This window comes from Streptomyces tirandamycinicus, from assembly GCF_003097515.1.
Taxonomy (GTDB): domain Bacteria; phylum Actinomycetota; class Actinomycetes; order Streptomycetales; family Streptomycetaceae; genus Streptomyces; species Streptomyces tirandamycinicus.
Genome location: NZ_CP029188.1, coordinates 3283120 through 3340037, shown reverse-complemented (window position 1 = coordinate 3340037; position 56918 = coordinate 3283120). Strand labels below are relative to the sequence as shown.

Annotated in this window: 47 protein-coding genes, 4 tRNA genes and 3 pseudogenes (1 of these 54 running past the window's edge); 25 read left to right on the top strand and 29 right to left on the bottom strand. The window is 72.9% G+C overall.

Going from position 1 to position 56918, the window contains the following annotated elements; genetic code table 11:
- The first annotated feature begins 53 nt into the window (after positions 1-53).
- Positions 54-1106, top strand: a complete 1053-nt coding sequence (locus tag DDW44_RS14795; RefSeq protein WP_017946285.1) for a M23 family metallopeptidase — start codon at positions 54-56, stop codon at positions 1104-1106.
- A gap of 191 nt (positions 1107-1297) precedes the next feature.
- Here the strand turns inward: DDW44_RS14795 and DDW44_RS14790 are convergent, their stop codons facing one another.
- From DDW44_RS14790 to DDW44_RS14765, 6 genes are all read right to left on the bottom strand, one after another.
- Positions 1298-2164, bottom strand: a complete 867-nt coding sequence (locus DDW44_RS14790; RefSeq protein WP_108906735.1) for an HAD family hydrolase — start codon at positions 2162-2164, stop codon at positions 1298-1300.
- 103 nt (positions 2165-2267) lie between these two features.
- Positions 2268-3212, bottom strand: a complete 945-nt coding sequence (locus DDW44_RS14785) for an LLM class flavin-dependent oxidoreductase (RefSeq protein WP_108906734.1) — start codon at positions 3210-3212, stop codon at positions 2268-2270.
- 127 nt (positions 3213-3339) lie between these two features.
- Positions 3340-3882 carry an RNA 2'-phosphotransferase gene (locus DDW44_RS14780; protein ID WP_108906733.1) on the bottom strand — a complete coding sequence of 181 codons (543 nt, stop codon included), beginning with the start codon at positions 3880-3882 and terminating at the stop codon, positions 3340-3342.
- Between the two features lie 138 nt (positions 3883-4020).
- Positions 4021-4962: a MerR family transcriptional regulator gene (locus tag DDW44_RS14775; protein WP_108906732.1), complete on the bottom strand. Its 942-nt coding sequence runs from the start codon at positions 4960-4962 to the stop codon at positions 4021-4023.
- A gap of 159 nt (positions 4963-5121) precedes the next feature.
- Positions 5122-6948, bottom strand: coding sequence for an SDR family oxidoreductase (locus DDW44_RS14770; protein WP_108906731.1), 1827 nt, complete (start codon positions 6946-6948; stop codon positions 5122-5124).
- A gap of 38 nt (positions 6949-6986) precedes the next feature.
- The gene (locus tag DDW44_RS14765) at positions 6987-7835 is read right to left on the bottom strand and encodes a M24 family metallopeptidase (protein WP_108906730.1); all 849 of its coding nucleotides are present in this window, start codon (positions 7833-7835) and stop codon (positions 6987-6989) included.
- A 259-nt stretch (positions 7836-8094) separates the two neighbouring features.
- Between DDW44_RS14765 and DDW44_RS14760 the strand changes: the two genes are divergently transcribed.
- The 6 genes from DDW44_RS14760 (at position 8095) to DDW44_RS14735 (ending at position 12750) form a co-directional block, all read left to right on the top strand.
- A complete protein-coding gene (locus DDW44_RS14760; protein ID WP_017946278.1) occupies positions 8095-9060 on the top strand; it encodes an ABC transporter ATP-binding protein in 966 nt (321 codons plus the stop codon).
- Positions 9057-9968 carry an ABC transporter permease subunit gene (locus DDW44_RS14755; RefSeq protein WP_108906729.1) on the top strand — a complete coding sequence of 304 codons (912 nt, stop codon included), beginning with the start codon at positions 9057-9059 and terminating at the stop codon, positions 9966-9968. The genes DDW44_RS14760 and DDW44_RS14755 overlap by 4 nt, the downstream gene beginning before the upstream one ends.
- 2 nt (positions 9969-9970) lie before the next feature.
- Complete coding sequence (locus tag DDW44_RS14750) at positions 9971-10891, top strand: ABC transporter ATP-binding protein (protein WP_017946276.1); 921 nt, start codon at positions 9971-9973, stop codon at positions 10889-10891.
- A 14-nt stretch (positions 10892-10905) separates the two neighbouring features.
- Positions 10906-11625, top strand: coding sequence for an ABC transporter permease (locus DDW44_RS14745; RefSeq protein WP_017946275.1), 720 nt, complete (start codon positions 10906-10908; stop codon positions 11623-11625).
- Between the two features lie 483 nt (positions 11626-12108).
- Positions 12109-12360: an SGM_3592 family protein gene (locus tag DDW44_RS14740; RefSeq protein WP_026165030.1), complete on the top strand. Its 252-nt coding sequence runs from the start codon at positions 12109-12111 to the stop codon at positions 12358-12360.
- Positions 12361-12664: 304 nt separating this feature from the next.
- Positions 12665-12750: transfer RNA gene (locus DDW44_RS14735), tRNA-Ser, on the top strand.
- Positions 12751-13098: 348 nt separating this feature from the next.
- Here DDW44_RS14735 and DDW44_RS14730 read toward each other — a convergent pair.
- The 5 genes and pseudogenes from DDW44_RS14730 to DDW44_RS14710 all read right to left on the bottom strand — a co-directional run.
- Entirely contained in the window at positions 13099-13902 is an 804-nt protein-coding gene (locus tag DDW44_RS14730) for an HAD family hydrolase (RefSeq protein ID WP_108906728.1), read from the bottom strand.
- The gene (serS, locus tag DDW44_RS14725; protein WP_108906727.1) at positions 13899-15176 is read right to left on the bottom strand and encodes a serine--tRNA ligase; all 1278 of its coding nucleotides are present in this window, start codon (positions 15174-15176) and stop codon (positions 13899-13901) included. Before serS ends, DDW44_RS14730 begins: the two co-directional genes overlap by 4 nt.
- A 661-nt stretch (positions 15177-15837) precedes the next feature.
- A complete protein-coding gene (gene pheA / locus DDW44_RS14720) occupies positions 15838-16779 on the bottom strand; it encodes a prephenate dehydratase (protein WP_018892573.1) in 942 nt (313 codons plus the stop codon).
- A 68-nt stretch (positions 16780-16847) separates the two neighbouring features.
- Positions 16848-18098, bottom strand: a complete 1251-nt coding sequence (gene efeB, locus DDW44_RS14715; protein WP_108906726.1) for an iron uptake transporter deferrochelatase/peroxidase subunit — start codon at positions 18096-18098, stop codon at positions 16848-16850.
- A gap of 33 nt (positions 18099-18131) precedes the next feature.
- Positions 18132-18701, bottom strand: a pseudogene (locus tag DDW44_RS14710) (hypothetical protein); the annotation flags it as partial.
- A gap of 89 nt (positions 18702-18790) precedes the next feature.
- Between DDW44_RS14710 and DDW44_RS33550 the strand changes: the two are divergent.
- A pseudogene (locus tag DDW44_RS33550) lies at positions 18791-19210 on the top strand (pentapeptide repeat-containing protein); the annotation flags it as partial.
- A 77-nt stretch (positions 19211-19287) separates the two neighbouring features.
- Here the strand turns inward: DDW44_RS33550 and DDW44_RS14705 are convergent.
- The 5 genes and pseudogenes from DDW44_RS14705 to DDW44_RS14685 all read right to left on the bottom strand — a co-directional run.
- Positions 19288-20713 (bottom strand): annotated as a pseudogene (locus DDW44_RS14705) (copper resistance CopC/CopD family protein); the annotation flags it as partial.
- Between the two features lie 46 nt (positions 20714-20759).
- Positions 20760-21290: a copper chaperone PCu(A)C gene (locus DDW44_RS14700; protein WP_108906725.1), complete on the bottom strand. Its 531-nt coding sequence runs from the start codon at positions 21288-21290 to the stop codon at positions 20760-20762.
- Positions 21287-21949 carry an SCO family protein gene (locus tag DDW44_RS14695; protein WP_108906724.1) on the bottom strand — a complete coding sequence of 221 codons (663 nt, stop codon included), beginning with the start codon at positions 21947-21949 and terminating at the stop codon, positions 21287-21289. Before DDW44_RS14695 ends, DDW44_RS14700 begins: the two co-directional genes overlap by 4 nt.
- Positions 21950-21985: 36 nt before the next feature.
- On the bottom strand, positions 21986-22819 hold the full coding sequence (locus DDW44_RS14690) for a YcnI family copper-binding membrane protein (protein ID WP_108906723.1): 834 nt from the start codon (positions 22817-22819) through the stop codon (positions 21986-21988).
- A gap of 116 nt (positions 22820-22935) precedes the next feature.
- Positions 22936-23787 carry a hypothetical protein gene (locus DDW44_RS14685; protein ID WP_108906722.1) on the bottom strand — a complete coding sequence of 284 codons (852 nt, stop codon included), beginning with the start codon at positions 23785-23787 and terminating at the stop codon, positions 22936-22938.
- Positions 23788-24001: 214 nt separating this feature from the next.
- On the opposite strand from DDW44_RS14685, the gene DDW44_RS14680 reads away from it, so the two are divergent.
- A complete protein-coding gene (locus DDW44_RS14680) occupies positions 24002-24445 on the top strand; it encodes an ATP-binding protein (RefSeq protein WP_026165028.1) in 444 nt (147 codons plus the stop codon).
- 249 nt (positions 24446-24694) lie between these two features.
- On the opposite strand, the gene DDW44_RS14675 is transcribed toward DDW44_RS14680, so the two are convergent.
- Positions 24695-26185: an aminopeptidase P family protein gene (locus DDW44_RS14675; protein ID WP_108906721.1), complete on the bottom strand. Its 1491-nt coding sequence runs from the start codon at positions 26183-26185 to the stop codon at positions 24695-24697.
- A 212-nt stretch (positions 26186-26397) separates the two neighbouring features.
- On the bottom strand, positions 26398-27708 hold the full coding sequence (locus DDW44_RS14670; RefSeq protein WP_108906720.1) for a PP2C family protein-serine/threonine phosphatase: 1311 nt from the start codon (positions 27706-27708) through the stop codon (positions 26398-26400).
- 664 nt (positions 27709-28372) lie between these two features.
- On the opposite strand from DDW44_RS14670, the gene DDW44_RS14665 reads away from it, so the two are divergent.
- A complete protein-coding gene (locus DDW44_RS14665) occupies positions 28373-29083 on the top strand; it encodes a bifunctional DNA primase/polymerase (protein WP_017946260.1) in 711 nt (236 codons plus the stop codon).
- A gap of 1107 nt (positions 29084-30190) precedes the next feature.
- Here DDW44_RS14665 and DDW44_RS14660 read toward each other — a convergent pair.
- The 3 genes from DDW44_RS14660 to DDW44_RS14650 form a co-directional block, all read right to left on the bottom strand.
- Positions 30191-31162 carry a DUF5926 family protein gene (locus DDW44_RS14660; protein ID WP_108906719.1) on the bottom strand — a complete coding sequence of 324 codons (972 nt, stop codon included), beginning with the start codon at positions 31160-31162 and terminating at the stop codon, positions 30191-30193.
- Positions 31163-31522: 360 nt separating this feature from the next.
- A complete protein-coding gene (locus DDW44_RS14655) occupies positions 31523-32125 on the bottom strand; it encodes an ATP-binding protein (protein WP_078503361.1) in 603 nt (200 codons plus the stop codon).
- 162 nt (positions 32126-32287) lie between these two features.
- Complete coding sequence (locus tag DDW44_RS14650) at positions 32288-33130, bottom strand: glycerophosphodiester phosphodiesterase (RefSeq protein ID WP_341867070.1); 843 nt, start codon at positions 33128-33130, stop codon at positions 32288-32290.
- Between the two features lie 166 nt (positions 33131-33296).
- On the opposite strand from DDW44_RS14650, the gene DDW44_RS14645 reads away from it, so the two are divergent.
- Entirely contained in the window at positions 33297-34721 is a 1425-nt protein-coding gene (locus tag DDW44_RS14645; protein WP_108906717.1) for a S1C family serine protease, read from the top strand.
- 260 nt (positions 34722-34981) lie between these two features.
- Here the strand turns inward: DDW44_RS14645 and DDW44_RS14640 are convergent, their stop codons facing one another.
- Positions 34982-36115, bottom strand: a complete 1134-nt coding sequence (locus DDW44_RS14640; protein WP_108906716.1) for a glutathione-independent formaldehyde dehydrogenase — start codon at positions 36113-36115, stop codon at positions 34982-34984.
- A 194-nt stretch (positions 36116-36309) separates the two neighbouring features.
- Here DDW44_RS14640 and DDW44_RS14635 point away from each other — a divergent pair, with 194 nt between their 5' ends.
- Positions 36310-36501: a hypothetical protein gene (locus DDW44_RS14635; protein WP_026165024.1), complete on the top strand. Its 192-nt coding sequence runs from the start codon at positions 36310-36312 to the stop codon at positions 36499-36501.
- A gap of 243 nt (positions 36502-36744) precedes the next feature.
- Here the strand turns inward: DDW44_RS14635 and DDW44_RS14630 are convergent, their stop codons facing one another.
- A complete protein-coding gene (locus tag DDW44_RS14630) occupies positions 36745-37455 on the bottom strand; it encodes a cation efflux transmembrane domain-containing protein (RefSeq protein ID WP_108908841.1) in 711 nt (236 codons plus the stop codon).
- Positions 37455-37790, bottom strand: coding sequence for an ArsR/SmtB family transcription factor (locus tag DDW44_RS14625; RefSeq protein ID WP_026165023.1), 336 nt, complete (start codon positions 37788-37790; stop codon positions 37455-37457). Before DDW44_RS14625 ends, DDW44_RS14630 begins: the two co-directional genes overlap by 1 nt.
- Positions 37791-38312: 522 nt before the next feature.
- Between DDW44_RS14625 and DDW44_RS14620 the strand changes: the two genes are divergently transcribed.
- The 4 genes from DDW44_RS14620 (at position 38313) to DDW44_RS14605 (ending at position 41033) form a co-directional block, all read left to right on the top strand.
- On the top strand, positions 38313-38540 hold the full coding sequence (locus DDW44_RS14620) for an SHOCT domain-containing protein (RefSeq protein WP_018892558.1): 228 nt from the start codon (positions 38313-38315) through the stop codon (positions 38538-38540).
- 340 nt (positions 38541-38880) lie between these two features.
- Positions 38881-38967, top strand: a tRNA-Ser gene (locus DDW44_RS14615).
- 154 nt (positions 38968-39121) lie between these two features.
- On the top strand, positions 39122-39472 hold the full coding sequence (locus DDW44_RS14610) for a hypothetical protein (RefSeq protein WP_108906715.1): 351 nt from the start codon (positions 39122-39124) through the stop codon (positions 39470-39472).
- Between the two features lie 748 nt (positions 39473-40220).
- Positions 40221-41033: a DUF427 domain-containing protein gene (locus tag DDW44_RS14605; protein WP_108908840.1), complete on the top strand. Its 813-nt coding sequence runs from the start codon at positions 40221-40223 to the stop codon at positions 41031-41033.
- A gap of 61 nt (positions 41034-41094) precedes the next feature.
- Here DDW44_RS14605 and DDW44_RS14600 read toward each other — a convergent pair whose 3' ends face one another.
- Together DDW44_RS14600 and DDW44_RS14590 are read right to left on the bottom strand one after the other, a co-directional pair.
- Positions 41095-42471, bottom strand: a complete 1377-nt coding sequence (locus tag DDW44_RS14600; protein WP_244224039.1) for an LPXTG cell wall anchor domain-containing protein — start codon at positions 42469-42471, stop codon at positions 41095-41097.
- Between the two features lie 471 nt (positions 42472-42942).
- Positions 42943-43812 carry a bifunctional DNA primase/polymerase gene (locus DDW44_RS14590; protein ID WP_108906714.1) on the bottom strand — a complete coding sequence of 290 codons (870 nt, stop codon included), beginning with the start codon at positions 43810-43812 and terminating at the stop codon, positions 42943-42945.
- Positions 43813-44148: 336 nt separating this feature from the next.
- Here DDW44_RS14590 and DDW44_RS14585 point away from each other — a divergent pair, with 336 nt between their 5' ends.
- The 7 genes from DDW44_RS14585 (at position 44149) to DDW44_RS14560 (ending at position 50226) form a co-directional block, all read left to right on the top strand.
- Positions 44149-44460, top strand: coding sequence for a hypothetical protein (locus DDW44_RS14585; protein ID WP_026165019.1), 312 nt, complete (start codon positions 44149-44151; stop codon positions 44458-44460).
- A gap of 435 nt (positions 44461-44895) precedes the next feature.
- Positions 44896-45951 carry a bifunctional MaoC family dehydratase N-terminal/OB-fold nucleic acid binding domain-containing protein gene (locus DDW44_RS14580; RefSeq protein ID WP_108906713.1) on the top strand — a complete coding sequence of 352 codons (1056 nt, stop codon included), beginning with the start codon at positions 44896-44898 and terminating at the stop codon, positions 45949-45951.
- On the top strand, positions 45923-46078 hold the full coding sequence (locus DDW44_RS32405; protein WP_208647962.1) for a hypothetical protein: 156 nt from the start codon (positions 45923-45925) through the stop codon (positions 46076-46078). Before DDW44_RS14580 ends, DDW44_RS32405 begins: the two co-directional genes overlap by 29 nt.
- Positions 46075-46500, top strand: a complete 426-nt coding sequence (locus DDW44_RS32400) for a MaoC family dehydratase (protein WP_108906712.1) — start codon at positions 46075-46077, stop codon at positions 46498-46500. Before DDW44_RS32405 ends, DDW44_RS32400 begins: the two co-directional genes overlap by 4 nt.
- Positions 46497-47663, top strand: coding sequence for a lipid-transfer protein (locus DDW44_RS14570; RefSeq protein WP_108906711.1), 1167 nt, complete (start codon positions 46497-46499; stop codon positions 47661-47663). The genes DDW44_RS32400 and DDW44_RS14570 overlap by 4 nt, the downstream gene beginning before the upstream one ends.
- A 274-nt stretch (positions 47664-47937) precedes the next feature.
- Positions 47938-48483 carry a SigE family RNA polymerase sigma factor gene (locus DDW44_RS14565; RefSeq protein WP_017946239.1) on the top strand — a complete coding sequence of 182 codons (546 nt, stop codon included), beginning with the start codon at positions 47938-47940 and terminating at the stop codon, positions 48481-48483.
- 90 nt (positions 48484-48573) lie between these two features.
- Positions 48574-50226, top strand: coding sequence for a long-chain fatty acid--CoA ligase (locus tag DDW44_RS14560; protein ID WP_017946238.1), 1653 nt, complete (start codon positions 48574-48576; stop codon positions 50224-50226).
- A gap of 391 nt (positions 50227-50617) precedes the next feature.
- Here the strand turns inward: DDW44_RS14560 and DDW44_RS14555 are convergent, their stop codons facing one another.
- Both DDW44_RS14555 and DDW44_RS14550 read right to left on the bottom strand, forming a co-directional pair.
- Positions 50618-54817, bottom strand: coding sequence for a response regulator (locus tag DDW44_RS14555; RefSeq protein ID WP_108906710.1), 4200 nt, complete (start codon positions 54815-54817; stop codon positions 50618-50620).
- A 606-nt stretch (positions 54818-55423) separates the two neighbouring features.
- Complete coding sequence (locus DDW44_RS14550; protein WP_108906709.1) at positions 55424-55948, bottom strand: SSI family serine proteinase inhibitor; 525 nt, start codon at positions 55946-55948, stop codon at positions 55424-55426.
- A gap of 233 nt (positions 55949-56181) precedes the next feature.
- On the opposite strand from DDW44_RS14550, the gene DDW44_RS14545 reads away from it, so the two are divergent.
- A tRNA-Ser gene (locus DDW44_RS14545) sits at positions 56182-56272 on the top strand.
- Positions 56273-56681: 409 nt separating this feature from the next.
- Positions 56682-56754 (top strand) — tRNA-Arg (locus DDW44_RS14540).
- A gap of 90 nt (positions 56755-56844) precedes the next feature.
- Here DDW44_RS14540 and DDW44_RS32785 read toward each other — a convergent pair.
- A protein-coding gene (locus tag DDW44_RS32785; protein WP_240800389.1) for a hypothetical protein crosses the window boundary here: on the bottom strand, positions 56845-56918 show its 3' portion. Its footprint extends 100 nt past the window's final position; only the last 74 of its 174 coding nucleotides appear in the window; its start codon lies off the right edge, out of view; its stop codon occupies positions 56845-56847.

The window sequence follows — 56918 nt, the reverse complement described above, 5'->3', positions numbered from 1 at the left end:
ACGAACCAGACTAAATGTGGCAAACCCCCCTTGGCTGATGTGACGATCCGGGCATGGGACACCGACAACGCGACTGCCACCGGCGGTTGTTCAGGCCACTGCTGTGCGCGCTGCTGGTCGCCTTCCCGCTGCTGCCCGCACCCGCCGCGTCCGCCAATGACGGCCCCGGCGTGAGCGTGCAGGTCGCCCAGCTCCTCGAGGAGGTGTCCAAGGCCACCGCCACGTACGAGCGGGGGCTGCAGGCGTCCGTCGCCGAGCGCGCCCGGGTCGACCAGTTGCAGTGGCAGCTCGCCGACAGACGGCGCGAGATGCGCAGGATGCACGACAAACTCGGCGCGGTGGCCAGGGCCCAGTACCGCAGCGGCGGGAACCTCGCGCCCACCCTCGAGCTGATGTTCGCCGCCGACCCCGACGAGCTGCTGCGCGGGCAACGGATGTACGCCAAGGCCACGGCGACGGTCAACCGGCTGCTGGAGGAGGCCCGGGAGGCCGAGCGCCTGACGTCCGTGGCGGAGGAGAAGGCCCGTGAGGCCTGGTACCGCCTCGACGCCCGTACGGCGGAGCTGGCGCGGATCAAACGGGGCATCGAGACCAAGCTCGACGCGGCACGATGGTCACTGCAGGCGCAGGCGGACCGCAGCGCGGCCTCCGGGCAGTGCTCCGGCGCGGTCCCGCTGCCGCAGACGGAGTTTCCCGAGGGCTCGGCCTGGGTGACGCCCGTGCAGCGCTACACGCTGTCGGCGGGCTTCGACAGTGCCGGGACCCGCTGGGCGAACCGTCACACCGGGCAGGACTTCGCCGTCGGGATCGGCAGCCCGGTGCGCTCGATCGGCGCCGGGCGGGTGGTGTCCGTCTCCTGCGGAGGCGGCTTCGGCATGCAGATCGTCGTCCAGCACAACGACGGCTGGTACTCCCAGTACGCGCACCTCGCCTCCGTCACGGTGGATCAGGGCGACCGGGTGCGCACCGGCCAGTGGCTCGGCCAGGCCGGCACCACGGGCAACTCGACCGGCCCCCATCTCCACTTCGAGGTGCGGCTCACCCCGGACTTCGGCTCGGCGGTGGATCCGGTGAGCTGGCTGCGGAACCGCGGGGTCTGGCTGTGACCGGACCGACGCCGGCCGGCCCACGGCATGTCCTCGGGGGCGTCGCGGCCCCATGACGGCGCCCTGCCGCCTGGGGCCTCGCCGAACGCGACCTGGCGCCCCCGGCCTCAGGACCGTGGACTCGAAGCCGTGGACTCAAAGCCGTGGACACAAAACCGCGGACACAAAACCGCGGACACAAAACCGTGGACTCAGGACCGCGGGCCGGCTGCGTGTGCGGCCAGAATCCGCTCGATGACGACCGCGACACCGTCGTCGTTGTTCGCCACGGTCCGGCCGGAGGCGGCGGCGACCACGTCGGGGTGGGCGTTGCCCATGGCGAACGAGGTGCCCGCCCAGGTGAGCATCTCCACATCGTTCGGCATGTCGCCGAAGGCCACGACCTCGTCCGACGAGATGCCGCGCTCCGCACAGCACAGCGCGAGCGTCGAGGCCTTGGACACCCCGGGACCGCTCACCTCCAGCAGCGCGGTCGGGCTGGAGCGGGTGATCGCGGCCAGTTCCCCGGCGACCGTGCGGGCCAGGGTGAGGAAGCCGTCCGGTGTCAGTTCCCCGTGCTGGGCGAGCAGCTTCAGCACCGGGGCCGCGGACCCCGGGCCGTCCTCGTGCAGCAGTTTCTCGGCGACGGCGACCGTGGCGCCGGGGTCGAGGTGGAAGGGCGGGTAGTTGGGTTCGTAGTGGATTCCCGTGGCGGTCTCCACCGCGAACGAGGTGCCCGGCGCCGCGTCGCGCAACCGCCGTACGACGTCCAGCGCGGTGTCCCGCTCCAGTGGGCGGACCTCCAGCAGTCTCCCGCCGGAATGCAGATCGACCACCGCCGCGCCGTTGGCGCAGATCGCCAGGCCGTGGCCGTGCACATGGTCGCTCACGACGTCCATCCAGCGCGCCGGGCGGCCCGTGACGAAGAAGACCTCGATCCCCGCATCCTCCGCGGCGGCGAGTGCGGCCACGGTGCGCCCCGAGACGGACTTGTCGTCGCGCAGCAGGGTGCCGTCGAGATCCGTGGCGATCAGCCGGACGGTCGGGGGCAGCGGCAGAGGATCGGTAGCTGGGGTCACCCGGGTATTCTCCCGTACCCCCCGCACGGCCGTGCAGGGGGTCGCACGTCTGAGTGGCCGGCCGTCTGCTCAGCGTGAGCGGGAAGCCCTCGGCCGGTGGGCATCAGCCCAGCCGGGACACCGCCTCGGTGGCGATCCGCTCGAAAACGGCCTGGTCGGCGGCGAAGACGGAGTCGTCGATGGGCCAGTGGACGACGATCTCGGTGAAGCCGAGCTCCGCGTACCGGCCCGCGAAGTCCACGAACGCCTCCAGGGAGTCCAGCGGGCGACCCCGCCGGGACGCGGGCAGAGCCGGGTTGAAGTCCGGGGTGAAACCGGTGAGCAGGATCCTGTCCAGCTCGGAGGGGTTCCGGCCGGCCTCGGCACAGGCCTTGTCGAGCCTGGTGAGCTGGCCGGCCACCGCCTCGGCCGACTGCTCGGAGGTGCCCGCCTCGAAGAGCTTCGGATCGCCCGTCGTCACCCATGCCTGCCCGTACCGGGCGGCGAGCGCCAGTCCGCGGGGTCCGGTGGCGGCGACGGCGAACGGGAGCCGGGGCCGCTGTGCGCAGCCGGGCAGGTTGCGCGCCTCCCGGGCCGAGTAGAAGCGGCCCTCGTGGGTCGCGTCCGCAGGCTCCCGCAGCAGCTTGTCGAGCAGGTGCACGAACTCGCCGAACCGGTCGGCGCGCTCCCGGGGCGTCCAGGCCTCCTCGTCACCCTTCAGCAGGGTCGTCGCGTCGAAGCCGTTGCCTCCGGCGCCGATGCCCAGCGTGACACGGCCCTCGGCGATGTCGTCGAGCGTGATCAGTTCCTTGGCGAGGGTGACCGGATGCCGGAAGTTGGGGGAGGTGACGAGCGTGCCCAGTCGCATACGCCGCGTCACCGTCGCCGCGGCCGTGAGTGTGGGGACGGCGCCGAACCAGGGCCCGTCGCGGAAAGACCGCCAGGAGAGGTGGTCGTACGTGTACGCGGCGTGAAAGCCGAGGTCCTCGGCCCGCCGCCAGATCTTCTGTCCTTCGGCCCACCGATGGATGGGGAGGATCACCGTGCTCAGACGCATGACCTCGACCATACGCGGGCTTTCCGTTACGACGGATATCACGGATATCACGGGTATCGCGGGTATGGCGGATATCACGGATACCGCGGGTACACCCGCGCGGTCCCCGCGGGGCGCGGCCGGGCTCCCGGCCGGCCGCTCAGCCGGGAATGCGCAGGAACGCCGGTGGGACGGCGTCCGTGAGCCAGACGCCGTTGGCGCTGATGTGGAAGACGTGGCCGGCGCGGTGCATGGCGGCGGCGTCGACGGAGAGGACCAGGGGCCGGCCCCGGCGGGCGCCGACCCGGGCCGCCGTCCCGCGGTCCGCGGACAGGTGCACATGGTGGCGGGCCATCGGGCGCAGTCCTTCGGCCCGGATCGCGTCCAGGTTCCGGGCGACCGTGCCGTGGTAGAGGTACGCGGGCGGCTCGGCGGCCGGCAGTTCCAGGTCCACCTGCACGGTGTGGCCCTGGTTCGCCCGGATCCGGGCACCGTCGATCATGAAGCGCTGCTTGTCGTTCGCCGCCACCACGTGGTCCAGTTCGTCCCGGGTGACGGGGAACCCGTTCGCGGCCGTGGCGCGGAGCAGCTCCCCGATCTCGACCCAGCCGTTCGCGTCCAGGGAGATCCCGATGCGCTCGGGCTGATGCCGCAGGTGTTTCGCGAGGTACTTCGACACCTTCACGGTGCGCTGTGCGTCCATGTCCTCAGCGTGCCTCCGGAGGACGGCGCATCGCCACGCGGTTTTCGTCCAGGTGACAGCTCTCGGGATGTTTGATCCACAGCCAACTCGGTTTATCCACAGGATAATTGACGAGTCTGTGGACAACTGCCGCGACATTCATACTTGTTGATCAACAATGCCGCTATCGCGTCGGCTTGCGGCCATCGCGTCCAACATCCTTTTGCGCACTTCCCGTTCGGCGGCCGCGGCGATGAACGCCGCGGCGCGCTCGGGCCCAACGAGGCTCTCCACGGCGCGAATCGTGGCGCGGGGAAGAGCCACCTGACACTCGTCGTCCTCATCGGTGGGCGGGACCTCCGCGCCGAGGTGGTATCGCAGGTGCCGCGTGGCGAACAGCCGCATGGCACGCGCCAGTTCCGCTTCGACCGTCTGCTGGGCCAGCGGGCGCAGCCGCCGCACCATCGACGCCGCCTCCGCCGCCTCCACGTCCGTCGGAGGCCGATGGCCGAGGTAGCGGGCGAAGACATGATGGGTGGTGAACTCCAGGAAACGCGAGGCGATATGCTCCACTTGCCCGCGAAGTTCCCTCAACTGCCGGGTGATGGCCGCCAACGGCACCCCGGCGGCGTACAACTCGGCCGCCACGGACAGTTCCTGGGGGCTCGGCACCAGGAACTCGTCGTCCCTGCCGGGTACTCGCTCCAGCACCCCGAGCTCGACGGCCTCGGCGATCGCCCCCTCGTCGGGCTTCCCCCCGAAGGCCGCCTCCAGTTCGGCCCGGCTGATCCGGCCGGACTTCTCGTCCGTCCAGGGCCCGTGGACCTCCGCGACGAGCCCCAGCACCCCGCCCAGACCGCGCCCCGCGTCCCAGGCCTCCAGGAGTTCCTTGATCGACGCAAGGGTGTACCCGCGGTCGAGGAGGTCCGCGATCTGGCGCAGCCGGGCGAGATGGGAGTCCCCGTACACGTTCGACCTGCCGCGCCGCTCCGGTCTGGGCAGCAGTCCGCGGTCCTGGTAGGCGCGGATCGTGCGGACCGTCGCCCCGCTGCGATGGGCGAGGTCCTCGATCCGGTACTCCACCGTATGCGTCCCGGACACGACCACTCCTCAATGCTCCACGACGGACCGCACCGGCCGGCTCCGTCTCCTCGCGGGAGTACCGGCCGGAAGCACCGGCCGGGTCCGTCCCGCTGGGAGTCCCGGCCGGGAGCCACCGCCCGGCCCGGGGCCGACGCGGTGCGATCGCATCATGACCGCTCACAGCCGAGGTTCCAACCGGGCTATCGCCCGCAGCGCCCCGGGCATGAACCGGGACAGCAACCGGGCACCCCGGGCCTCCGGGGTGACCGGCACCACCGCCCGGTCGTCCAGGACGGCGCGGAGGATCGCCTGGGCGACCTTCTCCGGAGGGTAGTTGCGCATCGCGTACAGCTTGGAGGCCCTCAGGCGGCGGCGCTTCTCCTCCTCCTCGGACACTCCGGCGAAGCGGGCCGTGGCGGTGATGTTCGTGTTCACGATGCCGGGGCAGACCGCCGAGACGCCGATACCCCGCCCGGCCAGCTCCGCGCGCAGGCACTCGCTCAGCATCAGGACCGCGGCCTTCGAGGTCGCGTACGCGGGCAGGGTCCTGGACGGCTGGTACGCGGCCGCCGAGGCCGTGTTGACGATATGGCCGCCCTGGCCGCGCTCGGCCATCTGTCTGCCGAAGAGCCGGCAGCCGTGGACGACGCCCCACAGGTTGACGTCGAGCACCCTGCGCCAGTCGTCGGTGGTGGTGTCCAGGAACGGGCCGGAGAGGCCGATCCCCGCGTTGTTCACGAGCACGTCCACGACGCCGTACTCGCCCGCGACCTTCTCGGCGAGCTTCTCCATCGCCGCCTCGTCGGCGACGTCGACCGTCTCCGCCCATGCCCCGGGAGCTCCGATCAGCCGGGCCATCTCGGCCGTCCTGGCGGCGCCTTCGCCGTCCCGGTCCACCGCGACCACCCGTGCGCCGGCCTCGGCGAAGGCGAAGGCCGTCGCCCGTCCGATGCCGGAGGCCGCTCCCGTCACCAGCACCAACTGCCCGCCGAACCGCTCGGCGTACGGCCCCGGAGCCCCGGACGGGGACGCGGGCCGGTGGCCGCCGGAGGGGCTCACCTGCTCGTGGGCGGTCAGGAACGAACCTATCCAGGCGGCCAGTTGGTCCGGTCGGGTACGGGGCAGCCAGTGCCTGGCGGGAAGTGTGCGGCGCACCAGGTGGGGGGCCCACGCGGCGAGATCGTCGTAGAGCCGCTCGGACAGGAAGGGGTCTCCGGTGGGAGTGATCAGCTGGACGGGTACGTGCGCGTAGGCGTCGGACCGGGGGTGGGCCAGACGGAAGCGGACGTTGTCCCGGTAGAGCCAGGCCCCGTGCGCGGCGTCCGACGGCAGCGACGCGGTCGGGTAGTCACCACCCGGCATCTTCTCCACCCGCTCCAACAGCCTGGGCCAGCGCCTGCCCAGCGGCCCGCGCCAGGCCAGTTCGGGCAGGGCCGGGGTGTGCAGCATGTACACGTACCAGGACCTGGCGCCCTGGCCGAGGAGCTGGGCCACCCGCCGCGGGGTGGGCCGGGCCGCCCGCTTCCTGATCCAGTGGCCCAGGTGGTCGAGCGACGGCCCGGACATGGAGGTGAACGAGGCGATCCGCCCCTCGGTCCGCCGTACCGTGACGAACTCCCAGGACTGCACCGAACCCCAGTCGTGGCCGACCAGGTGCACCGGCCGGTCCGGGCTTACCGCGTCCGCCACCGCCAGGAAGTCGTCCGTCAGCTTCTCCAGGGTGAAGCCCCCGCGCAGCGGCACCGGAGCCGTGGAGCGGCCGTGGCCCCGGACGTCGTACAGCACCACGTGGAACCGGGCCGCCAGCCGGGAGGCGACCTCGGACCACACCTCCTTGCTGTCCGGATAGCCGTGCACCAGCACGACGGTGGGCTGCCGCTCGTCACCGAGCTCCGCCACGCACAGCTCGACCCCGCCGGTGCGCACCCGGCGCTCGCGCGCTCCCTCCATCCCCGTGCCCATGCCGCCTGCCCCCGTGCCCCCGCCGCCGGTCCTCTTGCCCATGCCGCCTGCCCCCGTGCCCCCGCCGCCCGTTCCCGTGCTCATACCGCACCCTCCTCGGCCCAGCGCCGCACATGCGGCAACTCGTCGTCCAGCCAGAACGCGCTCTGCTCCGGGTCCTTCGAGTCCGTGACCACCAGGATCTCCTCGAACTTGGCGCCCGTCCCGCGGAAGCCGAGATGGGGCTCGACGGCCCACAGTCCCGGTTGTGGCGGATGGTCCGAGAGGCGGTACGGCGACCACAGGGGCGACCAGCCCTCGCGGTGGCCGTGCAGCGCGTCGCTCGCCAGGCCCCTCAGCGACCGGGTGCCGAATCCGAACAGCGTCGGGGACCAGCGCCGCTGCCGCACCCGGCCGACCTTGTGCGCGATGACGCCGAACGGGTACGCCCGGTGCCGGTTGGCGTACCCCTGGCGCACCAGGAGCCGGTCCACGTCCTGGTAGATCTCCCGCAGGGAGCGGCGCTCGCGCACCTCCCGCAGGACCAGCTCCCGGTGGGCCCGGAGGTCCGAGAGCAGCCGGTCGTGCAGGGGATGGGGCCCGAGGCAGCCCGAGTAGCCGACGTCGGCGGTGAAGCCGTGGTGGACCGGAGCCATGTCGAGGATGAAGGGCATGCCCGGCTCCAGCCTCCGGTCGGTCGGGAAGAACTGCAGCGGCGTCCGGAAGCCCGCGAACGCCGTGCGGTCGCCGAACCAGGCGAAGGGCAGATGGAACCAGTCCCGCACCCCCCGCCGGTACAGCCAGCGTCGCTGCATCCGCGCCGCCTCCCGCTCGGTCACCCCCGGTCTCAGCTGGGCCGCGACCGCCTCCGCGCATGCGTAGGCCAGGCGCTGCACCTCCCGGAACCCCCGCAGCTCCGCGGTTCGTGCGCTCATCAGTGCCGAGGTCATGACACCGTCCCGTCCGGATCCGACGCGACACGTCCCCGTGCGTGCACGGTACGTGCGCGTAACGTGACACTGATGAATGTGACAATGCCCGGCGGCTGCGTCAAGAGCCCCGCATCCGCCTGTGGACGGCCACCGCGCACCGCGCGCCTCCTCCTGCGGCGTCGCCCCCTACGGGTCCGTACGCCTCGAGTCTGACCCGGAACCAGCCGCCAGGGCTGACGCCCGGTGTGGTGCGCGCCACTACCGTCGAGGCGTGACTGTGATCGTGACCGAAAGCCTGAGCAAGCGGTTCCCCCGGGTGACCGCGCTTGACCGGCTCTCCCTGGACATCGGGCCCGGCGTGACCGGACTCGTGGGCGCCAACGGGGCCGGCAAGTCCACACTGATCAAGATCCTGCTGGGTCTGTCCCCCGCCACGGAGGGCCGCGCCGAGGTGCTCGGCCTCGACGTCGCCACCTCCGGCGCCGCCATCCGCGAGCACGTCGGGTACATGCCCGAGCACGACTGCCTGCCGCCGGACGTCTCGGCCACCGAGTTCGTCGTCCACATGGCGCGCATGTCCGGGCTGCCGCCGACCGCGGCACGCGAACGCACCGCGGACACGCTGCGCCACGTCGGCCTCTACGAGGAGCGGTACCGCCCCATCGGCGGCTACTCGACCGGTATGAAGCAGCGCGTGAAGCTCGCCCAGGCCCTGGTCCACGACCCGCGGCTGGTGCTGCTGGACGAGCCGACCAACGGTCTCGACCCGGTCGGCCGCGACGAGATGCTCGGCCTGATCCGCCGCGTCCACACCGACTTCGGGATCTCGGTCCTGGTCACCTCGCATCTCCTCGGCGAACTCGAGCGCACCTGCGACCACGTCGTGGTCGTCGACGGCGGCAGGCTGCTGCGCTCCAGCTCCACCAGCGACTTCACCAGGATCACCACGACCCTCGCGGTCGAGGTCACCGACACCGACACCCACCCGGACGGCACGGCGGCACTGCGCAAGGCACTGACGGCCGCCGGAGTCACCCTGCGCGCGGGGGTCGAGGACGGGCTGCCGGGCGCCGGCCACATCCTGCTGCTGGAGGCCACCGGCGAGGAGACGTACGACACCGTCCGGGACACCGTCGCCGCCCTGGGCCTCGGCCTCGTACGGATGGAACAGCGCCGCCACCACATCGCGGAGGTCTTCCGCCCCGAGGCGGCCTCACAGCCCATGGAGGTGCCGGCGCGATGAGCAACGGGACGACCCGCACGGGGACCGGGCCCACCGAGACCACCCGTATCCACAACATCGGCTACCGCAGCTACGACGGCGCGAGGCTCGGCCGCGCCTACGCCCGCCGCTCGCTGTTCGCACAGTCGCTGCGCGGGGCCTACGGACTCGGCCGCTCCGCCCGGTCGAAGGTGCTGCCGATGATCCTCTTCGCGGTGATGTGCGTGCCCGCGGCGGTCATCGTCGCCGTGGCCGTGACCACCAAGATGAAGGAACTGCCGCTCGACTACACGCGCTACGCGATCGTCACCCAGGCGGTCATCGGCCTCTTCCTCGCGGCCCAGGCACCCCAGTCCGTGTCACGGGACCTGCGCTTCAGGACCGTGCCGCTGTACTTCTCCCGGCCCGTCGAGCGCGTCGACTACGTCCTCGCCAAGTTCGGTGCGATGGCCTCGGCGCTGTTCGTGCTGACCGCCGCCCCGCTCCTGGTCCTCTACCTCGGTTCGCTGCTGGCGAAGATGGACCTCGCCGACCAGACGAAGGGCTTCGCACAGGGACTGGTCTCCGTGGCGCTCCTCTCCCTCCTCTTCGGCGGTCTCGGTCTCGTCATGGCCGCGCTCACCCCGCGCCGCGGATTCGGTGTCGCGGCGGTCATCGCCACCCTGACCATCACCTACGGCGCGGTGTCCACCGTCCAGGCCATCGCCTACGAGACCGGGTCACCGGGCGCCGTTCCGTGGCTCGGCCTCTTCTCGCCCGTCACCCTGATCGACGGCGTGCAGACCGCCTTCCTCGGCGCGTCCTCCTCCTTCCCCGGCGGGCAGGGGCCCGGCACCGGCACCGGGGTGGTCTATCTGCTGGCGGTCCTCGCGCTCATCGCCGGTTCGTACGGCGTCCTGATGCGCCGCTACCGAAAGGTCGGGCTCTGACCATGACCACTGTCCGCATCGACCACGCCTCGCGCTGGTTCGGCAACGTGGTGGCCGTCAACGACGTGACGATGGCCATCGGGCCGGGTGTCACCGGACTCCTCGGGCCCAACGGAGCGGGGAAGTCCACGCTCATCAACATGATGGGCGGCTTCCTCGCCCCCTCGACGGGCACCGTCACCCTCGACGGGGAGACGATCTGGCGCAACGAGTCGGTCTACCGGCGGATCGGCGTCGTACCCGAGCGGGAGGCGATGTACGACTTCCTCACGGGACGGGAGTTCGTCCTCGCCAACGCCGAACTGCACGGCCTCGGCGCCAAGGAGGCCCAGCGGGCCCTGGCGACGGTGGAGATGGAACCCGCGCAGGACCGCAAGATCGCCACCTACAGCAAGGGCATGCGCCAGCGGGTCAAGATGGCGTCCGCCCTGGTGCACGAACCGAACGTGCTGCTGCTCGACGAGCCGTTCAACGGGATGGACCCGCGCCAGCGCATGCAGCTCATGGACCTGCTCAGGCGCATGGGAGGCGAGGGACGCACGGTCCTGTTCTCCTCCCACATCCTGGAGGAGGTCGAGCAACTCGCCTCCCACATCGAGGTGATCGTCGCGGGACGGCACGCCGCGAGCGGCGACTTCCGCAGGATCCGCCGGCTGATGACGGACCGGCCGCACCGCTATCTGGTGCGCTCCAGCGACGACCGCGCGCTCGCCGCCGCGCTGATCGCGGACCCGTCGACCGCGGGTATCGAAGTGGACCTCGAGGAAGGAGGGGAAGGCGCGTTGCGCATCCAGGCGGTCGACTTCGGCCGCTTCACCGAGCTCCTGCCGAGAGTGGCACGTGACCACTCCATCCGGCTGCTCACGGTCTCGCCCTCCGACGAGTCCCTCGAATCGGTCTTCTCCTACCTCGTAGCGGCCTGAAAGGAGCCAACGACATGTACGACCCGACAGTCGCCCGGCTCACCTACCGGGCCCTTCTCGGCCGGCGCCGCGCGGCGATCCTCTTCGTCCTCCCCGGCCTGCTGCTGCTCATCGCCTGCGCGGTGAGGGCGTTCAACGGCGTCGACGACCAGGTCGCCGCCGACGTGCTGGGCGGATTCGCCATCGCCACGATGGTGCCGCTGATCGGCGTGATCGCCGGAACCGGGGCGATCGGCCCGGAGATCGACGACGGCTCGATCATCTATCTGCTGGCGAAGCCGGTGAAGCGGCCGGTGATCGTCGTCACCAAGCTGATCGTGGCGATCGCCGTGACGATGGTGTTCTCCGCGGTCCCGACGTTCGCCGCGGGATACATCCTCAACGGCAACGGGCAGCAGATCGCGGTGGCCTACACGGTCGCGGCGCTGGTCGCGTCGATCGCCTACGCCGCGCTGTTCCTGCTGCTCGGCACGGTCAGCCGGCACGCGGTCGTGATCGGCCTGGTCTACGCCCTGGTGTGGGAGACGCTCTTCGGCAGCCTCGTACCCGGGGCGCGGACGCTCAGTGTGCAGCAGTGGTCGCTGGCCCTGGCCGAGCGGATCGGGGGCGACGGGATGATCACCTCCGACGTGGGCCTGCCGCTCGCGGTGGCGCTGCTCGCCGGGGTGACGCTGCTGGCGACGGGGTACGCCGGGCGGAAGCTGAGGACGCTGACGCTGGCGGGCGAGGAGTAGCACAGGAGTAGCGGGAGCAGCCGGGGCGTTGAGGAGCAGCGGGGAGTAGCCAGGGCAGCGGGGAGTAGCCAGGGCGGTGAGGAACAGCGGGAGGGAGCGGGGCACGGCGGGGGCGGAATCCCAGTCCCACCGTGCCCTCGTCCTCACGCGGGCCTGACGGGCCGGCGGGGACACTGGGGGAGAGGAGGAGCCGCCATGCCGGAGGAGCCGAACCGCCAGCCGCATTCGCAGCCGCATTCGCAGCCGCACTCGCAGTCGCAGTTGGATCCGAGACCCGATCCGAGGCCCGATCCGAAGGCGGATCCTCAGCCGGACCGCCGGCCGCATCCGGGGCCGGACCGGGAGGAGCATCTCCCGGCCCCGGCCCCGGCCCCGGCCCCTGCCTCGGCGCCCGGTGCGCCCGGCTCGGGCGGCCCGTCCGGCCGGGATCCCGCGGACGGTGCCGGTCCGCGCGGGGCCGAGGGCGGCCGTTCCACGGCCGACGTGGGCCGCGGCGCTTCCGGCCCCACCGGGTCGGACGCTCACGGGCGCGCCTGGGACGAGACGGTGCTCGACGACGACTTCGTGCGCGCCGCCGAGACCGCCGAGCCGTCCGCCCGGGCGCGGATGCTCGCCGCCCGGTGGCGCGGCTCCGCGCCCGAGCCGCAGCCCTGGCGCTCCGACGAGCCGCCCGCCGGCTGGTTCTGGAGCCGGGCCCGCGCACGGCGCCGACGGCGCTGGTGGCGCCGGTCCTGAGCTCGTCCTGAGCTCGTCCTGGGCCCGTCCTGAGCTCGTCCTGAGCTCGTCCGGCGCGGAAATCCGGTGGCAGGGGGCCGCCCGGACCGGGCAGACTGCTCGTGAGCCGCCGCCGGATGTGCGGCGGGGCCGCAAGGCCGGACAGGACCGGGGAGGGGCGCGGCGATGACCGAGAGTACGAGTCCGTCGAGCTCCCTGCAGGGCAGCGCACGGCAGGCTCCGGAGCGGTAGTCGAACTCCGTGAGCCGCCGGCGGACTGCCCGGGCGGCCGCTTCGAGCGCGCATCCGCGCGGGCCGCCCTCCCGGAGGATTGGCCGAGTGGTAAGGCACCGGCTTGCTAAGCCGTGGTCGGGGTCCACCCCCGCGCGCGTTCGATCCGCGCATCCTCCGCAGTGCGCACGCAGGTGCGGTACGTCCACGAGCCCTCTGGTGCGCCACGGGCCCGGGGACGCGAGGTCAGGCACGGGTCCGGCAGGGCGCGGGGGCGCATCCGTGCGGATGGCGCCGCACCGGACCGGGCGAGAGGTGGACCGGACGTACTCCCGGTCGAGGTGGACCGGACGGACGACTGGGCGGATGGCCCGGACACACGACCGGGCTGATGGACCAGGCGAGACGGACCGGGCTGATGGACCGGGCGATACGGACCGGGCCGATGGGTGAGGCGGACCGCGAGGCGCACCGGACGCGAAGCCGGGGGCGTGCCGCAGCGGTACCCCTCACGCCCCGGCAGTTCCTCTAACGCCCCAGCAGTTCCTCCAGCACCAGCGCGATGCCGTCCTGCTCGTTCGACGCCGTGATCCGGTGGGCGACGGCCTTCAGTTCGTCGTGGGCGTTGGCCATCGCGACGCCGTGGGCGGCCCAGCCGAACACGGGGATGTCGTTCGGCATGTCGCCGAAGGCGATCGTCTGGGTGGCCCGCAGCCCCAGCCTGCGTGCCGCCAGCGAGAGGCCGGTGGCCTTGCTCAGGCCGAGGGGGAGGATCTCGACGATTCCCTCGCCGGCCATCACCACGTCCACCAGCCCGCCGACCGTCGAGCGCGCGAACCGGGTCAGTTCGTCGTCGTCGAGGTCCGGGTGCTGCATGTAGAGCTTGGTGAGCGGGAGCGCCCACAGTTCGGCCGGGTCGTCGACGGCGACGACCGGGAGCGGACCGTCCTGGGTCCGGTAGCCGGGTCCGACGACGACCTCCCCGTCCAGGCCGTCGCGGCTCGCGGCGAGCGCGAGCGGCCCGGCCTCCGCCTCCAGCTTGGACACGGCGAGTGCGGCGAGCCGACGGTCCAGCGTCACGGAGGTGAGCAGCCGGTGCTCGCCGGCGTGGTACACCTGGGCGCCCTGCCCGCATACCGCGAGGCCGTGGTAGCCCAGGTCGTCGAGGATGTGCCGGGTCCACGGGACGCCTCGCCCCGTGACGACGATGTGCGCGGCGCCCGCCGCCGTGGCGGCGGCGAGCGCATGGCGCGTGCGCTGCGACACCGACTCGTCGGAGCGCAGCAGGGTCCCGTCGAGATCGGTGGCGATCAGGCGGTACGGAAAGCTCACCGGGCGACCGGCTCCAGGACCTCACGGCCGCCGAGGTAGGGGCGCAGGACCTCCGGGACCCGCACCGAGCCGTCGGCCAGCTGGTGGTTCTCCAGGATGGCCACGATCGTGCGCGGCACGGCGCACAGCGTGCCGTTCAGCGTCGCGAGCGGCTTGACCTGCTTGCCGTCGCGCATGCGGACCGACAGCCGGCGGGCCTGGAAGCCGTCGCAGTTCGACGCCGACGTGAGCTCGCGGTACTTGCCCTGGGTCGGGATCCAGGCCTCGCAGTCGTACTTGCGCGAGGCCGAGGCGCCCAGGTCGCCGGTGGCCACGTCGATCACCTGGAACGGCAACTCCAGGGCGTTCAGCCACTGCTTCTCCCACTCCAGCAGGCGCCTGTGCTCGCTCTCGGCGTCGTCCGGGTGGACGTACGAGAACATCTCGACCTTGTCGAACTGGTGGACGCGGAAGATGCCGCGGGTGTCCTTGCCGTAGGTGCCTGCCTCGCGGCGGAAGCACGGGCTGAACCCGGCGTACCGCAGCGGCAGCTTGCCGCCGTCGATGATCTCGTCCATGTGGTACGCGGCGAGCGGGACCTCGGACGTGCCGACGAGGTAGAAGTCGTCCTTCTCCAGGTGGTAGACGTTCTCCGCGGCCTGGCCGAGGAAGCCCGTGCCCTCCATGGCGCGGGGGCGGACCAGGGCCGGGGTCAGCATCGGGGTGAAGCCCGCCTCGGTGGCCTGCGCCATCGCGGCGTTGACCAGGGCGAGCTCCAGCAGGGCGCCGACGCCCGTCAGGTAGTAGAAGCGGGAGCCGGACACCTTCGCGCCGCGCTCGACGTCGATGGCGCCGAGCGCCTCGCCCAGCTCCAGGTGGTCCTTGGGCTCGAAGCCCTCGGCGCCGAAGTCGCGGACGGTGCCGTGCGTCTCCAGGACGACGAAGTCCTCCTCGCCGCCCACCGGGACGTCGGGGTGGACGAGATTGCCCAGGCCGAGGAGCAGCCGGCGGGTCTCTTCCTCGGCCTCGCTCTGCTCGGCCTCGGCGGCCTTCACATCGGACTTGAGCTGCTCGGCCTTCTTCAGCAGCTCGGCGCGCTCGTCCGGGGACGCCTTGGGGATGAGCTTGCCGAGCGACTTCTGCTCGGAACGGAGTTCGTCGAAGCGGACGCCGGACGACCTGCGCCGCTCGTCGGCGGAGAGCAGGGCGTCGACGAGTCCGACGTCCTCTCCACGGGCGCGCTGGGAGGCGCGAACACGGTCGGGGTCCTCACGGAGCAGGCGAAGGTCAATCACCCCACCAGGCTACCGGTGTGCGCTCCCGGCTCCCCCGTCGATATCGCCCATGTCGCTTTGGGTGAATTGTCCGAGTTACCCAAAATTGTCAGAAGGTGCCCGAATTCTGGAAAGGTCCGGTGAATCCCGGGCGGCGTCCTCGCGCGTCCCGCCCGTCCGCCGCCGAAAGGCGTGAGTGGCGGTCGCCGCCGCCCTCGGGTGCCCTGGTCCGCTGAACTCCGGGGCTGTTGTCCACAGGGGAGGAGGGTGCGCACAAGTTATCCACAGGATGTGGGAGGGGTCTGTGGATTACGAAATTGATCATTCTGAAAGGGTGGCGGAACCCCGTCGACTGCCGCTCCGAACGCGGTTCACCCGCTCGTTCGGGTGGCAATTCCTTGCACTTCTTCGCTCCGAAGAGTTGATCGTTGGAATTGGGCTGACATGGGCAATCGATGTGTGCTGTGGATGTGGGAGCGGCAAGTGAGGCGATTTGTCGATGAAGTCGGACGGTGTTGTCGACTTGTCCCCAGATCGAGAAGCCGCCCTGTGGATAACCCTGTGGGTAACGGGCGGGCGAGAGCGGGGCCCGGCGGGCCCGGCTCGGCGTGAACCCCGGGTTACGCGAACCCGTACTGGCAGCGCGCCACTGCGCGGGCACGCCCGTCCTGGCAGCGCCCCACTACGCGCGCCCGTCCTGGCAGCGCGCCAGCCACTCGGCCGCGTCCACGAACTCGGCGTCGGAGGTCCCCGGGCGCAACGGGCGTCCGCCCTGCCCCGGCGCAGGGGCCCCCGCCCGCGGATAGGACCCGAGGAAGCGCACCTTCGGGCAGATCCGCTTCAGACCCATCAGCGCCTCCCCCACCCGGCGGTCCGCGATATGGCCCTCGGCGTCGATCGCGAAGCAGTAGTTCCCGATGCCGGCGCCGGTCGGACGGGACTGGAGCAGCATCAGGTTGACACCGCGCACCGCGAACTCCTGAAGCAACTCCAGCAGGGCACCCGGGTGGTCGTCGCGCTGCCAGATGACCACCGAGGTCTTGTCCGCCCCCGTCGGGGCCGCGGGCCGCGCCGGACGGCCCACCAGCACAAAGCGCGTCTCCGCGTTCTGCGCGTCGTGGATCTCGGTGACCAGAGCCTCGAGCCCGTACGTCGCCGCCGCGAACTCGCCCGCGAAGGCCGCGTCGAAGCGCCCCTCCTGCACCAGCCGCGCACCGTCCGCGTTCGACGCCGCGGACTCCCACACCGCGTCGGGCAGATGGGCCCGCAGCCAGTTCCGCACCTGCGGCTGGGCGACCGGGTGGCCGGTCACCGTCTTCACGTCCGACAGCTTCGTCCCCGGCCGCACCAGCAGCGCGAACGAGATGGGCAGCAGCACCTCGCGGTAGATCATGAGCGGCTCGCCCGAGGCCAGCTCGTCCAGCGTGGCCGTGACGCCGCCCTCCACCGAGTTCTCGATCGGCACCAGCGCCGCCGCGGCCTCACCGCCGCGCACGGCGTCGAGGGCGGCCGGCACCGACACCATCGGCACCAGTTCGCGGGTGGCGGCCTCCGGGAGGGTGCGCAGGGCGGCCTCGGTGAAGGTGCCCTCGGGGCCCAGGTACGTGTAGCGCGTGGCGGACATACCCGTCACCCTAGTGCCGCGTCAGCCGAAGTTCGCCCCGTCGCGAGGCCCGGCCCGTGCGGCCCTCCTCACGCTTCCAGCAGCCCCCGGCCGACGTAGTCGCCCTCCTCCGCACCGCGGGGGACGGCGAAGAGACCGCTCGCCTCGTGCCGGACGAACCGGGACAGCGCATCCCCGCGGTCCAGCTTCCGCTGGACCGGCACGAAGCCCCGGAGCGGGTCGGCCTGCCAGCACACGAACAGCAGCCCCGCGTCGGGGGTGCCGTCCGCCGCCATGCCGTCGTGGTACGAGAACGGCCGGCGCAGCATGGCCGCGCCCGCGTTCTGCTCCGGAGCGGAGATCCGCGCGTGCGCGTCGGCCGGGATGACCGGGGAACCGTCCGGCCCCGTCCGGTCCAGGTCGAGTTCCGCCGTCTCGCCGCCGCCGGTCAGCGGGGCGCCGTCCGACTTGCGGCGGCCGATCACCAGCTCCTGGTCCCGCAGGCTCAGCTTCTCCCAGTCGTCCAGCAGCATCCGGATGCGGCGGACGACGGCGTACGAGCCGCCCGCCATCCAGGCCGGCTGTGCCGCCGCGCCCGCCCCGGACCCGGCGGCCGGGACGAAGACACGGCGGTCGAAATCGGGATCGGACGGCTTGGGGTTGCGGGTGCCGTCGACCTGCCCCATGAGGTTGCGGCTGGTCATCGGCCGGGCGGTGGCACCCGGCGAGCGGTTGAAGCCGGTCATCTGCCAGCGGCTCCGCGCCGCGCCGCCCGCCGCCTTCTGGACGGCACGCAGGGCGTGGAAGGCGACCAGCGCGTCGTTGGCGCCGATCTGCACCCAGAGGTCCCCCTCCGAGCGGCGCGGATCCAGCCGGTCGCCGGAGAACGCGGGCAGCGGGTCGAGCTGGGGGGGGCGCTGCGCGGTCAGTCCGGTGCGGTCGAAGAAGGTCCGGCCGAAGCCGAAGGTGACCGTGAGGGAGGACGGGCCCGCGTCCAGGGCGACCCCGGTGTCGTCGTCGGCCGGCTCGCCCGCCATCAGCCGGGCCGCGATGGCCGACCAGCGGCGCATCAGGGCGGCCGCCTCCCTGCGGCCCGCGCCCGGCGCCAGGTCGAAGGCGGCGAGATGGCCGTGGGACTGCATCGGCGTGGTGATGCCCGGCTGGTGCTCGCCGTGGAACGGCTCGGCGGTGGAGCCGACGGTCGCCAGCGCGGCCGCCGGGTCGGCGGAGGCCGCCGCGTACCCGGCGGCGCCGCCCGCCGCACCGAGGGCCAGGCCGGTCGCGCCCGCCGCGCCGACGGTGCCGAGCAGTCTGCGCCGGGAGATCTCGTTGTCGTTCATGCCTTCACCACTGTGCCTCGGCGGCCGCCCACGTCAGCCGATCCTCACGTTCTTCTCGACGGTCGTCTGGTCGATGTCCGATGTCCGTACGGTGATCCGGACCTGCCACTCTCCGGGCAGCGGGATCTGGATGTTGCTCGCGCTCCAGTGGCCGGCCGCGACGCGCTCCGGCACCAGCGGCAGCGGGCCGATCTTCTCCGCGACCAGGGTGAAGGAGATCTTGACCTCGGGGGCGTCCAGGGGCCGGTCGCCCGGGCCCTTGGTCCACAGGCGCAGGTCGTTGGCGCCCGAGCGGCCCGGACTGACGGTCAGCCGGGCGGTGCCCTTGCCGTTCACACCGCCGGTGTCGAAGGGCAGGGTGATGTCGACGGGCTTGGCCGGGGCGGCCGCGGGTGTCCGGCTGCCGCGCTCCGCGGCGGCCCGCTCCTCCGTGCGGCCGGGCTCGGTGGAGGTGAGCGCGGTCGTCACGGCGAGCAGCACGACGGCGACGCCCGCCTCCGCGAGGACGGAGCGCCGCAGTCCGGAGCGCTCTGGGTCGGCGTCCCGGAGGCGCTTGCGGCCGGCCGCCGCCTTCGCGGCCTCCTGCCGGGCGAGCTGGGCCGCCAACGACTACACGACCGGCAGCGCCATCGTGGAGCTCAAGGAGGGCGACTTCTTCAAGACCTCGGGCTGCAAGCGCGTCATGCGGAACCGTGCCCACGTCCTCGTACGCCAGGGTGACCGCCCGGTCGCCGCACTCCTCCCCGGTCCGCGTCGCAGGCGGCGCGGAGGAGACCGGACCGTCGTCCGCCTCGGGCGCGTCGGAGACGTTCTGCGTGTCCTGGTGGGCCTGGACCGTGCCCCTCCCTCCGCCGAGGGGCAACGGTCCAGGCCCGCCTTCTGCACGCCCGAGACCGTCACCCGGGGATCGGCGATCACGGTGCGGCGGGGCGGGCCTCCCCGGCCGCCGCGGCCCGGGCGCCGGCCTCCGCCGCGGCGAAGGCCGCGGCGGAACGACGGGCACCGGCTTCCACGGCGCCGTCCTCCGCAGTGCCGTCCTCCGCAGTGCCGTGCTTCGCGGCGCCGTCCTTTGCGGCGCCGGCCTTTGCGGCGCGAACCTCTACGCCGCCGTCCTCCGCGGTGCCGGACTGCGCGGTGCCGGACTGCGCGGTGGCATCCTCCGCGGTGGCGGCCTGCGCAATGGCGGGGGCGCGGTCCGAGAGCCGCGCCGTCCAGCGCCGGGAAATCCAGGCGATCCCGACCAGGACGATGACCAGCCCGAACTTGATCAGCAGCAGCCGCCCGTACGAGGTGCCGGTCAGCGCGGACCACGAGCCCACCTGCCGCCAGGACTGGTAGAGCCCCGTGGCGGCGAGGACGACGACGGACCAGAACGCCACGCGGGAGAACCGCAGGACGGCGGCCCGCTCGATGGAGGGCGCCCGGTGGAGTGCCACGAGCAGAGCGGTGAGTCCGCCGAGCCAGGCGGCGACGGCCAGCAGGTGCAGCACGTCGACGGGCATCGCCACGCCCGGCTGGATGCCGGTCGAGGCGTGCTCGGACAGTGCCCAGGTGCAGGCGATCCCGGCGGCGACGACCGTGCCGCCGAGACCCAGACCGAAGGTGAGGTCCTGCTCCGGCCTCTCCCCGGCCCGGTCGCCGGGCCCGGCCGTCCCCCGCCCCTCCCGGCCCGTGTCCGCGTGGCCTTCGGTGACGGCGGTACGGGGTTGCGTGGCGCTTTGCGGTTCGGCGGTACGGGGTTGCGCGGCGTCTCCCGTACCTTCCGTACCCCCCGTACCTCCCGCACGGGGTTCCGCCGCCTGCTGCGCCTCGGCGGTCCGCTTCGCGTACGCCCCGAACAGCACCGCGACGAACAGCGCCGCCACGCCGAGCAGCAGCAGGCGCGACACCAGGGCCGCCCCGGTCTTGGTCGCGAGCACGGCCTGGAGCCCGGCGAGGTCGAACACGTCGCCCAGTTCGCCCGAGCCGGTGTAGGGACTGCGCAGCAGCAGCATCGCGATGGTCGCGGCGGTGAGCGTCACCCAGCCGTACGCCACCGTCCGCTGCACCGCCCGGGTGCCCGCCCCGCGCGGCCAGCAGGCCAGCACGAACGCACCGCCGCCGACCAGGACGGTGAACCCCGCGTACGCCGCGTACCGCGCGATGCCGTAGAGCGCGCCGACGAGACCGCCGCCCGCCTCCTGCTTCGGGAGCTCCACGACGGTCTTCGAGGGCGCCCCGATCGAGAAGGTGAACGCGCCCGCGATGGGATGGCTGTCGGCGGAGACGGCCTGCCAGGCGACGGTGTAGGTGCCCTCCGGCAGGCCGGACTCGAGCGCCACTCCGTAGGTGACGGCGCCGGCGCCGCCGAGGCTCTTCAGCTCGGCGGTGTCGACGCGTCTGCTCCTGGGGTCGAGGACCCTGATCGAGTCGTTCCCCAGGGCGACCTGCTCGGAGAAGGTGAGCGTGACGTCCTTGGGGGCGACGGCCAGCACCGCCCCGTCCTTCGGGTTGCTGCCGGTCAGGGCGGCATGCGCGTCCGCCGTGCCGGTGAGCACGGTGCCGAGCAGTGCCGCGGTGATCAGCAGCAGGCGCAGCAGGGTCGCCGTGCCGACGCGCGGGGCGGTGGTGGTCATGGTGTCTCGTCAGTCCCTCGAACGGCCGGGAGCCTCGTCACGGGGCTCAGTGGTGATCCGGGTTGTGGGTCCGGTCCTTCACGGGGAGCTGGACCGTGATCGGTTCCGACTTCTCGAAGTGCAGCTCGACGTCGACCTCCTCCCCCTGCTTCGGCTGCTTCTTGATGCCCAGGAACATGAGGTGGTCGCCGCCCCGCTCCAGCTTCAGCTCCCCGTTCGCGGGGACCGGGAGCGACGTCACCTGCTGCATCCTGCCGTCCTTCGCCTCGTGGAGCTGGACGTCGTCCGAGAGGCTGCTGGTGACGGAGGTCAGCCGGTCCGCCGCGTCGCCCTCGTTGACGACCGTGAGGAAGCCGGCCGCCATGTCGCCCACGGGCTGCGGCATGAACGCCCCGCCGGCCTTCAGCTCGGGCGCGGACGCGGAGCACCCCGCGAGCCCGAGGCCGGCGGAGAGGGCGAGGGCCGCGGCGAGAACGGACGCCCCACGCCGGGAGACGAGAGCGGACGCTCCACGCCGGGAGACGAGAGAGGACGCCGCACGCGGGCCGGCGAGAGCGGACGCCGCACGCCGGGTCACGGGTTCTCCCCCTTGACGATCTTGGGGAGGTCCTTGGCGAAGTCGTCCGGCGTGGTGTCCTCGCCGTACAGGACGTAACCCCGGTCGGTCTTGGGGGAGAAGGCCACGACCTGGGTCCCGTGCATGGAGACGACCTTGCCGTTCTTGTCCTTCGTGGAGGGTTCGACGCCGATGCCCAGCTGGCGCGCCCCCGCCTGGATGGTCGGGAAGTCGCCGGTCAGCCCGACGAACGACGGGTCCCCCGCCGCGGGGAGCCACTTGGCAAGTTCGGCCGCGGTGTCCCGCTCGGGGTCGGTGGTCACGAAGACGACCTGCAGCTTGTCCTGGTCCGCCTTGGGGAGCTGCTTCCTGGCGACGGCGAGGTTGCTCATCGTCAGCGGGCAGACGTCGGGGCAGTGGGTGTAGCCGAAGTAGATCAGGGTCGGCTTGCCCTTGGTCCGCTCGCGGAGGTCGTACGGCTTGCCCGTGGTGTCCGTGAGGACCAGGTCCGGCTTCTCGAAGGGCCGGTCGAGGACGGTCGCCGCCTTGTCCCCGGCAGGGGCCGAGATCTCGGCGGCGGAGCCGTCCGCACCGGCCGGTCCCCCGTCGGAGCCGCAGGCGGAGAGGGTGAGCGCGGCCGCCAGAGACAGGGCGGCGGCCGTCACGATCTTGTAGCGCATGAGGAGATGTCCCGGAAGTCGAGGAGGGGGAGTCGGTCAGGCGGAGCGGCGGCGGCCGGCCAGCACACCGAAGGCCACGCCCGCGGCGCCCACGACGATGCCGACGACGGCGAGGATCCGGGCCGTGCTGTCCGTGGAGCTCGCGGCGGTCGCCTCGCCGTCCGCGTGCTCGCTGTCCGCGTGCTCGTCGTCCGTGTGCTCGGCGGAGTGGGCGCCGTCGGCCGCCTTCCCGGTGCCGGAGTCGCCGTGGTGGTCGCCGGTCGCCGCGGACAGGGTGAGCACGGGCGCGGGGTGGTCGGGCTCGGCCGCGCCCTGCTGCGGCTCCTCGATCCAGCGCACGACCTCCTTGTTGTCGTACGTCTGGAGGGCCTTGAAGACGAGCTTGTCGGTGCTCTCCGGCAACTGGCCCAGGGACACCGGGAACTGCTGGAACTGGCCGGGGCCGATCTTGCCGCCGGCCGAGGTCCAAGTGATCTTCGAGGCCGCCTCGGTGACCTGCCGGCCGTGGACGGTCAGCGGCTTGTCCAGCGTGGTCCTGGTGACCTCGGCCTTCCAGCCCGGCACGGGCTGCGGCAGCACGGACGAGAGCGGGTGGCCGACGGGCAGGGTGATCTCGAGCTTCACCGTGGAGGCGTTGTCACGCTCGTTGGGGACCTTGAAGTTGACGGTGGCGAAGCCGCCCTTCGCGGCCTCGCCCTCGGGCTGCACGCTGACGTGTGCGAAGGCGGGACCGCAGAGCAGCAGCGCGGACGCGGCCGCGGCACCGGCTGCGACGGCAAGGCGGGCGACGCTTCTCCTGGCGCTGCTCTCGGCGGTGCTCTCGGCCGAGTTCATGGGGAGGTGGCTGGGGAGGTTCTTGGCGACGTTCATGGCGGAGTACTCCACGTGAGCAGGAAGGTGGTCGAGCCGCGCGGACGCGCGGGAGAGCCGCGGCACCGACCGCCCGGGACACCCGCTCCGGGGTACGTCGTCGGGTGGCGCCGCGTTCAGGCTGCGAGGACGCAGGCCGCGAGGACGCGCTGCGCGGGCGGGCCGCGCCTGACCACGGTGTGCAGGAGTGCCGCCGCGGGCGGCGTGGAGTGCCCGGCGTCCGCCCCGACGTGCCCCGGAGCGGTCTCCGGGGTGGCCGGCAGCCCGGCGAGGAGTTCCCGTACGAGCACGACGGCGGCCCGCAGGGCGCGTACGAGCGCGCCCTCGGCCACCATCTCACCGGCCTCCTGGGCGCCCTGGGCGGAGAGCTCGGCCAGCCGCAGCAGCGCGAGGTCGCCGCGGCGCAGCAGCCAGCCCGTGACCAGCGCCGCCAGCAGATGCCCGAGCACCATGGGCAGGCTCGGCAGCAGCCCGCCCGACTCCAGGGCGGCGTGCGGCACGGCCGCGGCGTGACCGGGGTGACCGGCACGGGCCGCCTGAGCCACGGTCGCCGGGTCGATGCCGGCGCCGGCGACGATCCGGTGGGCCTCGGCCGGGCCCAGCGTGTCGCCGCCCACCCCGCAGGCCAGCTTCGCCGCCAGCCGGACGACGGCGTCGTCGGTGCCCGGCGCCACCCGGGCGGGGCGCTGGCCGAGCCCGAAGAGGGAGTGCAGGGCGAGCTGCCCGCCGGCCAGGGCGGCCACGACGGCCGGAAGCGAGCGCGAGCGGCCGGCGAGGGGCGCCACCACCGCGGCCACCGTCAGGAACCCGGCGAGCAGCGTCCACCAGGGGACCGGTGCGCAGGCGGCCAGGACGTGGCCCAGTGCGGACAGCACGACGCAGACCGCGGCGAACACCGCGGCCCTCAGCAGCCGCGGTCCGGCCGCGGCGGGCGCGTCGCCGGGGGCGACCGGCGGTTGGGCAGACATGGCCGGGACATCATCCCATCGGGCGCCCCGCACCCCCGCGGCGGGTCCGGAAGGTCACGTTTGCGGCCCGCTCGCCCGCCTGGCGTGCGCTTACACCGGCATGGCCCATCGGCGCATCCGCCGAATGAGGGCAAAAACGTCAACTCCGTGCTTACGAACGGGAGGGCGCGGCAATAGGTATCGGTATGTCGAGCCGCAGCCAGGAGGCTGGAGCATGAGCATCTGGTGGTCTCTCCATTTGCGGCGCGAAGCTGCGAGCGTGCCGCTCGCTCGACGTCTTCTGCTCGGTGCCATGGAGACCGCGGGCGTCGACCCCGACATTTCCTTCGACCTCTCCGTCGCGCTGAGCGAGGCCTGTGCGAACGCCGTCGAGCACGGCGGGCCCTGTGCGGCCGGCTCCCCGGCGGACGGGTACCGCGTGACGGCCTACCTGGACGGCGAGAAGTGCCGTATCGAGGTGGCGGACGGCGGACCCGGTTTCCCGGACTGCGCGCACGTCTCCGGCGCGGGCCCGGCCGCCGAGAGCGGCCGCGGGCTCTGTCTCATCGAGCAGCTCGCCGACCATGTGTCCCTGCGGAACCGGCCCGGCCGGGGCGCGGTGGTGAGCTTCGACAAGGTACTGAAATGGCGGGACGGCGCCCTGCTCGGAGCGGTCTGAGCGAAGGGGCGCCGTTCGCTGTGGTCCGGGGGGCGGCCCGGCCAGTGGCCGGGGAGCGGTCCGAGCAGTGGTAGGGCACTGGTCGGGGACTGGTAGGGCACTGGTCGGACAGCGGTCCGAGCAGTGGGCGAGGGCAGGGTCCCGGCAGGGGGCCGTGCACAGCTCCGTGCAGTGTTTCGGGCAGGAGCCGTCCCGGGCCGTCGGCCGGCGCGCGTGCGGTCCGCGGGGGACCGCACGGCGGCGGGGGCGTCAGCCCCTGAGCCGGGCCATCCACGCCTCGACCTCGTCGGCCCTGCGCGGCAGCGCCGCAGAGAGGTTCCGGTTGCCGTCCTCGGTGACGAGGATGTCGTCCTCGATCCGCACTCCGATGCCGCGGTACTCCTCGGGCACCGTCAGGTCGTCGGCCTGGAAGTACAGACCCGGCTCGACGGTCAGGCACATGCCCGGCTCCAGCGTGCCCGCCACATAGGTCTCGCGGCGCGCGGCCGCGCAGTCGTGGACGTCCATGCCGAGCATGTGGCCGGTGCCGTGCAGGGTCCAGCGCCGCTGGAGACCGAGCTCCAGCACCTTCTCCACGTCGAGGTCGCCGAGCAGGCCCCACTCCACGAGCCGGGTGGCGAGGACCCGCTGGGCCGCGTCGTGGAAGTCGCTGAAGAGCGCGCCCGGCCGCACGGCGGCGATACCGGCCTCCTGGGCCTCGTACACCGCGTCGTAGATCCGGCGCTGCAGCCCGGTGAAGCGGCCGCTGATCGGCAGGGTGCGGGTCACGTCGGCCGTGTAGAGCTCGGTGGTCTCCACACCGGCGTCCAGGAGGAGCAGCTCGCCGGAGCGGACCGGGCCGTCGTTGCGGACCCAGTGCAGGGTGGTGGCGTGCGGGCCGGCGGCGCAGATGGAGCCGTAGCCGACGTCGTTGCCCTCGACGCGGGCGCGCAGGAAGAACGTGCCCTCGATCCAGCGCTCGCTGGTGGCCTCGGCGCGGTCCAGCACCCGGACGACGTCCTCGAAGCCGCGGGCCGTGGAGTCGCAGGCCTTCTGCAGCTCGGCGATCTCGAACTCGTCCTTGACCAGGCGGGCCTCGGACAGGAAGACGCGCAGCTCCTCGTCGCGCTCCGCGGTGACCTTGTCGGTCAGGGCGGACTCGATGCCCGCGTCGTGGCCGCGGACGACGCGGACCGGGCCGGTGGCCTCGCGCAGCTTGCCCGGCAGCTCGCGCACGTCCTCGGCGGGGAGGCCCAACAGGCGGGCGGCCTCGGCGAGCGAGTGGCGGCGGCCGACCCACAGTTCGCCCTGGCCGTCCAGCCAGAACTCGCCGTTCTCCCGGTTGGACCGGGGCAGCAGGTGGACCGTCGCCGTGTGGCCGTCGGCGGTGGGCTCCAGCACCAGGACGCCGTCGTGGCTCTGGTCGCCGGTGAGGTAGGCGTACTCGGTGGAGGCGCGGAAGGCGTACTCGGAGTCGTTGGAGCGGGTCCGCAGATTGCCCGCCGGGATCACCAGCCGCTCGCCGGGGAAGCGGGCGGAGAGGGCGGCGCGGCGGCGCTCGGTGTGCGCGGCCTGTGCGATCGGCGCCAGGTCGTGCAGTTCGGTGTCGGCCCAGCCGGACTTCATGTTCGCGGCGAGCTCGTCGGAGACCTCCGGGTACAGCCCGTTCTTGCGCTGCTCGATCGGCTCCTCGGTGCCTCCCGCCTCGGCGGTGCGGTCGGACTCGTTCACCGGGGTCGCCGGGGTGAGCTCCTCTGCCACGGGTCTGCCTCCTGGTCGGTACGATGCTGAAACCCTCACCCATCGTACGGTCGTACGGCAGGAGCGCCGGAAGCCTTGCGGCCCCCGCCCGTGCCGCCGGAGCGTCACCCGGAGCGGGCGGCCGTCACCGGAAGGCCGTCAGTCGAACCGGGCGGCCGTCACCCGGCGGTCGGCAGTCGGCCCGGGCGGCCGTCACCCGAAGCGTGCGGCCGTCAGTCGAACCGGGCGGCCAGCATCACCACGTCCTCGCCGTCCCGCCCGCCGTCGAGCGCGTCGGGGAGCACCGTGCGCAGCACGTGGTCGGCCACCGCGCCCGGGTCGTCGCGCATGGCCTTGGGCACGCCCGCGGCGGCGGTGTGCAGCCGGGTGAAGGCCCGGTCCATCGGGTCGCCGGTGCGCCTCAGCAGCCCGTCGGTGTAGAGCAGCACCGTTTCTCCGGGTGCGGGGCAGAACTCCACGCTGGGTGCCTCCCAGCACGCGAGCATCCCCAGCGGCGCCGACAGCGACGTCTCGACGAACTCGGTGCGGTGCTGCCCGAGGATCAGCGGCGGGGTGTGCCCGGCGCCGGCCAGCACGATCTTGCTGCCACTGCCACTGCCACTGCCACTGCCGTCGGCGTGGGCCGCCGGGGCGGGCTCGCAGTAGGCGAAGAGCGCGGTCGCCGAGCGGGCCGGTTCGGTGAGCCTCAGCAGCAACTCCAGGTCCGACAGCACGGCGACGGGGTCCTCGCCCTCCATCACCGCGTACGCCCGGAGGCTGGCCCGGAGTCTGCCCATGGCGGCCAGCGCGCTCGGTCCCGAACCGGAGACCGAGCCCACGGCGAGTCCCAGGGCGCCCTCGGGCAGCGGCAGCGCGTCGTACCACTCGCCTCCGCCGCGCGTGCCGGTGAGATGCCGGGCCGCGAGGCGCACCCCGGGGATCCGGGGCAGCCTGCCGGGCAGCAGTTCGTCGGCGATGACGGCCATCTGCCGGCGGGTCCGTTCGAGCTCCAGCATCCGGGCGAGGTGCTCGGTGGCGTACCGCCCGTAGAGGCCGACGAGATGGCGCTGGCGTTCCACGGGTTCGGCGGGCTCGTCGTAGAACCAGACGGCGGCGCCCAGCCTCCCCGCGTCCTCCGTGGCGAGCGGCAGGGCGTAGCTGGCGGCGTAGCCCAGGCGTGCGGCGACCTCGCGGTGGCGCGGGTCGAGTGCCGCGTCGTGGAGGAGGTCCGCCTGGGCGACGGGGCCGGGGACGCCGGCCGTACCGCCGTCGAGGATCCGGCCGTACCCGGTGGCACTGCGGGGGACGGTCTCGATGTGGCCCAGGTCGGCGTGGGCGAGGCCCAGTCCGACGGTGCTGGCGGGGCCGCGGCCGTCGGCGGGTTCGAGGACGACCATGCCGCGGCGGGCACCGACCAGGGCGGCGCCCGCGCGCAGGAGTTCGTCGAGCGCCTCGTCCAGCGAGCCGGTCCTGGCGAGGCGTTCGGTGAGTTCGTGGAGCGTGGTGAGGTCGGAGACCCAGCCGGCCAGGCGGTCCTGGATCATGGCGCCGGGCGCGGGGGCGAGTGGAGCGGCAGTGTGCGCGGGGCCTGGAACAGCCGATTCGATTCCAGCCACTTTCGGCAGGTGAGGGGCGCTCATGGCAGCCGGCCTTCCGGCTGGTGCGTTCTGCTCAATAGCATCGCAAACCCCCATGTCAATCTGCGCCGCTATCACTGCATCCACATCTACACGCACACAAAGGGGGATGTCCAGCACTGGCCTGGTGGTATCGCTGGTGTCCACGGGGTTGCTAACTTGGCTGAAAAATGACCCCCATGGACGCGATTTGCGGTCGACTGAGCGCGTTCGACATGGGGACCCCACCCAGGGTGAAGGCCGAGGCGAAGCCCGAGGGGGGAGTCATCCCGGGCGTGATGGGTACGTAAACGGTGTGGCCAGGGGCAGTTGGGACCGCCCCGGAACCTGGCGGGGAGCCGCGGCGTCCTAACCGCCGTGGGCCGCCGCCCCGTACCGAGTGGCGGTACGAGCACAGCGGGAGAGCAAGCGCCAGGCGCGCGCCACCCCTCGCCATGCGTTTAATGGACAGAGCCCATGGGATCGCCCGTGCCTACGGCAAGGGCGGCAAGACGCCGCTCTGTACGCGCAGTGAAGTGATGCACACATGGTGTGATGGACCTCGGCGTTCAACGGAAAGGAACGAGCGCTCATGCGCGAGATCCTCGGAAGGCGACGCAGGCTCCGGTTCTGGCGCAAGGGGAGGCCTGCTCCTCTACTCGACGCGGCGCTGACCTGCGCCACCGAATGGAACTGGCCCGTGCTGCCCGGTGTGGGACTCAACGCCGCCGGCCGGCGGACCGAGCACGGGCGCGGCTGTGCCTGCCCCGACCACGAGTGCGTCGTCCCCGGCGCGCACCCCTTCGACCCCGGGCTGCTGGCGGCGACCACCGACGAGCGGATGGTGCGCTGGTGGTGGACCCAGCGGCCCACCGCCCCCGTCGTGCTCGCCACGGGAGGCCGCGCGCCGTGCGCGGTGAGCCTGCCGGCGGTCGCCGGGGCCCGGGCGCTCGCCGCACTCGACCGCATGGAGATGAGACTCGGCCCCGTTCTCGCGACACCGACCAGGTGGTCCCTGCTCGTCGCCCCCTACTCGATGGAGCGGCTGGGCGAACTGCTCTACGCCAAGGACCGGGTGCCGAGTTCGCTTCGCTTCCACGGCTCGGGCGGCTATCTGGTGCTGCCGCCCTCGGAGACCGGCACGGGACAGGTCCGATGGGAGCGCGCCCCGCTCCCCGGCTCGGCGGCGCCCTGGCTGCCGGACGTGGAAGCGGTCGTCGACGCCCTCGTCGAGGCGAGCGTCAGCGCGCCGTCGGGCGTGACTCCTCCGGAGAGCGGGGAGGGGTCCCGCCTCGCGTACTGAGCGCCGGTCTTCCGGGTGACGGCGGTGGGAGACGGGCCTGCGGCTCACTCGTACGGGCGGGATCCGTGTGCGCACGGGAGGGAGGGGCGAGTGCGGGTCGGACGGGTGCGGACGGAGCCGTACGGGTCCCCGCTGCCCGGCCTTCCCGTACGGACCCTCGTGGACCCTCGTGGCCCGTGCGGCCCTCGCCGCCCCCGCGGCCCGGAAGTGCGCCGACGCGACGGCGCATGGCAAGAGGGCGCGGCGATCGGCAAGTGTGGCCGGAATGCATGCCCCGCCGGGCGCGCGGCGGGCGACCGAGCCGGACGACGGCGCCTCGGTGTTCGACGCACAAGCGAACGCCCCGGCCCCTGGAGAGCCCACCGCACCGCGTCGAGGCGCGGATGCGCGGCCTCTCCGGTGGTCCGGATGCGTGGGAGCGAACGTACTACCGCAACGCGTCGGCGGAGGACCGCGTCCGTGCCGGCTCTTCCGGCGCCGGGCGAAAGGCCGTTGGGGTGCATTGCGTGATCGGCCCCGGACGCGTGGGGCCTGCGGTCCGCGAAACACCGTGTGAGAAGGGCCGAGGCGAACCGGGGGCCTATTCCGCGAACGTGGAGTTCGTGCTTCCGTAGAAGCCCCTCAGGGGACGCCGTTGCCGAGCGAGGGGGCAACTCGCATGCTGCCGAAGGCAGTTGACGTGGGCGCGATTCCGGAGCATTGCCGGAAATAGAGACGCCCGGTCGCTGGCGACGGGGGATGCACCAGCGACCGGGCTTCCAGAACGGTAACAAGAGATCTGCTGTTCGCAAATTCGATCTCGGGTATTCGGACAGGGAATTACCGCACCGTAGGTACCGGTGTGACGGGGATCACCCGAGGCGGGTGGGTCGCGTCGCCGCCGCGGTGGGCGACGGCCGAAGCCGCCGCCCGCAGCAACCTGCCGTGGTGGAACGGGCACCTGACCGCCCGCGGCCGCCTGCCGTCGCCGAACGGCGACGAGAACGGGAACGGGAACGGCAACGGCAACGGGAACGGGAGCGGGAACGAAACCGGGAACGGGAACGGGAACGACACCGGGAACGAGAACGACCGCCCGCGGTCCGCCGGCCTGGCCCGCCGCCCGGCTCAGCTCAGCGTGACCTGGCGGTTGGTGAGACCGCTGCGGGCCCGGCGCTCCTCGCCGGTGAGCGGGGAGTCCGTCGCGAGCGCCTTGGCGAGCCGCTCGGCGAACTCGGCCGCCGGCTTCTCGCACTCCTCCGCACCCATGCCGACGGGCAGGTCCCAGACGGGCACCACCAGGCCGTGCGCACGGAACGACCCGACGAGGCGGGTGCCTTCACCGAGGCTCGACGCACCGGCGGCGTGCAGCCGGGCGAGCGCGTCCAGCAGCCGCTCCTCGGAGTGCGGCATGACCCAGCGCAGGTGGTTCTTCTCCGGAGTCTCGCACCAGTAGGCGGCGTCGACGCCGGACAGCCTCGCCGTCGGGATCGCGGCCGCGTTGGCGCGCTCCAGCGAAGCGGTCACCTCGGCGCTCGTGGTCTCCACCGACTCCGGAATCCAGAACTCGAAACCGCTGTGCACGACCGGCTCGAACGGGGCGTCCGCGTCGATCAGGTCCTGGAGCCGCGGACCGTCGGCGGGGGCGCGCCGCGGGGCCACCGCGTTGCCGGGCTTCGTGGTCAGCGTGCGCTGCAGGGTGTCGGCGAGGTCGCGGCTGAGGTCGCCGGAAGGCGTGTCGTTCTGCAGGGCGAGCATGACGGAGCCGTCCTCGCGGCGCAGCGCGGGCCACGCCATGGGGAGGACGGTCGCGAGGGTGAGCGACGGGACGTCCTCGGGCAGCCCGTCCTTGAGGGCCAGGGCGACGGTGGCGGCGGGCACCAGCTCGCGGAGGGCGACCCAGTCGCCCTCGCCGGGGAGCCCCTCGAAGGGACGCTGGACCAGCTCGGTCACGGCGTGTGCGGCGGCCCGCCCGTGGCAGGCCTTGTAGCGACGGCCCGAACCGCAGGGGCAGGGCTCGCGGGCGCCGACCACCGGGATCTCACCATCGGTGACCTGGGGCTTGGCGGCGGCCTTCGTCTGGGGGCGCTTCTTGGCCATGATGTGGCTTTCTCCCGATGACGGCGTGCTTGTCTCGGGCGCGAGCCTAGCCGCTGCGGCCGTGGCAGCGGTCACAGCGGCACTTCACGTCGCGTGGCCGCCCGCCCTGGAGCGCCGGAAGGGCGCCGGCGATGCTGCGCGCGAACGCCCCGGACCGGCCGGTGACCGGCTCCCGTCCTGCTCGCGACCGCGGCCGGCGATGGGCGGCCGATGCGCCGTCCACGACCGGGGCGGCCCGAAGCGGTCCCCGTCCGGTCCCTGCCCGGTCCTTGCCCGGCCGCCGTCCGGTCCTTGCCCGGCCGCCGTCCGGTCCTTGCCCGGCCGCCGTCCGGTCCGCCCGATCGCCGGCCGGCCCGGAGCTCAGTCGACGTCGTCGTAGGCGTCGGTGAACTCGAAGCCGGGGCCGGTGACGCGCGTAGCGAAATCGTCGCGACGGTGCCCCTCCGTGACGAGGACCCACACGGTGACCTCGCCGGCGGCGCTGTCCCTCACGCCCCAGTCCCGGGCGAGCGCACTGATGATGTTGAGCCCTCGGCCGCCGTGTGCCGTGACCGAGGGCGTCGACGGAACCGGGCGGGTGGGACCGCCCCCGTCCGTCACCTCGACGGTCAGGCCGCCGGACGGGTCGAGACGCCATGCGGCTCGGATGTCGCCGTCACCGATCTCCGTGTGCTGCCCGAGCGGTCTGCCGTGACGGCAGGCATTGCTCAGCAGTTCGGAAAGGATCAGAACGGCATCGTCGACGACCGAATCGGACACCCCGCTGCGCCGCAGTTGCTCACGCATCCGGTGCCGTGCCTCACCCACGCCCGCAGGGCCATGGGGTACGGCCATGCACGACGACGTGGGCACCTCCTGTGCCACCACCAACGCCACCCCCGAGACCTCCTTCGCCCCACGCCACGGAGTGGATGCCCCAATGGCCTGGACCGGAAACCGGCCAATCCGCGTCCGATGACGCACTCGTCACACTTGCGCACGGATCGAACGCGCCGGTGCACTCCGTGTAGCGGTTCGGTCGCTGTGCGGGAGCAGTCCGAGTCGGTTCGGTCGCTGTGCGGGAGCGGTCGGTGTCGGTTCGGTCGCGGATCAGCCGGGGACGGTTCCTCGGCGGTACGGGAGCGGTCAGAGACGGCCCAGTCGGGAGAGGACCTGCCTCGGCCGGTTGGTGATGATCGCCTCGACTCCGAGGCTCACGCAGAGGTCGACGTCGGCCGGTTCGTTCACGGTCCAGACGTGCACCTGGTGACCGGCGGCGTGCAGCCGCTCCACGTACGAGGGGTGGTTGCGCACCAGCCGGATCCCCGGACCGGCGATCCGTGCCCCCGCCGGCAGCCGTGCCTCGCGCGCCCGCAGTGGGAGGAACTGCATCAGGTACACGGTCGGGATGTTCGGCGCGGCGTACGCGATCCGGTGCAGCGAGCGGGCCGAGAAGCTCATGACGCGCACGGGGGACTCGCCGGGTGCCGCCGGGGCGTCCAGGCCGAAACGCTTCAGCAGGTGGAGCAGCCGCTCCTCCACCTGTCCCGCCCATCGGGTCGGGTGCTTCGTCTCGATGGCGAGCTCGATCCGCCGGCCGGCGTCCGCCACCAGTTCGAGCAGCCGCTCGAGGGTCAGCACGGACGTGAAACCGGGGTCCTTCCAGTCCGGGCTCTCCTCGCTGTCCCTCCAGGAGCCGAAGTCGAGCGCGGCGAGGTCCGCGAGCTCCAGCGCGGAGACCGCGCCACGGCCGTTGGAGGTGCGGTTCACCCGGCGGTCGTGGACGCAGACGAGATGTCCGTCCGCGGTGAGGCGCACATCGCACTCGAGGGCGTCGGCCCCGTCCTCTATGGCTCTCACATAGGCGGCCAGGGTGTGTTCGGGGGCGTCCTCCGAGGCGCCTCGGTGGGCCACGACCTGGATCCGGTGTTGAGTCACCGCGTCATGGTGCCATCGTCGGTGGGCGGGCGCCCCGCCCGTGTCCGTCATGTCCGGGATAAGCCTGTGTCCGTCATGTCCGGGATAAAGAAGAGCGCACGGTCGCACAGGTCCTGCTTACAGTGGCCTGACAGGGTATGGGAAAAGCTGACTGCAGCGCATCGGTGCGGTCCCGCGACGCGGACCGCCGAATCGTGGAAGCGAGGAAGAGGAAGCTGTGAGCACTGAGAACGAGGGCACCCCGGCGCACGCCGGCCCGTCCGTACCTCCTGTGCCGGCGGCTGCTCCCGAAAGCGCTGCCGCGCACCCGCCCGCCGGGTCGGAGTCCCCGACGCAGCCCGGCCGGGCGATGCCCCCCGCGCCTCCCGTCCCGCCCGCGGCCCACGGGCCCGCCCCCGGCGACCACTCCCCCGCCTCCCCCGCCTCCCCGGCCGGGTACCCGCAGGGTGCCTGGCCGCCTCCCCCGCCGCCCGCCTCGCCCTGGGGCGGGCACGCGTCCGCCCCGCAGGGGCCGCGCAAGCGGTCCGGCGGGCTGATCGCGTCCGTCCTCGTCGCCGCACTCGTCGCCGGTGGTGTGGGCGGCGGGGTCGGCTACTGGGCCGCCGAGCGCAACGACGGCGGTGCGTCGACCACGGTGGCCGCAGGGGACGCCCCCTCGGGCTTCAAGCGCGAGCCCGGCACGGTGGCCGCGGTGGCGGGCAAGGCGCTGCCCAGCGTCGTCACGATCGAGGCGGCGTCCGGGAGGGGGCAGGGCGAGGCCGGCACGGGCACCGGCTTCGTGTACGACAAGGAAGGGCACATCCTCACGAACAACCACGTGGTGGCCTCCGCGGCGGACGGCGGCACGCTCTCCGCGACCTTCTCCGACGGCAAGGAGTACGAAGCCGAGGTGGTCGGCCGGGCCCAGGGTTACGACGTGGCCGTACTGAAGCTGCGGGACGCGCCCGCCGGGCTCACCCCGCTGCCGCTGGGCAACTCCGACCAGGTCGCCGTCGGCGACTCGACCATCGCGATCGGTGCCCCCTTCGGCCTGTCCAACACGGTCACGACGGGCATCATCAGTGCCAAGAACCGGCCCGTGGCCTCCGGCGACGGTTCCGGCGGCAGGAACTCGTACATGAGCGCGCTCCAGACCGACGCCTCGATCAATCCCGGCAACTCCGGCGGCCCGCTCCTCGACGCACGCGGAGCGGTCATCGGCATCAACTCCGCGATCCAGTCCGCGGGCGGCGGCAACGGCTTCGGCCAGCAGTCCCAGGCCGGTTCCATCGGCCTCGGCTTCGCCATCCCGATCAACCAGGCGAAGAACGTGGCGGAACAGCTCATCAGTACGGGCAAGCCCGTCTACCCCGTGATCGGGGCGACGGTGAACATGACGGACAGGGGCGCCGGCGCGACGATCGCCCAGGAGGGCGCGGGTGGCGCGGCGGCCGTCACGCCGAACGGCCCGGCGGCCAAGGCGGGGCTCAGGGCGGGCGACGTCATCACCGAGTTCGACGGCAAGCCGATCGACAGCGGCCCGACGCTCATCAGCGAGATCTGGACGCACAAGCCCGGTGACAAGGTCCAGCTCACCTACGAGCGCGACGGCCGCGAGGCCACGGTCACGGTCACGCTGGGTCAGCGCGAGGGCGACGGCTGACGAGGGGCTCCGCCGGCGGCCGACGAGGGCGCCTCCCGAAGGCCGAACGACGACGACGATGAAGGCGCCGCCGACCGGATCGGCGGCGCCTTCGCCGTGCCGTCCCCACCGGTGCCCTTCTCCCCGCGGGTGAGGTTCCCGTGCCGTGTGCCGTGTGCCGTGTGCCGTGTGCCGCGTGCCGCGTGGTGCGTATTGCGCGGCGTGCTGCGCAAGGCGTGCGGCGGGCGGCGCGGGTGGAGGCGGCGGGGAGCCGCGCGGCACTACGGGTGCAGCACCACCTTGGTGTAGCCCTCGACCCTCTTGTCGAACTTCTCGTACGCCGACGGCGCCTGGTCCAGGGGGAGCTCGTGGGACACCACGAAGCTCGGCGTCGCCCTGCCCTCGATGATCATGTCGCGCAGGTACCGGTTGTAGCGCTTCACGTTGCACTGGCCGGTGCCCATCCTCAGGCCCTTCTCGAAGAGCCTGCCGATCGCGACGCTGAGCATCCCGTGCTTGGACTGCTCGTCGGGCCCGCCGGGGTCGGAGGGTACGTACAGCCCGGGTACGCCGAGCATTCCGGTGGCCCTGACGGTGCCGATGAGCGAGTTCAGCACGGTCGCCGGCTCCTCGCGTCCGGTGTCGCGCACGGTCGCCTGGTAGCCGACCGCGTCCACGCCCTTGTCGGTGCCGACGCCCTCGGTCTGCTCCTTGATCTGCTCGACCGGGTCGCCCTCGGCGAAGTTGATCGGGGTAGCGCCGATCTCCCGTGCCTTGTCCAGGCGTTCGTGGACGCGGTCCACGACGAAGACCTTCTTGGCGCCGCGCAGCAGGGCCGAGTAGGCGGCCATGAGGCCGACCGGGCCGCCGCCGTACACGGCGACGCTCTCACCCGGGCGTACCTGGGCGAGTTCACAGCCGTGGTACCCGGTGGGGAAGATGTCCGCGAGCAGGATGAAGTCGGTCTCGTTCGCGTTTCCCACGGGCAGTTTCAGGCAGTTGAAGTCCGCGTAGGGGACGCGCAGGTACTCGGCCTGGCCGCCGGGCCAGGGGCCCATGGCGACGTATCCGTAAGCTCCGCCCGCGAAGCCCGGGTTGACGGTCAGACAGAATCCCGTGTAGCCCTCGACGCAGTTCATGCAGAAGCCGCATGCGACGTTGAAGGGCATGACCACCCGGTCCCCCTGCTTGAGCGAGGTGACGCCGTCGCCGAGTTCCTCGATGATCCCCATGTTCTCGTGGCCGAAGACGATGCCCGGCTCCGCCGCCGTCCGGCCTTCGTACATGTGCAGGTCGGAGCCGCATATCGCGGTGGACGTGACCCGTACGATCACATCGTTCGGGTGGTGGATCCTCGGCCTCTCGACGTCCTCGACCGCCACCTCGAACGGTTCCTTGTACACCACGGCTTTCATTGCTGTGACCTCCGCTGGCGATGCGTGCGTGACTCGCCCCCCGCTCCTCCTTTCACTTGTGACCCGGTTGTGGCACATATCTCATGATTCTCCGGCCCGGATAATCGGACAAGCCGGTAATCTCGGGAGGAATATCCGCCCCGGTAGATGCCTTCAGGCGTCGTGCCGAGTCGACCGAATCGGAGGGCGAGAAAGTGGCAGCACAAAGGCTGGGGACTCTGCTCGTCCCTGTTCCGGGCCTCTCCGGAGCCACCTACCCGGCCGGTACGACGGTGACGGTCCGCGGTCGTGGCGCGACGGTGGACGCCTTTGTCGACGGCGACTGGCTCCCCTTGTCGTGGTGGGAGTTCTCCGACGGCCTCCGTGAGGACATCGCCGACCGCTGACCACGCCGACCGCCGACCGCCGACCACGCTGAGCGCCGACCGCCGCTCGGCCGCGGACCCGGGTCACGGGTGAGCGCGGCCGGGTCCCGGCTCCACCGCAGACGGCTCCTCCCGGGCCGCCCCGCGCAGGATCCCCGAGTCCGGCGGGCCGTGTTCCGTCGGGTCGCCGCCGCCTGAGCGCCTGGCCGCGGCCGCCCTTGCGCCGGGCCGCCCGGGCGTGGAAGCCTCCGCCTCCGCGAGGCGTCAGCCGCGGCAGTCACAGCCAGGCCGGCAACCGCATGCGTCCCCGGCCCGGGCGCCGACCGCCGGGGGCATCGCGGCGGGCGCGCAGCAGCCTCTGCCCTGCCAGGCGTCGCGCCCTTCCTTGACGGCCGCGGCGGCGATGACGAGGGCGGCGGCCGGGTCGGCCCAGGACCAGCCGAGTGCCGCGTTGAGCACCAGGCCGACCAGTAGCGCGGCCGACAGATAGGTGCACAGCAGGGTCTGCTTGGAGTCGGCGACCGCGCTGGCGGAGCCGAGTTCGCGGCCCGCGCGGCGCTGGGCCGCGGACAGGAACGGCATGACCGCGAGGGAGAGCGCGGCGAGGGCGATGCCGGGGACCGAGCGCTCGGCCTCGTCGGTGCCGGTCAGGGCACGTACGGCGTCGACCGCGACATAGGCGGCGAGCGCGAAGAAGGACACCGCGATGATCCGCAGGGTGGTCTTCTCGCGCGCCTCGCGGACGGTGTGCTCGCGGGCGGAGAACTGCCAGGCGACCGCGGTGGCCGAGGCGACCTCGATGACGGAGTCCAGGCCGAACCCGATCAGTGCGGTGGAGGAGGCGAGGGCGCCCGCGGTGATGGCGACGACCGCCTCGACGGCGTTGTAGGTGATGGTCGCGGCGACCAGCAGGCGTATCCGGCGGGTGAGCTCGTCACGGCGGGCCGGGGAAAGGTCCAGGGGCGCCGCGGTCATCAGCAGCACCCCTTGTCGTCGGCGTCCGGGCACGTGCGGTCGGCCTCGACGGCCAGCACGGCGGTGCGAAGGTCGTCCAGGGCGTGGCCGAGGCGCTCGTCGGCCAGCTCGTAGCGGGTGCGGCGCCCGTCGGGGACGGCGACGACCAGGCCGCAGTCCCGCAGGCACGCGAGGTGGTTCGACAGCCGGGTACGGGAGACGCCGAGGCGGTCGGCGAGATCGGCGGGGTGGGCGGGAGCCTCGCGCAGGGCGAGCAGGACGCGGCAGCGGATCGGATCGGCGAGCGCGCGGCCGAAGCGGGCCAGCACCTCGATGTCGGGGGCTACGGTCAACACCAGATGACAGTACAGGATCTCCTGAATTCAGGAAATGATGGATGCTGCGTCCCGGGCTGCCGCCGCGGCGATCGATCCGCGGGACGCCCCTGGGCCTGGGCGAGCGGGCGAGCGCCCCGGGGTAGGGTCACCGGCCCCTGCTTCTCCGTTCCCCCTACTCCCTACTCCCTACCCCCTACCCCCTACCCCCTTGGCCGCCGACCGCTGGCCGACCCTGGCGCCGGAGCGGCCCGGCTTCCATGGCCCGGGTCGGTGGTGAACCACGGCACCCCCGCGCTCGCGTGAGGACTTCACTTCGGCGAGGAGGAAGCCGCGGGTCGCGTCCCTGGTCCGGGTGGCGCGTGAACCGGCCTACCGTCCGTGACCGTCACTCGGGGCCGTTCGGCCCTCCTTGCGAGGAACTACGACCTCGTACGCGGGTCCCTCCGCTGACCCATCCTGGAATCACAGCTCCACAAGCCGAGGGAAGTGATCAGGACGATGTGGTACCACGATGGATGGGGCTGGGGAGGATGGTTCGCCATGACGCTGGTCATGGTGCTCTTCTGGGTTCTGGTCATCGCCGGGGCCGTCGCGCTCGCGCGCTACATCGGCCGCCACCGACAGGAGCCCAGCCCACAACCGCCCGTCGGTGAACAGCGTTGGGGAGGCGGGCGAGCCGAGGACCTGCTCGCCGAGCGGTTTGCCCGGGGTGACATCGACGAGGACGAGTACAGACGCCGTCTCGCACTGCTTCGGGAGTCCCGGTGAGCGCGGACCGCTCCGGAGGGCCGGGCTGAGCGTCGCCGCGACATCCCGGCGTCCGGCCGGTCCGGGCGTCTTCCGCACCTCAGCGGCACACCGGTCCCTCCCGTGCCGGGCGTAGGGCACCTCAACGGGCTTCGCGACCGGCCGCGAGACGGGAGCGAGTTCGGCCCCGTTCGTGCCAGCACGGTGAGACGGGCCCGGGGGGCTCGTACGGTGACGGGCCCACCCTGGCTCGGACACGGGCGAGCTCTCAAGACCTGGGCCAGTGGAGGGCCCACCACCTCCGCGAGTGGCGTGAGGCCGGTACGCTGTACCCGCTCCGCCCCTGGTGGACGGGGCAGGAGGTGGGTTGCCCGAGCGGCCTAAGGGAACGGTCTTGAAAACCGTCGTGGCAGCGATGTCACCGTGGGTTCAAATCCCACACCCACCGCAGGTGAACGGCCCCTGACCAGGTCATATGGTCAGGGGCCGTCGCAATGTCCAGTCACCACGAGCGCCCGGTACTCCCCGCGATTCCCCGCTCGAACGGGCACGCCGGGGGCACGGGCTCTTCTACGTATCCTCAGTCGCAAGGAGGGGCGAACATGTGGGACGGGCCGTTCTACCGGGTGCGACGCGAGGGCTACGAGATCTGCTTCGTGCCTGGCGCCGGTGAGGACCTGGCGGAGGTGGATGACGTCGACATGTGGGTGATCCTCGACGACGGCGACCGCTGGTCCGGCACGGTGTACACCCTGGAGTGCGTGCGCCGCACCTTGGACCGCTGGCGTGACACAGGCGAGTGTCTGGGCGGCGGCTACCACTGGGTCTGGGACGGCTTGCTCGTTCGGGAGCCGGGCATCCCCGCCATGGTTGGGGTCATTGATCATCTCGTGAGCACGGGCGAATTCCGCACGATGCTGCGCCACGTGGGGCCGGAAGACGACCTGGACTGAGAAGCCCCGCCCGTGACCGGTACCGTGCCCGCCCCCGCGACCTCCTGATCCGTAGCTCTAGCCGGGTCGGTCAGCGACGTCCATACCGGTCGCGTCGAGGGCCCACAGGGACGCTACCACTGCATCGCCGAGGCCCCTCTCGATCGGACTCCAGCATCGCAGAGCTGCTGCCGTTGGCAGTTGGGTTCGAACCAATTCACGTCATAGTGACGATAGGGGCTGCGGGATGGGGAGCGAGGGGTAGCAGTTGGCCCTCACCTGAAACTTCGAGCGAGGACTGACCTGCCATCAGTCAGCCATGGAAATTGGGCTGGTTGTTGCCTCCCTGGCCTGGTGGCTGCGTAAGGCCGCGTGAAGCCGCGGAGCCGACCGCCCAGCCACATCGGGGCTCACCCATCAAGCCCTCGCCTTGCCCGCGTGCGGCGGGGGCCCGGCCGGCGGCGGCCGGATCAGAGGGGGCGAAGGCAGAAGCGTGGCCCGAGCCGCCGGGCCGTGCGACGCCCCGCCATGAGCGGCGGATGAGCCTTGATCGAGCAGGCGGTGAGGCGGTACCGCGGCGGCGTGTGGCAGCGGGGGTTCGGTAGCCGGGCCCGGGCCTGGGCGCGGCGTTGCGTCGCGGTTGGCGGGACTTCAAGGTGGAGGGGTCAGGAGGGCCGCCGCGTTCCGCGGAACGCAGCGGTCCGAGGGGGGTGGGGCCGTGCCGCGGTACCGACCGGAGCCGGAGCAAGCCGAACCGGAGGAGGACGCCATGGCCACACCCGGGAGCACGCCGGAGACCGCACCGGTCGTCCGGCGCCGTCCCGACCCGGCGGACAGCCTGGTCTGGGAGCCCAGCGAACGCTGGGTCCGCGGGACGAAGGGCGGAGTCACGGTGGTCGACAGCCGCCGGCCGGTTCTGGTGTGGGAGCCGGGCGTTCCCGTACCGATCTACGCGTTCCCCGCCGAGGACGTCCGGATGGACCTGCTGCGGAGGTCCGAGCGGCCCCCCGGGCGGCGCCATGCGGGAGCGACCGTCTTCTACGACCTCGTTCTGGACGACCAGGTCGTCCGTCCCGCGGCCTGGGAGTGCCCCGGCGAGGAACTGGCCGGTCATGTGTGCTTCGCCTGGTTCGGCCGTGAGGTCCTCGACCACTGGTACGAAGAGGAGGAGGAGATCTTCGTGCATCCACGTGATCCCCACAAACGGGTCGACGCGCTGCCCAGTGCTCGACATGTCCAGGTCGAGATCGAGGGCACCGTCGTCGCGGACACGCGATCCCCGGTGCTGCTGTTCGAGACGGGGCTGCCGGTGCGCTACTACTTCCCGCGCGAGGACGTGCGCCTCGACCTGCTCACCCCGACCGACACGAGCACCCGCTGCCCGTACAAGGGCGTGGCGACCGAGTACTGGTCATGGGTGGGAGACGGCGAGGCACGACGCGACGTCGCCTGGAGCTATCCCGATCCGCTGCCGGCGGTGGGTGTCATCAAGGACCGGATCGCCTTCTACGACGAGCGCGTCGACGTCATCGTCGACGGCGAGCGGCAGCAGCGTCCGGACATCTTCTTCGGCGGACGCTGACGGCCTGCGCCGAAGGGCGCCCCGGCGGGAGCGCCCTTCGGCCTGCGTGCACCGTCCCGGGTCAGGAAGCGGACCCCGCCTTCCGGCGGCGCGCCGCGAAGACGGCCCCGGCTCCGAGCGCCACGGCCGCGCCGGCCGCAGCGAGCTGTGGCAGGGCCGCGGAGGAGCCGGTGGCGGCGAGGCTGCCGCTCGTGGTGGCGAGCGGCTGGGTGGTCGTGGTCTGGGTCTGCGTACCCGTACCCGTGCCCGCGCTGGACGACGGGGAGGCGGACGGGGTGGGCTCGGCGGTCACCTCGAAGTCGTACGGGGTCAGCTCCGGCGAGCCGCCGCAGGAGCCGTCCTCGTTGACGTAGTCGGCGGCGATGAACGCCACGCCCGCGGCGGAGGGGGTGTCGGCGTCGACCGTCAGCCGCAGCGTGATGTCCGCGTGGGCGCCGTCCTTCAGCGGGCTGACGGAACCGGCGCTGTAGTCGTCTGCGGCGTCCGTCCAGGTCTGTCCGGCCCTCGCCCACTCCACTCGCAGATGCTCGTCGATGGGCGCGTAGCCCCCCTTCTCGATCCCGTGGAAGTAGACGAACGGCCAGACCTCGTCGAGCGTCTTGCCGGTGTCGTTGGTGATGCGGAGCTTCATCTCCACGCTCGAACCGGCCGTGATCTCGGCGGGCAGGCCGGAGAGGGTCGCGGTCAGCTCGCTCTCGGGTACGCACGGCTCCGGTTCCCGGTCCTTCAGCGCGTCCGCGAGGGCCTTGTCGGCGACCTTCTTGCCGTCCAGGGCCTTCTTCTCGGCCTCGCCGGCCTCGCCCCATTCCCGTAGGGCGGCGACGCGGGCGTCGTCACGTGCCTTTCCGGCCTGCTTCGCCTTCTCGTCGGCCGCGGCCCGGGCGGCCTCGGCGGTTCCGGCCGCGGCGGCGGCGTCCGCGACGGCCTTCTCGGCGGCGGCCCTCTGCTCCGGGCCGGCGGTCTCGGGCAGTGCGGCGAGCGCGGCCTCCGCGTCGGCCAGGGCCTTGTCCGCTTCCGTTTTCGCGGCGGCGGCCTCGGCCGCCTCCTTCGCCGCCGCCCTGGCCGCGACGGTGAGCGGGAAGTCGTCGGAGAGGGCGGCCTCCACGGCCGCCAGCGCGGCCTCCGCCGCGGCGACGGCGTCGTCGTACGCCTTCTGCGCCTGTGCGGCGGCCTTCTCGAGCTCCTCGACGGAGGGCGCGGCGGCCACCTCGGCGGAGTGCACGCCGGATGGCGTCTTGCCGGCCAGTGCGCTGCCACGCAGCTCGCCCGCGTGCCGCAGCGCGTCCTCGGCGGTGGCGGGAGTGGAGACGGCGGCGCCGGGAGCGGAGGCCGCGGCGCGGGGAGTGGCGTCGGCGAGCGCGGGTGTGGCACCGAACAGTACGGCGGGCGTGGTCACGGCAGCGGCGACGGCCGTTGCCACTATGCGGCGGAGTGTCACGAGCACCCTTCTCTGGGGTCCGGCGTGTGCGGTACTGAAGACTGAAGAGCGTGCAGTCGCCGCGGAATCCCTCACGCAGGGCGACCGGTCGGTGCTGATCGTATGACTCGACTCCCTTGGTACGAAAGCGCGTTGTGTGCCGATGGCGCCGCTGACGATGCCTCACAGGGCGGGCGAAGAGTGCAATCCGGATTGGCGTCCTCGATTGCCGTCATTCTTCTGTGACGCATATCACCGCGCGACGGCCGGGGCGCCCGCGTGTCCGGGGGTGTCGGCCGACCGGTCAGCCGCCGGCCGATCAGCCGCCAGCCGGTCAGCGGCTGGTCGCCCACAGCGGGAGCAGGGTTGAGAGCAGGAGTGGGAGTGGGAGCGGGAGACGGAGTGGGAGCGGGAGACGGAGCAGGAGCGGGAGTGGGAGACGGAGCCGGGGCATGGGCGGGCCTGGTGCGCCCGCGGTTCGGCGCCGGTCGCTCAACCGCTCGTCAGCCGCGCCGCCGACGCTATCGTCGCCCGGGCCTCGCGCTCGGTCAGCCCGGTGCGCACGGCGGCCTCCGTCAGCGCGTCGGCGAGGGTCTCGCCGATGCCGTTCTCGTACGCCCGGCAGGCGGCCCAGAACAGCCGGGTGTTGCGCTGCCCCTCATGGGCGGCGAGCACGAAGTGGACCAGGCCCTGGCCGCGTGGGGCTCGGGAGGGCGCGGGGTGGCGGGGTGGCGCCGGCGGTGCGATCAGCCTCAGCAGGGCGTCGGGGCACGGGGCGGGGGGTAGCGCCGCAGAGCCGGGTGCGAGCCGGTACGCGCCGCGCACCGAGACGGAGCCCGGGCCGACGAGATAGCCGCCGGCGCCCCGGATGTCGATACCGGGGGCGAGGCGGCTCACCGAGTTCGGCACCACCACCTCGGGCGGGCCGGTCAGCCACAGATGGCGGCCCCCGCTGGGGGTGACGACGGTGACGGTCTCCGGGACAGTGAACAGATGCCGCAGCGCGAGCTGCCGCAGCGCCGCGGCCGAGTCGGTGGCGCCGGTGGCGGCGCCTCCGGTGTCCAGGTCGATGCCGATCAGGTGGTGGGGCGGGCGTCCGCAGGCGATCCCGTACCCCGTGGCCCAGGGGGCGGCCGAGAAGAGCGCGCGCACGGTGGCGGGGTCGGCCGTGGCGTCGTGCACGCCGTGGCCGGGCAGGCCGCACTCGCCGCGGCAGCGCACCGGTTCCGGGTCCAGCCGGTGCGGTGACGGCAGGGCGGGGAGCTTCGTGGGGGACAGGGGGATCACGGGGAGCCCGCGCTCGGCGGCGGAGAGCGCGTGGGCGAGGGCCAGCGTGGCGGTGTGCCGGTCGATGATGGCCATGACTCCATGTTCGTACTGATGTTCGACTAAGGGAAGGGGGTGGGATCGACCGAGAATGTGCTGTAACGCTTTTCCTCTTGAGGTGGGCGGGATCCGCCCCCGCCGGGCGGCTGAGCTGCGAGTTCGTGCCGTGGTGGGGGTTTATCGACATGTCCTCACGCTTGAGGGCGAATCACCGCCTCCGGGGTGGTTCGCCGGAGATCCGCTGGGCAACTCTGGATGCGCGACGTCGTGAAGATCGACCGGGTGGCCGGCCAACCGCCCTGTTTCCAGACGCAGTTCCGCATGTCCGGTGCGCCGCTGCCCGGTGCACTCTCGTACTTCGGAGGAATCGACATGGCAAGCATCCGTACCGCCCGCGCCCTGGCCGCCGTCGCGGCGCTGCCCCTGGCCGCCGCCCTCTTCACCGGTGTGGCGCACGCCGGCAACGGAGCCTTCGCGGGCGACGGATCGAACGCCGCCGTGGCCACCATCAGCGGCAGTGGCGTGGGCGGTCACAACCTCGGCAACTCGACCACCACCCAGCAGGTGGCCACCGGTGCCGGCGCGTCCAACCAGAACAACACCGCCGCCGTGAACGGTTCGGACTTCACGGCGATCGACCAGTCGAACGAGAACATCGCGATCACCTTCCTTCCGATCTGGTAGGGGTGCCGCAGGGGGAGGGGCTGACCGAGGGGTGAACGACGGCCTGTGTGGCGGTGCTCCGGCATCGCCGCGCGGGCCGTTCGCCGTCGTGCGCCGTTCGCCGTCGCGCGCCGAGCGCGGGTGAGGCGTGCCGGGGGGACGGGTGCCGGGAGGGCGGGCGTCCGAACGGCGGACGTCCACGGCCTTGACACCCGGCAGCATCTGACGGACAGTCAGAAACTCTGCTCCGTACGTCCGTAGCCGTCCCCGTCCACTCGTTCCCGTCCACCTGTCCCCCGCAGCCCGGGAGGCCACCGTCGTGCACCCCGCCCCTGCCGAGCACCGGGACCTGCTGAGCGCCGGACCCCGCTCGTACTCCCGAGTCCACGCACCGGATGGCTCCCCCGCGGCCGGCGACCCCGCGTACCGGGGCGGGCGGGTGCCGAGGGGGAAGCCGTGAGCGAGGACGGGCTGTATCCGCTGCTGAAGGCGTACGAGGGGCGCAGCGCCTCGATCCCCGGCGCCGGCAAGGACCCGGTGAACGAGCCGATGATCAGGCACTGGTGCGAGGCGATGGGCGACCGGAACCCGGCCTACGAGGGGCCGGACGCGATCGCCCCGCCGACCATGCTCCAGGCGTGGACGATGGGCGGGCTGTCCGGTCACCCCGGCCGCACGGGAGCGCACGACGAGCTGTTCGCGCTGCTCGACGGCGCCGGGTTCGCCGCGGTGGTGGCCACCGACTGCGAGCAGGAGTACCTCCGCCCGCTGCGACCGGGGCAACGGATCAGCTTCGACTCGGTGATCGAGACGGTCTCGCCGCGCAAGAGGACCAAGCTGGGCGCGGGCTACTTCGTCACGACCATGATGGAGATCCGGGCGGACGGCGAGCTCGCCGGGACACACCGCTTCCGGATCCTCAAGTACGCCCCGTCGGCCGGGCAGAAGCCCCGGCCCCGGCGCCCCCGCCCGGTGGTCAACCGGGACAACGCCGGGTTCTGGGCAGGTGTCGCCGAGCACAGGCTGCTGATCCAGCGCTGCGCTTCGTGCGGGCAGCTGCGCTTCCCCTGGCTGCCGGGGTGCGGAGGGTGCGGCTCGGCGGAGTGGGGCGTGGTCGAGGCCGAGGGCGCGGGGACCGTCTACTCGTACGTGGTGGTCCACCATCCGCGCTTCCCCGCCTTCGATGGGCTCCACGACGCCGGCCCGGACGACGCCGGCCCGGACGGCGCCGGCCCGGACGGCGCCGGCCCGGACGGCGCCGGGCCGGTCGAGGGGGGCCCGGATGAGGGGGGTCCGTACGCGGTGGGACTGATCGAGCTGGCCGAGGGCGTACGGATGGTCAGCAACGTGATCGGCGTGCCGTACGACGAGGTGCGCATCGGGATGCCCGTCCGGCTGGAGTTCATGAGGGCCGACGAGGATCTGGAGCTGCCGGTGTTCCGTGCCCGGCGGCCAGGGGCGGGCTGCCATGGACCGGTATCGGATGGGAAGCGAGCGGCGGCCGGGGGCTGAGACGGCGGGCAGGGAGGAGCGCGAGGAGCAGGAGGAGCACGGGGAGCAGGAGGGACAGGAGGAGCGCGAAGGGCACGCGGGGCGCGAGGAGCACAAGGAGCGCGAGCGGAAGGAGGAGACGGCATGAGCGTGAGCCGTACGGGGGGCCCGGTCCCGCGCGCCGGCGACGAACTGCCCCCGCTGACCGTCCCGATCACCCGCACGTTGATCGTCGCGGGGGCCATCGCCTCCCGGGACTTCCAGGACGTGCACCATGACGCGGAGCTCGCCCGGGAGAAGGGCTCGCCCGACATCTTCATGAACATCCTGACGACCAACGGTCTCGTCGGGCGCTACATCACGGACCACTTCGGTCCGGACGCCGTACTCCGCAAGGTGGCGATACGGCTCGGCGCCCCCAACCACCCCGGCGACACGATGACGTTGACCGGCACGGTCACCGAGGTCGACGGGGACACGGCCGAGGTGCGCGTGGTCGGGGTCAACGGTCTCGGCCAGCACGTCACCGGCACGGTGACCGTCGGCCTGCCCGGGGAGGCGGCGGCATGAGCCTGCACAGGGCCGACTCGCTCGGCGGCCGGGCCGCCGTCGTCGGCATCGGTGCGACGGAGTTCTCCAAGGACTCCGGACGCAGCGAGCTGAGGCTGGCGGTCGAAGCGGTGCGAGCCGCGCTGGACGACGCCGGCCTCTCCCCCTCCGACGTCGACGGCATGGTCACGTTCACCATGGACACCAGTCCCGAGATCACCGTCGCCCAGGCGGCCGGGATCGGGGAGCTGTCGTTCTTCTCCCGCGTGCACTACGGCGGCGGCGCGGCGTGCGCGACCGTGCAGCAGGCGGCACTCGCCGTGGCCGCCGGAGTGGCCGAAGTAGTGGTCTGCTACCGGGCGTTCAACGAGCGGTCGGGCCGCAGGTTCGGATCGGGTGTGCAGCGGCGCGAGCCCTCGTCGGAGGGCGCGGCCCTCGGCTGGAACCTCCCGTTCGGGCTGCTGACCCCCGCCTCCTGGGTGGCCATGACGGCCCGGCGCTACCTCCACGCCCACGGGCTGACTCCGGAGGCGTTCGGCCAGGTGGCCGTGACCGGGCGGCGGTACGCGGCCCGCAACCCGGCGGCGTACTTCCACGGCAGGCCCATCACCCTCGACGACCACGCGGCCTCCCGCTGGATCGTGGAGCCGCTCAGGCTGCTGGACTGCTGCCAGGAGACCGACGGCGGGCAGGCCCTTGTCGTGACCTCCGTCGAGCGGGCGAGGGACCTGCCGCACCCGCCCGCGGTCGTGGCTGCCGCGGCCCAGGGCGCGGGCCGCGCCCAGGAGCAGATGACCAGCTACTACCGCGACGATCTCACCGGCCTGCCGGAGATGGGTGTCGTGGCCCGGCAGCTCTGGCGGTCCTCCGGGATGGGCCCGGCCGACATCGACGTGGGCATCGTCTACGACCACTTCACGCCCTATGTCCTGATGCAGCTGGAGGAGTTCGGCTTCTGCGGGCGGGGCGAGGCGGCGGAGTTCGTCGCGGCGGACACGCTCCCCCTGAACACGCACGGCGGCCAGCTGGGCGAGGCGTATCTGCACGGCATGAACGGCATGGCGGAAGCCGTCAGACAGCTGCGGGGCACCTCCGTCAACCAGACCGCGGGGGCGGCCCGGGTCCTGGTCACGGCCGGTACGGGCGTCCCGACCTCGGCACTGATCCTCGGGGCGGACGGGTGAGCTGGATGGACGAGCCGGTCGGAGGATCCGGCCGGGTGGGCCGGTCGTACGAGCCGGCCGGGTGGGGCGGTCGGATGGGTTCGGTCGTGCGAGCCGGTCGGATGGCCCGGCCGCATGGGCTGGGGTGGTTCGGGCGCGCCGGACCCTGAGGCGGAGCCGAGGCCTCCTCCACCCAGAGGAGGTGGGGGCCGCCTCACCCCTACAACCTGAGGCGGACCGGGGTTCGGGACCTGGGGCCGATCCGGGGCGAAGCCCCCGCTCCTAGCGTGGAGCCATGACCACGCCAGTCTGCACGACCGCTTCCAGCGCCGCCGTGCCGCCGACCTCCTACACGTCGTTCTCGTCGTACGTACGGGCGCGGGGGCCCGTGCTGCTGCGGACCGCCCGCTCCCTCACGGCCAACCCGAACGACGCCGAGGACCTGCTGCAGACCGCGCTCGCCAAGACCTTCGTCGCCTGGGAGCGCATCGAGGACCACCGCGCCCTCGACGGATATGTCCGCCGGGCGCTGCTCAACACCCGTACCTCGCAGTGGCGCAAGCGCAAGGTCGACGAGTTCTGCTGCGAGGAGCTGCCGGAACCCGCCGGCGCGGTCCCGGCCGACCCGGCCGAGCAGCAGGTTCTGCACGACGCGATGTGGCGCGCCGTGATGCGGCTCCCGGACCGGCAGCGCGCGATGGTGGTCCTCAGGTACTACGAGGACCTGAGCGAGGCGCAGACCGCGGAGGTGCTGGGCGTGTCCGTCGGCACGGTCAAGAGCGCGGTGTCCCGGGCGCTGCGGAAACTGCGTGAGGATCCCGAGCTGGCACCGGTCCGCTGAGCTTTCTTACCCGGGGGTAGTGACATACCGATCGGTATGTGCTCAGAATCTTCACACCCTTTAGAGCTGTGCGCCCACCGGGAGGACGCCGTGCTGAGCACCATGCAGGACGTACCACTGACCGTCACCCGCATCCTGAACCACGGGACGACGATCCACGGAAGTTCGCACGTCACCACGTGGACCGGCGAGAGCGAGCCGCATCGCCGCAGCTACCGCGAGATCGGCGAACGCGCGGCCCAGCTGGCCCACGCCCTGCGCGGCGATCTGGGAGTCACCGGTGACGAGCGGGTCGCGACCCTCATGTGGAACAACGCCGAGCACGTCGAGGCCTACTACGCGATCCCCTGCATGGGCGCGGTCCTGCACACGCTCAACCTGCGACTGCCCGTCGAGCAGCTGGTCTTCATCGTCAACCACGCCGCCGACCGGGTCGTGATCGTCAACGGTTCGCTGCTGCCCCTGCTCGCACCCCTGCTGCCGCACCTGCCGACCGTCGAGCACGTCGTGGTCTCGGGGCCGGGCGACCGGTCGGTGCTGGACGGCGCCGCGGCCCGCGTGCACGACTACGAGGAACTGCTCGCCGGGAAGCCGACCACCTACGACTGGCCCGAGCTGGACGAGCGCTCGGCCGCCGCCATGTGCTACACCTCGGGCACCACCGGCGACCCCAAGGGCGTGGTGTACTCCCACCGCTCGATCTATCTGCACTCCATGCAGGTCAACATGGCCGAGTCGATGGGTGTGACGGACGCCGACACCAGCCTCGTCGTGGTGCCCCAGTTCCATGTGAACGCCTGGGGGCTACCGCACGCGGTGCTGATGACCGGCGTGAACATGCTGATGCCGGACCGCTTTCTGCAGCCGGGCCCGCTCGCCGAAATGATCGAGACCGAGCGCCCCACCCACGCCGCGGCCGTGCCCACCATCTGGCAGGGTCTCCTCGCCGAGCTCACCGCCAAGCCTCGCGACGTGAGCTCCCTCACCCAGGTCACCATCGGCGGAGCCGCCTGTCCGCCGTCGCTGATGGAGGCGTTCGACGCGCTCGGCATGCGGGTCTGCCACGCCTGGGGCATGACCGAGACCTCGCCGCTGGGCACCGTCGCCCGGCCGCCGGCCCACGCGGTCGGCACGGACGCGGAGTTCGGCTACCGCCTCACCCAGGGCCGCTTCCCTGCGGGTGTCGAGGCACGGCTGCGCGGCCCGGGCGGGGAGTTCCTGCCATGGGACGGCGAGTCCGCCGGCGAGCTCGAGGTACGCGGTCCGTGGATCGCGGGCGCGTACTACGGCGGGGCGGCCGGGGAGCCACTCCGGCCCGCCGACAAGTTCAGCGAGGACGGCTGGCTGAAGACCGGTGACGTCGGCGTGATCGGCCCGGACGGCTTCCTCACGCTGACCGACCGCGCCAAGGACGTCATCAAGTCCGGCGGTGAGTGGATCTCGTCGGTCGAATTGGAGAACGCGCTGATGGCGCACCCGGAGGTGGCCGAGGCCGCCGTCGTGGCCGTCCCGGACGAGAAGTGGGGCGAGCGCCCGCTGGCGACGGTGGTGCTGAAGGACGGCGCGACCGCCGACTATCCGGCGCTGAAGGAGTTCCTGGCCGGGCGGATCGCCAGGTGGCAGCTGCCGGAGCGCTGGGCCGCCGTCCCGTCCGTGCCGAAGACCAGCGTCGGCAAGTTCGACAAGAAGGTGATCCGCCGCCAGTACGCCGACGGTGAGCTGCAGGTCACCGAAGTGCGGTAGGCGCCACGGTGTGCGGGTGCGGCCCGGTACGCGGCGCGTACCGGGCCGCACCATGCTCCGTTGCTCCGTTGCTCCCCTGCTGCCTGCTGCCTGCCGCCTTGCTCCCCTGCTGCCTTGCTGCCTGCTGTCCTGCTCCCCCGCCTGATCCGGGCAGGGCGTGGGTGGTGGCCGACCCCGTCCCGGGCCGCGGTGGCCTGCGGGTGCGGGTGCGGGCGCGGAGGCGGTCGGCACGGCGGTTCCGGGTACGGGGCCGGTCCTGCGGGACCCTGCCGTGAACGGCCCGCCGGAGCCCGGTGGTTCATCAGCCCGGCGGTTCGGGTGCCCGGTGGTTCATCAGCCCGGCGGCTCAGGAACCCGGCGGCTCACCCGCCGGGCACCCGGCGAACGTGGTTCAGTTCGTGCCGATCTTCGCGAGCAGGTCCACGATCCGGCCCTGCACCTCGGCGCTCGTGGAACGCTCCGCCAGGAAGAGGACGGTCTCGCCCGAGGACAGTTTCGGCAGTTCCGCCTGGTCGAGCCCGGCCGAGGTGTAGACGACGAGCGGGGTGCGGTTCAACTGCCCGTTCGCGCGGAGCCAGTCGATGATCCCGGCGCGCCGGCGGCGCACCTGCATCAGGTCCATGACCACAAGGTTCGGCCGTGTCTGCTGGGCGAGCGCCACCGCGTCCGCGTCGGTCGCGGCCCGCGCCACCTGCATCCCGCGTCGCTCCAGCGTGGCCGTCAGCGCGGCCGCGATGTCGTCGTGCTGCTCGATCAGCAGCACCCGGGACGGGTGCTGCTCGCTGTCGCGCGGCGCCAGGGCCTTCAGCAGTACGGCGGGGTCCGCTCCGTACGCGGCCTCGCGCGTCGCCTGGCCCAGTCCGGCCGCCAGCAGCACGGGGACCTCGGCGGCCACCGCGGCCTGGCGGAGCGCCTGCAGCGCGGTACGGGTGATCGGCCCGGTCAGCGGGTCGACGAACAGAGCGGCGGGGAACGCGGCGATCTGTGCGTCGACCTCCTCACGTGAATGCACGATCACCGGACGGTAGCCGCGGTCGCTCAGCGCCTGCTGGGTGGCGACGTCGGGCGCCGGCCACACCAGCAGCCGGCGCGGGTTGTCGAGGGGCTCGGGAGGAAGCTCGTCGTCCCGGGGCAGCATTGCGGGCCGGTTGGCGACCTCGACCGCGCCACCGGGGCCGTCCAGCGGCTCCGGGCCCTCCGCGCCCTCGTCCGGGGCGCCGATCGCGTACGCCCGGCCCTCGGTGGAGGTACCGAGCCGCTGCGACGGGCCGGTACCAGGTGCCGCCTGGGGGTGCGGATGCGGCCGGGCCCCCGTGTCGGGCACCTGGAGCTCGCCTTCCTGCCGGGTGGCCAGCTTGCGGCGGCGGCCGGAGCCGAGGGTCTGGTTGCCCGAGCCGAGTGTCTGGTTGCCGGAGGCGGCCTGCGGCGGGGATGCCGCAGGTGCTGCGGACACGGCCTGCCGGTCCTGCTGCTGGGCGAGTTGGCGGGTGAACGGCACACCCTGACCGAGCGTGCGCACGCTGAACGCCCTGCCCTGCGAGGCGTCGGGGTCGACCGGCTCCACGGCGGGCATCGGCGTGGCCGTCCCCCGGGCCGGCGTGCCCGTCCCGGCCGCGGGAGCCGGTGCCTCTGCGGGCAGGGGCTGGGCGGCGCGGTGGGCCGGCGCGGGAGGCTCGTCCGGGACCGGCGCCGCCGGAGGCAGCGGTACGGAACCGGTGTCGCCGGGGCGCGCCGTGTTCCCTGCGGGATTCGGGGCGGCGGCGGGCGGTACGGGACCGGGTGCGGCGGGTGGCACCGGACCAAGCGCGTTGGGCATGGCGGGGCCGGTCGGCGGCGTCACCGTACCGGCCGGTGGAACCACGGCACCGGCCGGTGGAGCCACGGCACCGGTCTGCGGCGTCACTGACCCGGGCGCGGCCGGCGTCGCGCCGCCGGTCTGCGGCGTCACCGGTCCGGCCTGCGCCGGGATGCCCTGCGCCGGTGTCCCGCCCTCGGCCGGGCGGGCGCGCCGTCGCCCGGTGGGCACGGGGTGCGGCTGCGGCGGGGTGTGGTCGGATTCCGGTCCCGGACGCACCGGGTCGTGGCGGCTCTCGTCGGGAGCGCCGGAGGACGGGGTGCGGTCCGCCTCGGCGGGGGGCAGCGCGAACGGGCCCCGCGGCTCCTCGGTGGGAACCTGCCGGTCGTTGCCGGTCGCGAGCGCCCGCCGCCCTCGCCGGCCGCCCTGCTGTGCTCCGCTGCCGCCGCCCGTGCCGGAAGCCGCTGCCGTGGCGGCGGGCTCCAGCGCGGCGATGCCCTGCGCGTCGTCCGGACCGCCGTCCGGACCGCTGTTCCGGCCGGTCGCCTGTTCCGCGGCCGCGCCCGCGGGGGCGGGGGCGTCCGGGGCCGAGCTCGCCGCAGGCAGCGCGGGAAGCGCGGCGCGGGCACGCCGGGCCCGGCGCCCGGTGCCCTCGCGGGCCGCGGCGTCCGGGCCCACGCCCTGGGGCGGGACCGTGTCACCCAGCGCCGGGCGTCCGGCTCCGGCCTCCGCCGCGGTGACGACCGAGCCGTCCTGCGCGGCCGGGAGGGCGGCCAGTTCGGCCTCGGCGGGGCTCGGCCGGCCGCGACGGCGGCCCGTGCCGCCGGTCGCCGCCGGGGCGGGCTCGCCGCCGGGTACGGCTCCGGCCGAGCCGCCCGCCGCACCGCTCGTGTCCGTGTCCGTACCCGCCGGGCGCTGCCCCGGGAGCTCGGCGGACGCCGGAGCGTCCTCCGGCCCCACCGGGCTCTCCAGGAACGCGTCCGTCGAGGCGCGCCGCGCGCGCCGCCGCCCGCCGCCGGACGTGGCCTGCGCCGGAAGGGCCGCCGGTGCCTGCTGCTCCGGGGCCACCGCCGGGGCCACCGCCGGGGGCGCCACCGTCCCGGCTCCGTCGCCGAGCGGCACCTCCAGGACGTAGGCGCTGCCGCCCGCGCCCGGCACCTCGTGCGTCTGCAGCACACCGCCGTGCGCGGTCACGATGCCGCGGACGATGGGCTCGTGCACCGGGTCGCCGCCCGAGTAGGGACCGCGCACCTCGATCCGTACGACGTCGCCCCGCTGCGCCGCGGCGACCACGATGGTCGAGTCGACGTACCCGGCGCCCGCCACGACCCTCGTCTTGCCCGTGGAGTCGATGCCCGCGACATCGGCCACCAGGTGCGCCAGCGCCGTCGCCAGCCGTGCGCCGTCCACCTCGGCCTCGATCGGCGGGGCGTGGACCGCGAACTGGGCCCGTCCGGGACCGATCAGCTCGATCGCGCCCTCGACACCGGCGGCCACGACCGCGTCGAGCAGGACGACGTCCTTGTGCAGCCGCTCCGCGCCGGAGTCCAGCCGCTGGAAGCCCAGCACGTTGTCGACCAGCGTCGTCATCCGGGCGTAGCCCGCGGCCAGATGGTGGAGGATCTGGTTGGCCTCCGGCCACAGCTGGCCGGCCGGATCGGCGGCCAGCTTCCCGAGCTCGCCGCGCAGCTCCTCCAGGGGCCCGCGCAGCGCGTCCCCGAGTACCGCGGCCAGCTGGGCGTGCCGGGCGGCCAGCGAGGCCTCCCGCTCGTCGCGGGACTCGATCTCCGCCGCGTACTGCTCGGCCCTGTCCGCCATCTCCGCGGTGTGCTTCTCGGTCAGCTCCGCCAGCTCGGCCGCGTGCCGCTCGTCCCGCTCGGCCATGTCGGCCGCGTACTTCTCGTCCCGCTCGGCGATGTCCGTGCTGTACTTCTCGTCCCGCTCGGCGATCTCGGCGGCGTGCCGCTCCGCCTGCTCCTCGTAGGGCCGCCGGTCGGTGAACGTCATGACCGCCCCGACCAGCTGCTCCCCGTCCCGCACCGGCGCGGTGGTCAGGTCGACCGGCACCCGCTTGCCGTCCTTCGCCCAGAGCACCTGGCCGCGGACCCGGTGCTTGCGCCCGGACTTGAGCGTGTCGGCGAGGGGGGAATCGTCGTACGGGAACGGGTCGCCGTCCGGGCGCGAGTGCAGGATCAGCGGGTGCAGTTCCTTGCCGCCGAGGTCGCTGGCGCGGAAGCCGAGGATCTGGGCGGCGGCCGGGTTGACGAGGACGACGCGGCCGTCGGTGTCCGTACCGACGACGCCTTCGGCGGCGGCCCGCAGGATCATCTCGGTCTGCCGCTGGGAGCGCGCGAGTTCGGCCTCGGTGTCGATGGTGCCGGACAGATCGCGCACGACGAGCATCAGCAGTTCGTCGCCGGTGTAGCCGGTGCCCCCGCCGGCGCCGGGCGAGGCGTACGCCGCACGGCCGTCCTCCAGGCCGGCGCTGGTCACCTCCGCGGGGAACTCGCCGCCGTCGGTGCGGCGGGCGACCATCCGGGTCGGCTTCGTGCGGCCGCGCTTGTCGGCGGAGTCGGGGCGCCGCATCGAGCCGGGGATGAGTTTGGAGTCGAACGCCGGCAGCAGGTCGAGGAGCCCGCGCCCGACGAGCGCGGTGCCGGGGGCCTCGAACATCTCGAGGGCGATGGTGTTGGCGTTGACGACCGTGCCGTTGCAGTTGACGAGGACGAGCCCGTCCGGGAGCGCGTCGAGTATGGCGGCGAGGCGAGCAGCGCCTCGGGATGGCCTGCTGCTCACGACGACGCTTCCTCTCTGACCTACAGCGACTCTGACCTACAGCGACCTACGGCATCTTGCGGCGGACGGCCGGGGCCTCTCCGACCTCGCGACCGCAGCCTGTCACAGGAGGGAGTCTAAGGGCTGGGGATGCGGCAGCGGCGGTGGATGAGGGGGAGCTCTCACCAAGGTTCTGTGTACACACAGTCGTCCGGCGCCCGCCGGCGGGCCCCCTGACCTGGGCGTGGTCGGACCGCCCGGAGCGCGGGCCCCGTCGCGGGGCGTCAAGCGGACGTCGGCGGGGGCGGGGCCGAAACCCCGGGACGGGTTACGTCCGGGGGACCGGAGGGGGCCGTCCACGGTGGAGCGGAGCGGACGGCGGTCCCGGCACGAGACCGCCCGCGCCCCGCCGGGAGGAGCGGGAAGGGTTGCCGAACGGGCGGCGGCCGGCGGCGACGGAGGACGGCCGGTGGTGACGGATGGCGGCCGGTGGTGACGGATGGCGGAGGCCGGCGGAAGCCACCCGAAGTCGGCGGAGGTCGGCCGAAGCCGACGGGAGGTCGGCAGAGGTCGGCGGAAGACCGGTGGGGGACGAGCCGGCCGGGATGATCGTCCCCCACCAGGGAGTCATGCCCGGGCCGTGCGGGCGTCGTCGTGGCGGGCGGTCGGCAGGACCGGCTCCAGGGTCTCCCAGCGGCGGATCTCGCAACCGTTCGTGCGGTCGAAGGTGGCGTCGACGCGCTGGCCGCGCCAGGTCCCGGTGATCCGTGCGGTGGCGGGGCCGCCGTGCTGCATCGTGCACATCGCGTCGCCGTCGACCGGACGGAACGGGTCCTGCCGCTCCGTCGCGAACTCGGACAGCCGCTCGCAGGCGGCCCGTGCCTCGGGGTGCGAGCCGCCCGCCGGGCCTTCCTCGGGGCCGCACGTCAGCTCGTATGTGCCGTCGGCCTGAGGGTTCCCCGTCTCGGCGGTGGTGACGGTGAGCCGGTCGCCGGGCGCGGTCCGGCCGGTCTGTTCCTGCGGACCGGGCTCGAGCAGCGGCAGCGGGATCGGCGCGCGCGGGGTGGCACCCGCGGTCGGCACGGCGGCGGCCAACGCGGCGAGGGAGACCGTCGCCGTCGCGGCGGCGGTGAGGACGAGGCGGCGCAGCATGCGTACTCCTGGAAGCGAAGGTCTGGGGGCGGAGCCCCGCTTCGGGGACGGCGTCCCGGCATCTCTAACGCTCCGCGCGCCGGGGCGTTGCGCAACCCCGACTGGGCCGATCGGGGTGTGTGCGGGTCTTTGCCCGGGAGCCCGGGCGCCTAGTACCGTGGGAAGCGATTGGTGACACCCCACCCGGCTGTGTCATCATCTGCACGCACCACTCGCGACCGCGCGGGTGGGCTGGAGGCGTCGCCTAGTCCGGTCTATGGCGCCGCACTGCTAATGCGGTTTGGGTCTTAAAGCCCATCGAGGGTTCAAATCCCTCCGCCTCCGCACCGTCATCGAAGCCCTGGCCTTATGGCCGGGGCTTCGGTCGTTCCCGGCGCGTGCCCCGCGCCCCGCCCCGTTCGCTCCTGCCGTCGCTGTCGCCACTACCGCTACCGCTGCTGCCGTTGCCGCGCCCCGCTCGCTCCCACCGCTCACGCTGCCGCGCCGCTGTTCGGCTCGCGCCACTGCACGCCGGCCCGTGCGATCCCCGCCCGGGCCGTCCGCGACGGACGCGACCAGGGTCGCCCCCTGTGTCCACGCTGCGGCGGACCCCGGCCCCAGCGGGGAGCTCCCATACGGCCGTCCGGGCATTTGTGCAGGTCAGATGGGGTGAGGGCAATGGATTTCGCCTGGCGCCGCAGGTCATGTAATGTTGTTCCCGCAACGCCGACCGGGCCGAAAGCCCGGGTCACAAGCACTCGTAGCTTAACGGATAGAGCATCTGACTACGGATCAGAAGGTTGCAGGTTCGAATCCTGCCGAGTGCACAGCAGACCAGAGGCCCTGTGGAGTGATCCACAGGGCCTCTGGCTTTGTCTTGACGGCAGTGTTTGACGGCAACCGTTTCTGCGAGTCGATCAGATGGCTACCGGGACACCGACCGCGCCGCCGTCATCATCCGGCTCGTTGCCGTCACCCCTCAGTGCGTCCC

Bases quoted from the DNA above. Each gene is read 5' to 3' on its own strand.
- DDW44_RS14795 (WP_017946285.1), top strand. From the start codon at position 54: ATGGGACACCGACAACGCGACTGCCACCGGCGGTTGTTCAGGCCACTG.
- DDW44_RS14785 (WP_108906734.1), bottom strand. From the start codon at position 3,212: ATGGTCGAGGTCATGCGTCTGAGCACGGTGATCCTCCCCATCCATCGG.
- DDW44_RS14780 (WP_108906733.1), bottom strand. From the start codon at position 3,882: ATGGACGCACAGCGCACCGTGAAGGTGTCGAAGTACCTCGCGAAACAC.
- DDW44_RS14770 (WP_108906731.1), bottom strand. From the start codon at position 6,948: ATGGGCAAGAGGACCGGCGGCGGGGGCACGGGGGCAGGCGGCATGGGC.
- DDW44_RS14765 (WP_108906730.1), bottom strand. From the start codon at position 7,835: ATGACCTCGGCACTGATGAGCGCACGAACCGCGGAGCTGCGGGGGTTC.
- DDW44_RS14755 (WP_108906729.1), top strand. From the start codon at position 9,057: ATGAGCAACGGGACGACCCGCACGGGGACCGGGCCCACCGAGACCACC.
- DDW44_RS14750 (WP_017946276.1), top strand. From the start codon at position 9,971: ATGACCACTGTCCGCATCGACCACGCCTCGCGCTGGTTCGGCAACGTG.
- DDW44_RS14745 (WP_017946275.1), top strand. From the start codon at position 10,906: ATGTACGACCCGACAGTCGCCCGGCTCACCTACCGGGCCCTTCTCGGC.
- pheA (WP_018892573.1), bottom strand. From the start codon at position 16,779: ATGTCCGCCACGCGCTACACGTACCTGGGCCCCGAGGGCACCTTCACC.
- efeB (WP_108906726.1), bottom strand. From the start codon at position 18,098: ATGAACGACAACGAGATCTCCCGGCGCAGACTGCTCGGCACCGTCGGC.
- DDW44_RS14695 (WP_108906724.1), bottom strand. From the start codon at position 21,949: ATGCGCTACAAGATCGTGACGGCCGCCGCCCTGTCTCTGGCGGCCGCG.
- DDW44_RS14690 (WP_108906723.1), bottom strand. From the start codon at position 22,819: ATGAACGTCGCCAAGAACCTCCCCAGCCACCTCCCCATGAACTCGGCC.
- DDW44_RS14685 (WP_108906722.1), bottom strand. From the start codon at position 23,787: ATGTCTGCCCAACCGCCGGTCGCCCCCGGCGACGCGCCCGCCGCGGCC.
- DDW44_RS14680 (WP_026165028.1), top strand. From the start codon at position 24,002: ATGAGCATCTGGTGGTCTCTCCATTTGCGGCGCGAAGCTGCGAGCGTG.
- DDW44_RS14670 (WP_108906720.1), bottom strand. From the start codon at position 27,708: ATGATCCAGGACCGCCTGGCCGGCTGGGTCTCCGACCTCACCACGCTC.
- DDW44_RS14665 (WP_017946260.1), top strand. From the start codon at position 28,373: ATGCGCGAGATCCTCGGAAGGCGACGCAGGCTCCGGTTCTGGCGCAAG.
- DDW44_RS14660 (WP_108906719.1), bottom strand. From the start codon at position 31,162: ATGGCCAAGAAGCGCCCCCAGACGAAGGCCGCCGCCAAGCCCCAGGTC.
- DDW44_RS14650 (WP_341867070.1), bottom strand. From the start codon at position 33,130: ATGACGGACACGGGCGGGGCGCCCGCCCACCGACGATGGCACCATGAC.
- DDW44_RS14640 (WP_108906716.1), bottom strand. From the start codon at position 36,115: ATGAAAGCCGTGGTGTACAAGGAACCGTTCGAGGTGGCGGTCGAGGAC.
- DDW44_RS14630 (WP_108908841.1), bottom strand. From the start codon at position 37,455: ATGACCGCGGCGCCCCTGGACCTTTCCCCGGCCCGCCGTGACGAGCTC.
- DDW44_RS14620 (WP_018892558.1), top strand. From the start codon at position 38,313: ATGACGCTGGTCATGGTGCTCTTCTGGGTTCTGGTCATCGCCGGGGCC.
- DDW44_RS14610 (WP_108906715.1), top strand. From the start codon at position 39,122: ATGTGGGACGGGCCGTTCTACCGGGTGCGACGCGAGGGCTACGAGATC.
- DDW44_RS14605 (WP_108908840.1), top strand. From the start codon at position 40,221: ATGGCCACACCCGGGAGCACGCCGGAGACCGCACCGGTCGTCCGGCGC.
- DDW44_RS14590 (WP_108906714.1), bottom strand. From the start codon at position 43,812: ATGGCCATCATCGACCGGCACACCGCCACGCTGGCCCTCGCCCACGCG.
- DDW44_RS14585 (WP_026165019.1), top strand. From the start codon at position 44,149: ATGGCAAGCATCCGTACCGCCCGCGCCCTGGCCGCCGTCGCGGCGCTG.
- DDW44_RS32405 (WP_208647962.1), top strand. From the start codon at position 45,923: ATGGGAAGCGAGCGGCGGCCGGGGGCTGAGACGGCGGGCAGGGAGGAG.
- DDW44_RS32400 (WP_108906712.1), top strand. From the start codon at position 46,075: ATGAGCGTGAGCCGTACGGGGGGCCCGGTCCCGCGCGCCGGCGACGAA.
- DDW44_RS14570 (WP_108906711.1), top strand. From the start codon at position 46,497: ATGAGCCTGCACAGGGCCGACTCGCTCGGCGGCCGGGCCGCCGTCGTC.
- DDW44_RS14565 (WP_017946239.1), top strand. From the start codon at position 47,938: ATGACCACGCCAGTCTGCACGACCGCTTCCAGCGCCGCCGTGCCGCCG.
- DDW44_RS14550 (WP_108906709.1), bottom strand. From the start codon at position 55,948: ATGCTGCGCCGCCTCGTCCTCACCGCCGCCGCGACGGCGACGGTCTCC.